Below are 57671 nucleotides of genomic sequence, written 5' to 3'. Positions count from 1 at the left end.
CGCCAGGTGTCCAGGGTCATCGTCAGGGCTTGGTTGGACAGCAGCGCCGCGCTCAGGTCGCCGCCGGCCGCGGCGTACTCGAACAGCCCGCGCAGGGCCAGCAGGAACATGCTGCGGCTGACCGCGCTCTGCTCGGACCGGGTGGACTCCAGCGGGGTCACCAGCGCCCGCAGGAACACCTCGTACGGTTCGGTGAAGGACGCGCCCGGCCGGCGGTGCGAGCCCCGCCGGGGGCGGCGGCCGGGTGGCCGCGCGCCCCACAGCGGGATCGAGTGCACCGTGTCCAGGTTGCCCGGCGCCGGGAAGACCGACTGCTCGGCGCCGTCGACGGTGAGCGCGACGACGTCCCAGCGGTAGTCCGGCATGCCCTTGATGAGCTGCTCGCACCAGACGCTCACCCCACCCATCGCGTACGGGTAGGTGCCCTCCGACACCAGCGCGATCCTCACCGGGCCCCCTCTACCGGATTGTGCTGGTCACAGGTGCGGGACCGCGGTGACCGTGACCGGGGTGCCCGCCGCCACGGCGAGCGGGGTGGTCACGTCGGTGCCGTACGTGCTGGAGCCGGCGCCCTGCGCCCCGCTGAGCTGCACCGTGCCGGCGGCCGGCGAGCTGACCGTGACGGTGCCGGCCGACCGGTCGTAGACCGCGTCCACGCCCACGCCGAGCTGCGCGAAGTGCGCGCTCCGGGTCGTCGTGTACGCCGCCAGCGCCGGCCAGTCCTGGTTGAGCAGCGGCACGGAGTAGAACGCCTCGTACTTGGTCATGACGGCGTCGATCCAGTCCGTCAGCAGCGTCCGGCCGGAGCCGTAGTCGAAGACGTTGCCGATGTGGAACGTGTGCGAGTAGATCGCGCCGGACGCGACGTGCCCGAGGGCGACGCCGGCCTCGTAGTCGATGATCTGGGCGTAGGTCAGATCCTGCGGCCAGTACGGGAACTTGCCGTTCGGCCCGTAGAAGGAGTTGTAGAAAGCCGTCTCCTCCGCCGGCGTGGTGACGAAGTAGGCGATGTTGGTCGGCCAGTCCGGCACCACCGAGATGCTCGGCTCCAGCGGGTGCACCTTGGCGGCGTTGAGGTGCGCCGGCACGTGGCTGGCGAACGACATGTTGCCGTGCAGGTAGCCGACGCCGAGGTCCTTGGCCGCGCGCAGCAGCTCCGGGTTGGAGCCGGCCAGCCCGTGGTCGACCGGCGTACCGGTGTCGTCGTCCGGGTTCGGGTTGTAGACGCCCAGGCCCGAGTACTCCGGGGTCTTCAGCACGCCGTCGGGGGCGTTGAGCCCGATGGTGTTGCCCGCGGTCCGGTTGTCGTTGATCTCCGCGTACGAGGTGGCGTAGCTGCTGTGGTTGAGCTCGGGGTGGTTCAGCGTGTGGTTGACCCAGCGGAAGTTCGCCTTGAGGCACTTGCTGGTCGCGGTGAGCGTGGTGATGCCGCCGTCCGGGCTGCACTCGCTGCCGGCGAACGGGTCGATGTCGGCGCCGTTGTACGCCAGGTTGAGCGTGAATCCGGCGGCCTGCGGGTGCGCGGCGCGCAGGGCGGTCTGCCGGTTGTCGAGGTTGACCGCGTCGTGCCCGCTGACCTGGAAGCCGGGCACGTACTCGACGTGGCCGTCCGGGTAGTAGTGGTCCGAGGTGTTGAACCAGTCGTCGACGTCGACGTTCAGGTGGTGGCGCTGCTCGCCGAGGAACATGCCCTTGCTCGCCCACCGGAGCAGGCCGTAGACGAGCAGGTCGGAGTGGATCAGGTACTGGTTCGAGGTGAACGTCAGTGCGAGCCGCTCCCGGCCGTCGGTGGAGGTGGTCCGGACCCCGAGCACGTCGGCGCCCTCGGTGAGGGTCGCCTCGGCGGCGCAGCCCGGGGTGATCGCGGTGCGGTAGACGTAGGACTGCACCAGCGGGATCTGGATGGAGCCCTTGAGGTAGTCGAACACGCCCGCGCCGGCCGCGGTGAGCGACAGGTTGAGCGGGGTGTTGCCGACGCCGCCCTCACCGGTGGAGGTGAGGCAGTAGTTCTCCGGCCAGGTGCCGTAGCTGGTGTAGAGGGCGGCCTGGCGGACCCCGAAGTTGCGTTCGTAGGCCCAGAGGATGTTCCACTCCGCGGAGTCGAGCCCGCTGAGGTAGCTGCCGTTGGACTCGTACACCTGCATGCTGTTGGTCAGCAGGATCGCGTTGTAGCGGCCCACCCCGTCGGGCCGGACCAGGGTGCTCGTGGTCAGCGGCGTGGTGGCGTCGAGCAGCACGTCGTAGGCGGCGCCCACCCGGTCCAATGTGGTCTTCCAGGTGGCAACGCCGAAGTCGTTCTCGTCGGTGCCGATGACCAGTGCACGCAGCGCGACCTGGTCGTTGAGGCCGGCCGCGGCGGCGGACCGGGCGGCGCCCGCCGGCGGGGCCACCTTGACGCTGCCGGTGCGCCGGGGCAGCGGGGCCGGGCGCGCGACGGAGGGACGCGCGACCTGGGCCAGGCCGGGAACCTGCGGGGGCTGCCCGGCGGGCCTGGCGGGCGGACCTGCGGCGGCGGCCGGCGCCGAGGCGCCGAGCAGAACGGCCGCGACCGCGGCCGCGACGAGGGACAAGCGCGTCGCTCCACGGCGCGCCGGACGATGGGGGAGCATCCAGGACCTCCAGGGCGGGGGAAAGGATCACCACAGGTGCCGCTAAGGACATTGACACGAAGCGATCCCGCGCTGACCCCTGACAGAGCCACGAAGGAAGGTAGCAACGATCGCCGGGGCATTTCGATGTCCGTCCACTGACCCGGTTCAGACGTTGACTCGTCCACGGTGGAGTGTTATTGACGCCTATGTCCCGGCACTGTTTTCAACTCCGTCTAAATTGCTCACTGAACCGTTAAGTCGGTCTTGACGTGCGCTTTCCTTAAGTGATCTTAATCAATACCTAAAGGTCTGACACCGTCACTCCACGCAGTGGATCACGTCCGTTCCGTCACCTAGAGATCAACTAATCCCCACGGAGATCGACTAAGCGTGACCGGACGTGCAAGATTCGCAAATATCACGGTCGACCGGCCGAGCCCCACCTCCACCGTTGGGACAGTTTTTCCGGTCGCTCCGCCAGCGTGTCACCTATTGACATCGGTCACTACCACGCGTTTCTTTCGGCGCCCGGATATCCGACCATTGCCGACCCCATTCGTCAGACCATTCCGGTCCCCGCACGAGACGGCGCGGCATGATGATCGGATGACACAGTTCGAGAACCTCGACGACCTCCTCGCCCGGGAACAGCTCGGCAGCACCGGCTGGCACCTGGTCGACCAGCCCCGGATCGACGCGTTCGCCGAGGTCACCGGCGACCGCCAGTGGATCCACGTCGACCCGGAGCGGGCCCGCCGGGAGGGACCGTTCGGCGGCACCATCGCGCACGGCGCGCTGACACTCTCGCTCTGCACCGCGTTCCTGACCGAGATCGTCCAGGTACGCACGATCAGCCACGTGGTCAACGCCGGCTTCGACCGCGTCCGCTTCCGCGCCCCGGTGCCGGCGGGCTCACGCCTGCGCGGCACCGCCAAACTGCTGGACCACCGCCGCATGCCCGGCGGCGCCCGGATCACCACCCAGATAACCGCGGAAATCGAGGCGACCGGCAAACCGGCCTGCGTGGCGGTCCAGGTCCTCGGCTTCTACAACTGAATCGGATCAGCTGTCGGCTTTACCGAGCGACATGTACCTGACCACGTCCTTCTCCAGCTCGAACCGGATCACCCAGCCCGGCTGCCCGGCGGCGGGCAACTCGTACACGGTCTTGGCACTGCCGGTGAGCCCTTTGCCGGCGTAGGCGGCCTTGAGCTCGGCCAGCGTGGACCCCCGCTTGATCCCGGCCTCGGTAGCGGCCCCCTCGGGCGCGGCGACGGAAACAAGCTCGCCCTTGGCGAAGGAAGCGCCACCGGCACCCAGGTACGCCTCCAGCCGCTCCAGCATGCGCTGAGCCGACTCGGCGTAGAGCCCGGCGGCCTCGGCACTGGCCGCCGCGGAGGTGTCGGTGGACTTCCCGGCCTTCTCCACCGCCTTCTCGAGCTTCTCATCCGCGGCCATCTGCTTCGGATCGGGCCTGGGCCCGTCCACGAAGGAATAAACGGTACGGCCGAGGACGGTGGAAACGGGCCCGGTCTGCAACTCGCCGGTGGCGAGCGCCTCCTGCTCGGTCATGGTGACGGTGAGCTTGCCGAAGGAGGCAGGACCGAAGTAGCGGGCAGGCGCGGCGGAGGGAGCGCCGCCGGTCTGCTCGACGGTCTTGCCGGCGGCGGCGCAGGCGGCCGTCGAGGCGGCCACGAAAAGCGCAAGAAGGCCGACGACAACGCGGCGGCGCAGGCTGAATCGATGAAGGTCCCCGTTATGCATGCGGGCAGCCTAGAGTCCCTCGAGTCTCGCCCATTCGTCGGAGCTCTTGCGCGCCTTGACCTTGGTGTCCGCGCAGGTCGGGCGACTACTCGGAGCGCGCCGCGAGAGTCACTTCGCGAGGTTGGCTGATGCCGAGCCCGGTCCGGCGCCGACGACTGTGGCAGGCTCCCTCTGACCGCGACGTTTCCGGAGCCGGCCGGGGTGCCTGACGACCTTGGCAGCCTCACCCTGACCGCGACGTTCACGGCGCCGACCGGGTAACGACGACCGCCGGCACCCCGCTCTCACCACCAACCGATGACAAAACCGCACATCATCCTCAATCGCCCCGCCACCAAGCGACCGTCTCTGGCAACTCCGCGATCTTGTAGAACTCGGGTGCGGAGCGCGCCAGAACTCCACAACATCCACCCACCACACGCGACAAAACCTGCATGTCGGACCCCACCGCCGCCATCCTGCGGAGAACAAACGTCTTCAACACCACGGCCGACCTGACAAGAAGTGAATTTCGGCGCCAGACCTGGCGTGATGGGCGGTCAGCGCGGCGGATCCCACGGTTCCGGATCGGGCAACCGCCGCCACCACCAGCCCCGCGACGAGATCTCCCCGGCTTCCTCCCCGAGCACACGAGTCAGGTGCAGCAGGTCGGCCTCCCGGGTCCCGGCCCGGAAGGCATCATCAAGCTCCGTCAGGGCGGCGGCGAACCGGCTTGCCTGCTCGGCCGGCCACCCGGCGCCGGTGGCGGCCAGCTCGTCGCGGATCGTGAGGTCGTCCCGGTAGTAGTCCGTCGGGTACCACCCGTCCGGTGGCCAGCCGGATGCCATCCGGACGGTGAGGTTCTCCCACGCGCCGAGCCGGTTCCGCGCGTGCCAGGTCGCATCCCCGGGAAGGTCAGGGCCGGCCAGCTGAGTGACGAGCCAGGCGCTGAATCGGTCGGAGACCGGAGTCACCAAGGAATAGCTCCGGATGACCTCCGGCTGGGCCTCGACCCGGACGTGCGGCAGCGACGGCACCGGCCTCCCCACGGCGTCAATGACGATCAGATCCTCGTCTTCACCCTGCCCGTCGTAAACCCTCGCCCTGGTCGGTGACTCCCCCGGCGACACGAGCCAATATGCGCTCGGCGGATAGGACTCGGCCGGGTACAGCACGGGAACGGCCAGCGCGTCGGCGAGAAAGCGCGCAACCTGCGCCTCGGTGGGCTGCTTGTCGACCGCCTCCGACAGATACACATTCAGCGACCACGACACATCACCCGGCACCGCCTCGTAGGTAGCCAGCACAGCGGCATCCCAGTTTCGGTCGATGACGTCCTGCTCGGCAACGTCGACGCCGCTGGCCGGCACGGAGGTCAGCACGCTCAGCGCCGTCACGAGCCGGGCCACGTCGAGGTCACCGGCGAGCAGCAGGTCGTAGGTCATCCTGGGTAGGTCCCGTCGTAAACGGCCTTGGCCTTCTCGATGGCCTCGGGATGGTTGACGAAGCGCGGATTGCGGGTGAACTGCGGCACGTCCGCCGGATTGCCGCCGGCCTTGGCGAGCTGCTGCAGAGCCGCATACTCGTTGCGATCCAATTCCACGATTCCGCGACCGGACAGCGGGAACACCGTGCCGGACGCATGCACATCATAAGAGCGCCCGTTGATCTCGTAGCGCGCGCTCTTCTCATTCCACTCCGCGTTTCCAGCGGCAATTTGCCTGATGTCCTCGCGGACAGCCGCCTCATTACCGCGGAGTATGACACTGTTGCGGGGCTTGACCTCACCATGGCGAGCACCCGCCACCGTGTGCCGGGGATTCGGCGGCTTCAGCTGCTTGCCCTTGGCGGGGCCGGGCACCCCCTCCCGCACCGGCCAGGGCGGGCCCGGAGGTCCCGGAGGAATCCCACCGGGATCGGGCGGCAAGTCCCGCGTGGTCGCGTCGGGCCGATCCGGATCTGCCGCACGGGCGTCCGACGCGCCGACCGGGTCGGGCCCCTTCTCGGCGGACCCTGCCCGGCCCTCCCGAAGCGCCGTTACCCGGTCGCCGAGGCGGCGCATGGCGGTGCCCAGTTCGCGGAGGCTGGCGATGAGCCCTTTCAGCCACCGGGCGATCCTCGCCCCCCAAGCCGCGCACAACGTCGTGACCTGCTCCGCCACCAGCGGCGTTGCCAGCCCCGCCGTGGCCAGCAGCTCCCCCGCGTACACGATCAAGCGTGCGACGACCGTCGCTATCGCGTCGCGGACCATGATGCGGACCGTGCCGATCAGTGCTCCCGCGGCCTCCGTCATCAGGGCCATGCCCTCGGCCGCCAGGCCGAGCGTCCGCAGGTTCCGCGCCCGGTGGTCGGCGTGACGGTGGTACGCCGTGGCCGCCGCGCCGGTCCACTCCTCGAGGTCATCGCGCACCGACCGGCCCAGCGCGTCGGCCTGGTCGTGCAGGCTGCCGGCCATGTTGCGCCAGGTCTGGGCGTGTGCCGCGATCTGGGCCGGGTCGCCCGCGAGCCAGTCCAGCGCCTCGGACAGCGGTGCCACGTGGTCGATCAGCCAGGCGATGCCGTACTGGAGCAGCGCGCCGGCCGGATCGGAGATCAGGGCGAGGCCGTCGAGGCCGGCGCCGACCGCGCCGAGGGTGCCGTCGATCCACGATCCGTTCCGGACACCATGGATGATCAGCTCGATGTCCTCGGCGATCCACACCCCCGCCCAGGGACCCGGTCCCTCGGCGGACGGCGCCGCGATCAGCGGATTGTCGGCCATGGTTGCCGCCAGGGTAGCCGCCGGGGCGACCGGTCAGCGTGCCAGCCACCCGCCGTCCACCGGCAGCACCGCCGCGTGCACGTACCGTGCCGCCTCCGAGGCCAGGAACACCACCGCTCCCCCGAGATCCTCCGGCGTGCCCCACCGTCCCGCCGGGATCCGTTCCAGGATCGCCGCGGCCCGTGCCGGGTCCTCCCGCAGCGCCGCCGTGTTGTCCGTGATCAGGTATCCCGGCGCGATCGCGTTCACGTTCACCCCGAGGCCCGCCCACTCGTTCGCCAGCGCCCGGGTCAGCCCGACCACCGCGTGCTTGCCCGCCGTGTACGCCGGCACCCGGATGCCGCCCTGGAACGACAGCATCGACGCCACGTTGATGATTTTGCCGCTGCCCTGGGCGATCATTGCCCGGCCCGCGGCCTGCGAGAGGTGGAAGACCGCGTCCAGGTTGACCGTCAGCACGTCGTGCCAGTCGGCCGGGGTCACCTCGGCCGCCGGCGCCCGGCGGATGATGCCCGCGTTGTTCACCAGGATGTCCAGGCGGCCCAGGTCGGCCCGGACCGCGCCCACCGCGGCGGTGAACTCCTCCGGAGCGGCCGTGCCGAGGTCGCACGGCAGGTAGGTCACCCGCCGGCCGAGCGCCTCGATGCGCTTGCGGGTGTCGGCCGGTTCGGTACGGCCCAGCAGCGCCACCTCCGCTCCCGCCTCGGCCAGCGCCACCGCGCACGCCGCGCCGAGGCCCCGGTTGCCGCCGGTCACCAGGGCGACCCGGCCGTCCAGGCGGAACGCGTCGAGGACCGTCACAGCCCGAGGTCGCGCAGCACCGGCACGGACCGGCCGACCCACGCCAGGTTGACGTCCTCGTGGGCGCCCTGGGTGCGCTGGGTGCCGGCCAGCGCCCACAGGTAGTACGTGGTGTAGCCCGGTGCGCTGACCACCGTGTGATAACCCTCCGGCATCAGCTGCACGCCGTGGTCCCGGACCGTGGCGTTCTCCTCGTAGCCCTCGTCGGTGTAGACCCGGCTGATGCCGAAGCCGCCGCCCGGGTTGATCCGGAAGTAGTAAAGCTCCTCGTGCGCCGCCTCGGCCGGCAGGTTGTCGACCTTGTGGCGGTGCGGCGGGTACGTGCTCCAGTTGCCCGACGGGGTGAACGTCTCGCCGACGATGAGCCGGCGGGCGGGCAGGTCCGGCTGGGCGATCTCGGTCAGGATCTGGTGGTAGTCGCGGCCGAAGTTCGCCGCTCCCCAGCGGCCCGCCGCCACCCGGTCCGGGGTGATCACGTACGGGTCGACGGCCAGGTCGCTCGGCGCGCTCGGCATCGCGATCTCCACCGGGCCGGCCGCCTCGACGGTGACCGTGCTGCCGGCCGGGATGTAGACCGAGTGCGGCTTGCCGGAGAAGACGTCCGCGCGGCCGCCGACGGCCGGGAACTTCTCCCCGCCGACGGTGAAGCTCGCCGTGCCGCCCAGCACCACGGCCAGGATCTCCCGGTCGCCGGACTCCCCCGTCCACGTCTGTCCGGTGTCGAGTCTCAGCAGGGTGAGGTCGAGCAGGCGGCACGGGTTGACGGGCAGCGTGTTCAGCCCGTTCGATGCCGGGATGGTGCAGTGGTAGCGGTAGTCCATCAGAACTCCAATCACCAGTGACGAGGCAGGTCGGGGCGGACGGCGCGGGTCAGGGCCTCCAGGTAGAAGTAGTCACCCCAGAGGGTGCCCTCGTCGACCCCGATGCCCTTGGGCTTGTCGTAGACGCCGTGGCGAAGCAGCGCGTTGGAGGACGGGTGCCCGGCGGTCGCGTACCCGGCGATGAGTGAATCCAGGATCCGCCCGGCCGCGGCCCGGTACCGGTCGGCCTCGGCCCCCGCAAGAGCGGCCAGTTCGAGCAGGCCGCCGACCGCGATCGCCGCGGCGGAGCTGTCGCGTTCCTCGCCGCTGCCGTCGGTGAACTCCAGGTCCCAGTACGCGACGCCGTCGGCGGGCAGGTGGGCCAGGAAGTAGTCGGCGCAGCGGCGGGACGCGCGCAGGAACGACGGGTCGCCGGTGTAGCGGTGGTTCAGCGCGAAGCCGTAGATGCCCCACGCCTGCCCGCGGGCCCAGCACGACTCGTCGGAGTTGCCCTGCTCGGTCTCGCCGCGCACCGGCTCTCCGGTGCGGGGGTCCCAGTAGAAGGTGTGGAACGTGGTGCCGTCCGGCCGCAGGATGTGGTCGCGCAACTGGGTGGTGTGCCGGCGCGCCGCCGCGGCGTACCGGGGGTCGCCGGTGGTCTCGCTCGCCCAGAACAGCAGCGGGGTGTTCATCAGGCTGTCGATGATGGTCCGGCCCTGTTGCCGGGGGTCGCGCATGTCGCCCCAGGCCTGGATGATGCCGGCCGGTTCCAGCACCCGGGTCAGCAGGTGGTCCGCGGCGGCCAGCGCGGCGCGGCGGGCGGGCCGGTCGCCGGTGCTGCGCCACGGCAGCACACAGGACAGGGTGTAGAGGAAGCCGAGGTCGTGGGTGTCGATGTCGGTGCCGGACTCCACGCGGTCGGCGAAGCTGCGGACGTGTCCCAGCGCGGCCCGCCGGTAACGTTCGTCGCCGGTGAGGTCGTGGGCCAGCCAGAGCATGCCCGGCCAGAAGCTTGTCGTCCAGCCGACGTTGCCGCCGGTGCCCAGCCGCAGCCGGTACCGGTCGTCCACAGTGGTGTCACCCGGGTAGCGGTCGCCGAACTCGGCGAGGTTGGCGTCGATCGTGCGGAGCGCGGCGGTCACCGCGGACCCGGTCGGCGTCATGGATGGGCACTCCTCAGCAGTGGGGACGGTTCGAGCGTGAACCTGCTGTTGGCCCAGACCACGTACAGCATCGGGGTGGCGGCCAGGCCGAGTGCGAGCGCCGGACGGCTCGCCAGCAGGGCGTGCAGCAGGGCCAGCACGGCGAGGGAGACGACGGTCAGATACCAGCGCCGCACCGCCAGGTACAGGCAGACGCGGCCGGCGTCGCGCAGCCGCACCGCCGGTTGTTCCGCCAGGACGACCGTGACGAGCAGGGCGGTGGCCACGATCAGGGTCATGCCGGTCAGCAGCACCGGAATGACGGCCGCGCCGATCGGCCGGCCCCACGCCGCCCTGGCGTCGACGCCGAGCACAACCAGCGCGGCGCAGGTGAGCGCGCCGAGAGCGAACGCCCGGCGGAACGTGGCGCGCCAGGCCCGCAGGAACGTGGTGGCCACCGGCGTGGACCGGTCGGCGGTGAACGCGGCAAGGACGGCGAAGGTGGCGCACAGTCCCGGCGCGCAGCCCGGGGCCAGCAGGGCGAGCAGCGGCCAGGACCGTCCCGGATCGGTGGTCAGCAGCGCGACGATCATGGGCAGGCAGGCACAGACCAGCAACAGGTTGGTCAGCAACGCCAGGTGGACGAGGTTGAAGATCGTCTCGTACCGGTTCCGCATCCGCTCAGCCCTTCAGCCCGGTGGTGGCGACGCCCTCGACGAAGTAACGCTGGCCGAGCAGGAAGATGATCGCGATCGGCAGCACCGACAGCACCGAGCCGGTCATGATCAGCGCGTACTCGGCGTTGTACTGCGAGATGAACGACTTGAGGCCGATCTGGACGGTCCAGAGGCTGTGAGTGCGCAGGTACAGCAGCGGGCCGAGGTAGTCGTTCCAGGTGGTGACCAGGGTCAGCAGGGTCAGGCTGGCCAGCGCCGGCACCGACAGCGGCAGCATGATGCGCCGGTAGATGCCGTACTCGCTCATGCCGTCGATGCGGGCGGCGTCGATGAGTTCGTCGGGAATGGACTCGTAGTACTGCTTCATCAGGAACACGCCGAACGCGCCGAACGCCTGCAGCGCGATGATCGACCACAGGGTGTCCGGCAGGCCCAGCTTCGACATGAGGACGAACTGCGGGATCATGTAGGACTGCCACGGCACGGCGATCGTCGCGACGTAGGCCAGGAACAGCACGTTGCGGCCGGGGAAGCGGACCTTGGCGAAGCCGTACGCGGCGAAGCTGCCGGTGACCACCTGGAGCACGGTCACCGCGGCCGACAGCACCAGGGTGTTGCGCAGCCACGTCGTCATGTCGGACTTCCGCCAGATGTCGACGTAGTTGTGCCAGACGAAGCTGTCCGGCAGCCAGGTGACCGGGATCGTGAAGACCTCGTTGTTGGTCTTCAGCGACGACACGACCATCCAGTAGAACGGCAGCAGCACCGCCGCGGCCGCGACGCCGAGGGCGGCGTACCCGAGGATCCGCCGGACCGGCTCGGTGCGCCGGCCGCGGCGCGGCGCCGGGGTGGCACCGGTGCGGGTGGGCACCGGCGCCGGCTGCACGGCGGTGTCCATCACGCGCTCCTTCGCTTGTTCACCAGGAACTGGACGGCCGTCACGACCAGGCAGAGGGCGAACAGCACCACGGAGACGGCCGAGGCGTAGCCGAACTGGTTCTCCGTGAAGCCCTTCTGGTAGATGTACTGCGACAGCACCAGCGTCGACTGGCCGGGCCCGCCGTTGGTCATCACCAGGATCAGGTCGAAGACCTTGAAGCTGCCGATGGTCAGCATCACCGTCACGAAGAACGTGGTGGGTCGCAGCCCGGGCAGGGTCACCGCGCGGAACTGCTGCCAGGCGTTGGCGCCGTCGACCCGGGCCGCCTCGTAGAGCTGCGCCGGGATGGTCTGCAGCCCGGCCAGGAACAGCAGCATGTAGTAGCCCATCTCGCGCCAGGTGCCGACCACGATGACCGCCGGCATCGACCAGTCCGCCGAGGTGGTCCAGCCCGGCGGGTGCGCCACGCCGACCGCGCGCAGGATCGCGTTGATCGGCCCGTAGCCCGGGCTGAACAGCATGTTCCACACCTGGGCGATCGCCACGATCGAGGTGATGTAGGGGAAGAACGCGACCGTGCGGAAGAACGCGACCCCGCGCAGCCGCCGGTTCAGCAGCAGCGCCAGGCCCAGCGCGGCGGCCAGGGTCAGCGGGATGTGGAAGACGGTGTAGTAGACGGTGTTGCGCAGGGCGGTCCAGAAGCTGGCGTCGTGCAGCAGCAGCCGGAAGTTCTCCGCGCCGGTCCAGGTCGCGCCGCCGAACACGTCCCAGCTGGTGAAGGCGTAGTAGAACAGCAGGCCGACCGGCAGCAGCGTGAGCGCCGCGAATCCGGCGAAGTTCGGCAGCAGGAAGCTCCAGCCGAGCACGGTGTTGCGCCACACGAGCCGGCCGCGCCGGCGGCGGGTCAGGGGCACCGTTGTCATCACAACTCCCGGAGGGTGGGTGCCGGGCCCGGTCCGCGCACGCGCCGGGCCCGGCCGGATCACTTGTTCAGGACCTCGTTCGCGGCGCGGGTCTGCGCCTCGGCGATGGCGGTGTTGATGTCCTTGCTGCCGGACATCACCGCCGTGTGCAGGTCGGCGAGGATGTTCTGCAGCGCGGTGGTGTACTTCGAGACCGGGTTCTCCGGCTTGGTCTCGTGCGAGGCGAACGCGAACCTCGACACCTTGTCGGTCGGCACGCCCTTGAGGGTGAAGAACGTGTCGGCGACCGCGGCGGTGTCGGCCGGGGTGATGCCGATGCCGGCGAGGCTCTTGGCGCCCTGCTCGCCGGCGGCGTACGCGAGGAAGGCCTTGGCCGCGTCCACCTTGCCCTTGCCGATCTTCGGGTTGATGCCGAGGCCGGTGGGGTCGGCGAAGGTCAGCGGGGTGTTGCCGGTGCCGGCGGTGGCCGCGGTCGGCTGCGGCGCCGGGGCGATGCCCCACTCGAAAACGTCCGCGTCGCCGCCGGCCTGCTGCTTGAGCAGCGTGGCGATGTACCAGGTGCCCATCGTCATCATCGCGGCCCGCTGCTTGCCGAACTGGGCCTGGTAGGTCAGGTTGTTGGTGGTCGCGTCGCCGAACGTCACCTGGGCGCCGGCCTGCTGCAGGTCCAGCGCCCGGGTGTAGTACGGCTTGAGGTAGCCGAAGTCGCCGCTCTGCAGGTCGGCGCCGGGGGTCTGGGCGAGCGCGAAGCCCTGCACCGTCGACTGCCAGAGGTGCTGGTAGTCCCCGAGCGCCGGCGACCCGGCCGCCTTCAGCTTGGTGGTCAGCTGCTTGCTGGTGCTCGCGTAGTCGTCCCAGGTCCACGACCCGTCCGGGTGCGCGACGCCGGCCTTGTCGAAGAGCGCCTTGTTGTAGAACAGCACCCAGGAGTCCTGCCGGTACGGGATCGCGTAGGTCTTGCCGTCGATCTGGTAGTTGGCCAGGCCGCCGGCCTTGTCACCGAGCTGGGCCGCGACGTCGGAGACGTCGAGCAGCTGGCGGCCGTTCTGGTAGGTGTAGAAGTTCTTGAGGGTCTTCTGCACGTAGATGTCGGGCGCCTTGCCGGCGGCGAGGTCGGCGATCATCTGGGTGTCGTAGTTGGCGGCGTCGTACTCCTTGAGCTGCACGGTGATGCCGGGGTTGGCCGCATGGAACCCGTCGGCGAGGGTCTTGAACTCCGGCGTCGTGGCCAGGCTCCACCCGGCGAGGGTGAGCGTGGACGCGTCGGCGGCCGCGTCCGAGGTGTCGTCACCGCTGCAACCCGCCAGCACCAACGTCATCGCCGCGGCGGCGCCGAGGACGGCCGCCATCGAACGTTTCATCGCGTCTCCTTTGTCATGAGGGGCCGGGTGCTGCACCCGGTGGCTGGTGGTCGATGCGGCTGCGCGTGCGGACGCCGTCGGGCCAGTCGACCTCGGCCTCGGCGCCGTCGAGCGCGACCCGGCACTCCCGGGTGTCCGGCGCCGCGTGCGCCGCGGACAGCTCAACGAGGGTGGCGATCCACGCGCCGGCCTCCGGCGCGTGCTCCAGCCAGGGGACGCGCACCGGTCCGCCGAGCGGCCCGGCATCGCCGTGCGTGGAGACCCCGGCGGTGACCTCGCGCGGCGTGCCGTCATCGATCGGTACGTGGCTGAGGCGCGAGGTCAGCAGTCCCCCGGTCGCCGTGGCCGTCCGGGCGGACGTGGCGCCGGCGCCTTCCCCGGCCACCGCCCAGCCGCCGACGCGCAGCCGTACCGCGGCGGGGTCGGGCTCGTCGACCCGGGAGAGCCGCAGCTCCCAGGGGCCACGGACCAGCGAGACCACCGTGATCCGCCCGGCGGGCCACGAAGGTCCGGAGCGGCCGCCGCCGTAGTCGGGCTGCCCCGTCCCGGTCTTCACCCAGTGGGCGAGGGTGGTCGACCCGGCGACGCCGGCCTCGTCGACGCGGGCGAAGACCTCCCGCATGCCGGTGCGGTGGGTGCGCCGGCCCTCCCGGTCGACCAGGGCGACGGTCTGGTCCTCCGGGGCGGTCCACCCGTCCTCGTCCAGGACGGGGGCCGTCGCGGTGGAGTAGCCCAGGCGGGCGTACATCGGGGCGTCGGCCAGCGGCGAGTCCTCGGTGGCGTGGTCGGTGCCGTGGTTGACGATCCGGACGATGCCGTCGGCGCGACAGCCGCTGACCACCCAGCCCGGCGCGGTCAGCGCGCGCAGGGTGTCACCGGTCTGCACGGGCAACGGCTCCGCCTCGGCCGTCCACACCGGATGATCGGCCGGCAGCGCGATGCCGAGCAGGCCCTTGCTCGCCCAGTACGGCGAGCCGGGGCCGGAGTAGAACTGGGCCAGCCGCCGCCACGGCCCGTGCCAGCCGAGCGTGAGCAGGCCGCGGTCGTCGGGCGCGCCGTGCGCGGCGAAGTGCCCGATGATGCTGGTGGCGGCGTGCCGCAGCAGGCCCGGCGACACCGAGGGCACCCCGGCCAGGGCGCCCGCCCAGAACGGCGCCGCGGCGGCGAACCGGTAGGTCAGGCTCCGGCCCTGCAGCAGCGGCGAGCCGTCCGCGCCGATGAGCGTGACGGCGTCGCACAGGAACCGGTCGAGGGCGGCGAGGTCACGGTCGCGGCGCGGCGCGGCCAGCTCCGCCGCGCCGGCCATCCGGGCCCACAGCACCGGGTACAGGTGCAGCGCCCAGCCGTTGTAGTGGTCGAAGGCCCGGCCGGGCCCGTCGGACAGCCACCCGTCGGCGCGCCGGAAGGAGTCGTGGGTGGCGAGGTCCGCGGCCATCTCGGCGGTCGAGAAAGGACCGCCGACCGAGCGCAGGAACGTCTGCACGACCAGCCGGAACCACACCCAGTTGGTCCGCGGGTAGGTGTCGTCACCGACCACAGTGGCCAGATACGCCACCACGCGCTCGCGGGCGTCCGGGGCCAGCCGGTCCCAGATCCACGGGCGGGTCAGGTCGAGGATCAGCGCGAGCGAGGCGGCCTCCACTTTGGCCTGTCCGTGCTCGTCCGGGCGGACCCAGCGCTCCGGCGACGACGGGTCGGTGCCGGTGGCGATGCCGGTCGCGTACCGGTCGGCGAGCTCGTCCAGGCCGGCGCCGCGCGCCCCGGCGAGGCGGAACCCGGCCAGCAGGAAGGTCCGGGCGAAGCCTTCGAGCCCGTCGACCGCCCGGCCGTAGCCGCCCTCGGCGCCCGGGAACTGGATGCGGGCGAACCCGGGAGAGGCATACCGGCGGGCGGCGGTGAGCATCCGGTCGGCGAGGTGGAGCAGGTCCGCGCGGGTCGGGCCGGGCGTCGTCAGGTCGTGGTCGGGCAGCACGCGGCGCACTCCGATCGGCTCGGACAAGAGCCTTGAGTGAGGTGATCGCTCCGTTTCCGGGACGTTAAACGCTCACAATCGCGCATGTCAATGCCTTGTTCACACTCATGATGGCAAATGCGATCTGATACGATCACAAACGTTCACGATGGAGGAGTCACGGTGAGCACTGCAGACAGACGGGGTCCGCTCCAGGTCACCCGCCGGGCCCGGCTGCTCGAGGCCCTCCAGCGCGACGGGGTGCTGCGCATCTCGGACCTCACCGAGGCGCTCGGCGCCGCGGCGGTGACCATCCGCCGGGACATCGCCCAGCTCGCCGCCGAGGGCCTGGTCCGCCGGGTGCACGGCGGCGTGGCGCTGCCGTCGGCCGAGGTCGCCGCCGAGGAGGAACCGGTCGGCGGGTACGCGCTGGGCATGCTGGTGCCGTCGCTGGACTACTACTGGCCCAATGTCGCGCAGGGCGCCGAGGAGGCCGCCCGGGAGCTGGACATGCGCGTGGTCCTGCGCGGCTCGTCGTACCAGAGCGAGGACGACCGGCCGCAGCTCACCCGGCTGGTGGACCAGCAGGGGGTGGACGCGCTGATCGTCGCGCCGCGGATGGACGCGCCGACCACCGGGCGCACCATCGAGTGGCTGGCCGGCGCCGGGATGCCGGTCGTCCTGCTCGAACGCACCGCCACCGCCGGGCCGCACCACGCCGTGCTCGAGTCGGTCGTCACCGATCACGCCCTGGGCGCGGCGATGGCCGTGCGGCACCTGGTCGCGCTGGGCCACCGCCGGATCGGCGTGGTGCTGGCCGAGCCCAGCCCGACCCGCCCGCACGTGCGCCGGGGCTGGCTCGAGGCCACCGCCGAGTGCGGGCTCGACGCCGGCGCGACCGTCGACGCGCTGGTGCCGGACGCACGTTCCCCGGAGTGCCGGGCCGCCCTCGACGACGCCCTCGACCAGTGCCTGCGCACCGGCACGACCGCGCTGCTCGTGCACGCCGACGCGGAGGCCGTCGCGCTCGTGCAGCGCTGCGAGGAGCGGCACCTGTCGGTGCCCGGCGACCTGTCCCTGGTCGCGTACGACGACGAGGTGGCCGGGCTGGTCAGCCCGGCGCTCACCGCGGTCCGGCCGCCGCGGCGCTCGATCGGGCGGGCCGCCGTACGGCTGGTCGCCGACCGGCTCGCCGACCCCGACCGGCCCACCCACCGGGTCGTGATCAGCCCGTCGCTGCGGGTCCGGGATTCCACGGCGCCGCCCCGCGCCGACCCCTGACGTTTGCGTTAACATCGTCAGACATGGATATCTGAGCACGCCGGGCGGCGCGGGTTGACGGAGGAACGGCTGTTCTCGGTGCAGCGCCACGAGCGACTGCTCGGCGAACTGCGCCGCAACGGGGCCGTGCGGGTCCGCGAGCTGGCCCGCGACCTCGGCGTGAGCGAGCTGACCATCCGCCGCGACATCGCCACGCTGGCCGCCCGCAACCTGGTGACCCGGGTGCACGGCGGCGCCACGCTGCCCGGCCAGGTCCGCCCGCCCGACCGGCCCCGCCCGGCCGCCGCGTTCACGATCGGGATGGTCGTGCCGTCACTGGACTTCTACTGGCCGCCCATCGTGGCCGGCGCGCGGGCCGCGGCCGCGGCGCTCGGGGTCACCGTGCAGCTCCGCGGCTCCAGCTACGACCCGGACGAGGACCGCCGGCAGATCGGCCGGCTCGTCGCGGCCCGGCAGGTACAGGGCCTGCTGCTGGCCCCGAGCCTGGACGGCGCGGACGCGGCCCGGATGATCGACTGGATCGGCCGGCTGCCGGTGCCGACCATCCTGGTGGAGCGCCAGCCGCGCGGCTGGACCGCGACCCCCCGGCAGATCGAGTGGGTCCGCAGCGACCACGCGCTGGGCCTGGAGATCGCCGTGCACCACCTGCACGAGCACGGCCACCGGCGGATCGGGCTGCTGCTGGCCAAGGGCAGCCCGACCTCGGCCTACCTGCTGCGCGGCTGGCGGAGCGCCTGCGCGGAGCTCGGCGTCTCCGACGCCACGGTGGTCCGCGAATCGGTGACCTTCGACCGGCCCGGGCACCGCCGGATCATCCACGACATCCTGGCCGAGTGCCGCCGGGCCCGGATCACCGCGCTGATCGTGCACAGCGACCCGCACGCCATCTGCGTCGCCCAGGTGTGCGCCGAGGCCGGCCTCGGCGTCCCCGACGACCTGGCCCTGGTGTCCTACGACGACGAGATCGCCCATCTCGGCGAGCCCGCGCTCACCGCGGTCCGCCCGCCGAAGAACCACGTGGGCCGGCTCGCCGTCGAGGTGCTGGTCTCGCGCCTGCTCGACGGCGACCGGCGGCCGGCCCAGGGCGTGCTGGTCGCGCCCGAGCTGATCGTCCGGCAGTCCTCACTGTCGGTGTACGACCGCGAACGCCAGTGAGCGGGGCTTAACCCGTAACTAATAGATGATGGTCTACGTCTGGCCTAGAATGACGGGAGTCACAACTAAGTCTCCGCACTTCGAAGGGGATCATCGTGCGCAGAACGTCACTCGCCGGCCTGGCCGTGCTGGCCGCGCTGGCCGCGTCCGGCAGCACCGTCGCCGTCGCCTCCGCGGCCGCCGCGGGTTGCCGGGTCGACTACACCGTGGCTAGCCGGTGGGACAGCGGATTCACCGCCGACGTGCGGATCACCAATCTCGGTGACCCGGTCAGCGGCTGGCGGCTGGTCTTCCCGTTCACCCACGGGGAGACCGTCGGCTCGGCGTGGAATGCCACGGTGACCCAGAGCGGGAGCCAGGTGACCGCGGTCAACGCCGGCTACAACTCCGCCATCGCCACCGGCGGCCAGGTCAGCTTCGGCTTCCAGGGCGCTGGCGTCCCGGCGCAGCCCTCGTCGTTCAGCCTCAACGGCACCGCCTGCACCGGCGCGACCACGCCCACCTCGCCCGTCCCGACCGCCACGCCGACCGCAACCCCGACGCCCACTCCGTCCACGCCCACCAGTGGCTGGGCGCCGCCGAGCAACCTGGTCGGCCCGCTCGACGAGGTCTGGCGGCACCAGGAGAGCACCTACGCCAACCTGTACGGCTTCCGGAACTACGGCTGGGACCAGGTGATGGCCAACCGCGGCTACCTGAACTACTGCGTCCGGTGGGACTCGGCCGCCACGGTCACCGCCGCCCAGCGCGACGCCGTTCACGCCGCCCTCAAGCGCCAGGTGAAGAAGTGGATGGACGTGATGGCGGGCCACAACGGCTGGCCGTACGCCGAGGTGCCGGTCAATATCGTGGGCTGGGCGGTGCGCGACCGGGCCCAGTTGCAGTGGACGGACAGCTCGGTGGACATCTACGTCAACAACATCCGGGAGAACGCGCCCCAGTGCTCGGAACCCTGCGGCCGCTTCTTCAACCAGTCCGGCACGTACCCGAACTGCCCGGGCGGCGTCGCGCACCACTACGACCAGTCACTCTGGCTGACCGCCGGCTTCCAGGGCGGCGCCGGCGGCGACTGGGGCCAGCGCATCGGCAGCGAGTACTTCCTCGGCGCGCTGGGCCAGGACGACATCCACATCCTGCTGCACGAGATCGGCCACACCTTCGGCCTGGACGACTTCTACGACTGGAGCCCGGACGTGGGCGGCTTCCTGATGAAGGCGGGCAGCGCCACCCGGATCACCGACTTCGACCTCTGGATGCTCCGCGACTGGTGGCGCCACCTGAAGTCCCGCTACGGCTACTGAGCTCCGCTATCGTCTGACGGTGCCGACCCGCCGCCTCGTCCCCTGGCTGCTGGTCGCCATGACACTCACGGTCGTCGGCACCGACGGGACCGCCCGCGAGGCCCCGGCCGCGGCGCCGGTCCCGTCGGCCGCCGTCGCGCCACCCACCGCGATGGACGCCCTCGCCGGCCCGGCCGGGCCGGCCGACCTGGAGGTCATGACCTTCAACCTCCGGTACGCCGCCGACCGCACCCCGGGATCGTGGGCACAGCGACGCCCGGCGATGCGCGCCGTGCTGACCACCGAACGGCCGGACCTGATCGGCACGCAGGAGGGCCTCGCCGCCCAGCTGGCCGACATCCGAGCCGACCTGGGCACCGGCTACGACTACCTCGGCGCCGGCCGCGACGGCCGCGACCGGGGCGAACACATGGCGATCTTCTACGCCAAGGCCCGGCTGGCGCCGCAGCAGTCCGGCAACTTCTGGCTCTCCGAGACCCCGGAGGTGCCGGGCTCCATCAGCTGGGCCGCCAACCACACCCGCATGGTCACCTGGGCGCTGTTCGCCGACCTCACGACCGGCCGGCGCTTCTACGCGGTCAACACCCACCTGGACAACGTGAGCGAGAACGCCCGCCGCCACGCCGCCCAGCTCATCCGGGAGCGGCTGGCGGGGTTCGAGCCGCTGCCGGTCGTGCTGACCGGCGACTTCAACACCCCGGCACGGTCGAGCAGCAGGGTCTACCACCTCCTCGTCGACGAGGCCGGCTTCCGCGACACCTGGACCGCCGCGGCCCGGCGCGGCCCCGCGTACGCGACGATCCACAACTACGGGCCCCTGATCCCCGGCGGCGAGCGCGACGACTGGATCCTCACCACGCCGGGCGTCACCGCGCTGGCGACCCTGATGAACACGTACCGCCTCGGGACCCAGCACCCGAGCGACCACCTGCCGGTCCAGGCCCGGCTACGCCTGCCGCGCGACGGATGCTTCCGCGGCGGCCTTGTCCACGCCCAGGCCGGCGAGGACGCCCGTGCCGTCCTCCAGTTCGAGCAGTGCTAGCAGGATGTGTTCCGTTCCCACGTAGTTGTGGTTCATCCGCAGGGCTTCCCGGAACGTCAGCTCCAGCGCCTTCTTGGCGTGCGCGTCGAACGGGATGAGCGCCGGCACCGAGTCCGCCCCCGCCGGCAGTGTCGCGGTGGCGGTCTGCCGGACGGCGTCGAGCGACACCCCCTGCGCGACGATCGTCCGGGCGCCCAGGCCGGTCGGGTCCGCCACCAGGCCCAGGACCAGGTGGGCCACGCCGATCTGGGCGTTGCCCCGGGCGCGGGCCTCCTCCTGCGCCGTCACGACGACCTTTCTGGCCCGGTCCGTGAAGCGGCTGAAGCCCTGGCTGGCGTCCAGGTCCGGCGCCTCGCCCTTGGCCACGAAGCGCTTCTGGGCCGCCTGTTTGGTGACGCCCATGCTGCGGCCGATCTCCGTCCAGGAGGCGCCGGAGCGACGGGCCTGGTCGACGAAGTGGCCGATCAGGTGGTCGGCCACCTCGCCGAGGTGGTCGGCGGCCAGGACCGCGTCGGTGAGCTGGTCGAGGGCGTCGGGGCGGTTCTTCTTGATGGCCTCGATGAGGTCGTCGAGCCGGACCGAGGCGGTGGCGGGTTCGTTTGTCGTCATGCGTCAACCATAGGTTGACGCGCCGGGCTTCGTCAACTCCAGGTTGACGATGCCCGGCCGGGTGTCATCCGCGGCGCCACTGCTGGGCGGCGGTTCCGTTGCAGGCGTAGAGCGACAGCCGCGCCCCGTTGGCCGCGTCCCAGTTGTAGTTGTCCAGGCACATGTTGCCCGCGATGTTGCGCAGCGAGAACCAGCCGCTGCCCCGGTCCTGGACCGTCCACTGTTGCGCCGTCGAGCCGTTGCACGGGTACAGGCCCACGTCGGCGTTCGAGGCGGTGTTGTGGTTCAGGTTGTCCAGGCAGGTGCCGGTGTTGCGGTTGCGGATCTCGTAGCCGGTCGCGCCCTTGTAGGTGAACTCGAACTCCTGGGCCGTGTTGCCGCTGCAGTCGTAGAGCCGGACCAGCGCCCCCGGCGTGGTGCTGAACTCGTAGTTGTCGACGCAGCGGTTGCTGTGCCGGCCGCGGATGCCGGGGACGGACACGGTGCTCGGGATCGGCTGGCCCAGGAACGGGTCGCCGTTCTCCTGCCAGTACAGCTGCTGCACCCGGGTGTGCCGGTTCGGGTCGGTGAGCGCGTCCGGCGTCGGGGTGGCGTAGTCGCGGGCGTGGTAGACGAGCAGGTCGGTGGTGTTGTCCTCGGCCACCGTGAAGCTGCCGTGGCCGGGGCCGTACACGCCGTTGGCGGTCTGGAAGACCGGGTTGGCGCGCTTGGACCAGGACGCCGGGTTCGTCAGGTCCGCGGTGTCGCTCGCGGACAGCAGGCCGAGCTTGTACCGGGAGTCCGTCGCGGACGCCGAGTACGCGATGAACACCTTGCCGTTCCTGATCAGCGGCGACGGGCCCTCGACCACGCCCGCGACGCCCTCCATCTCCCAGGAGTACGTGGGCCGGGCGATCTCCGCCACCGTGCCGGTGATGCCGGTCGCGCCGTTCATCCGGGCGATGTACATGTGGCTGTTGTAGCTGGTGTTCGGGCTGTCCTGGGCCCACACGAAGTACCGCACGCCGCGGTTGACGAACGACGCCGGGTCCAGCTGGAACGACTCCCAGCCGGTGGTGAACCGCTGCGGCGCGCTCCACGCGCAGGTCGTCGGGTTCGCGCAGGTGTTGCGGATCCAGTACAGCCGCTGGTCGAACCGCGCCGTGCCGGGCGAGGCCGAGAAGTACATGTACCAGGCGCCGTCGTAGTAGCGGATGTCCGGCGCCCAGATCCAGCCGCTGAGCGCCCCGCTCGACGGCGCCGTGAACGCGTTGACCGTGGCGGCGGAGCCCAGGCCCTGCACCGTGGTCGCCCGGCGCAGCTCGACCCGCTTGTAGTCCGGCACCGAGGCCGTCATGTAGTAGTAGCCGTCGGTGTGCTTGTAGATGGCAGTGTCGGCGCGCTGGCTGACCACCGGATTGCGCATCACGACGAACTGCGCGGCGGCGGGCGGTGCGGACACGGCCAGCAGGGCGGCGGCCAGGCCGAGGGCGATCACGGTACGGCGGAATCTGCTCATGCGATGCTCCACTGCTGCGCGTTGTTGTTGTTACAGGTCCACTGCCGCACCTCGGCCCCGGGCGCGGTGCCGAAGTTGTAGTTGTCGAGGCAGAGCCCGCTGTGCCGGTTGACCAGCACGGACCAGCCGCCGCTGAGCGCGGTCACCCGCCACTGCTGGACGGCCAGGCCGTTGCACGTCCACTGCTGCACCGGCGCGCCGGCGGCTGTGCCCCAGTCCTTGTTGTCCAGGCAGAGCCCGCGCTGCCGGTTCGTGATCGTGGAATAGCCGCCACCGGCGTCGGTCAGGTACCAGTCCTGGTCGGCGGCCGAACCGCACGTCCACTGCCGGACCTCGGTGCCCAGGCAGAGACCGCTGTGCCGGTTGCGGATCTCTCTGCTCGCCGGCGTGCTCTCGCCCGACGGCGCGGCCAGGACGGTGGACGTCGAGACGGGCACGCCGAGGTTCGGGGTCCCGTCGGCGTTCCAGGAGATCTTCTGCACCCGGGTCGACCGGGTGGTGCCGCAGCCCTGGCTCGCCGAGGAGTTCGCGTGGTACGCGATCCATGTCTCGGTGCCGTCCGGCGAGGAGAAGAACGAGTGGTGCCCGGGCCCGAAGACGCCGGCCGCGTCGTTGCGCTGGAAGATCGGGTTGGCGAACTTCGACCAGGAACCGGCGCTGAGCGGGTCGCCGCCGCGGAACTCCAGCATGCCGAGCTTGTAGTTCGGCCCGTTGCAGTGGCTCGCCGAGTAGGTCAGGAAGGTCCGCCCGTTGCGCTGCAGGGCGAACGACCCCTCGTTGACCGCGCCGTCCTGCCGTTCCCAGGCCAGCGTCGGCGCGGAGATCCGCGAGCCGAACGCCCCGGCGGTGTACGGGTTTGTCATCGGCGCGATGAACAACGACTGCAGGTTGTCCACCGGCGAGAATGCGGAGAACGTCAGGTAGAGCGCGTTGTTGATCCGGATCGGCGCCGCGTCGATCGCCCAGCCGTTGTTCGGCATGAGATTCAGGATCCCGCGCACGGTGTAGGGCCCGAGCGGGTCGGTGCCCACGCTCTCCGCGACGTGGGTACGCCGGGCCGCGCCGAAGCCCTCCACCGAGTAGTACAGGTACCAGCGGCTGCCGATCAGCTCGAGGTGCGGCGCCCACATGGTGTTCCCGCCGGTCCGCACCACCACCTGCTCCGCCGCGCTGCGCAGCCCGGCGATCGTGGCCGAGCGGCGCATGACCACATCGGACGACCAGGTCGTGGCTACGTAGTAGTAGAAGCCGTTGTGGTGCACCAGCGTCGGGTCACCGCTGTTCGGCGGGTTGACCACCGGGTTGGTGAACGACGGGCCGGCCGCCGCGGCGGGAGCCGGCGGACCGGCGAGGCCCACGGCCACCGCCACCACCCCGGCGACCAGGGCCGACACCGCTCTTCGCCATCTGCTGACCGCCACGGGCACTCCTCAACGCCGGAGCCGTTGTTAACGGTCACACTTTCGCCAGTTGTTTCATGGATGTCAATAGGTTGTTGCGGTCCGGAGGCGTGCGACGACAGAGACGACAGAGGGGCGTGACCGTCGACCGGCCACGCCCCACCCCGTTTCCGCCGGCGGCCTACAACGTCGCGAAGGCTCCGCAGGAGCTGTTGCCGCCCCAGACCGCCGTGGTCACCGCGAGCCCGGCGGCGAGCAGGGCGCCCGTCACACCGACGGTCGCGGCACGCTTGAGGTTGCGCACGTCATCTCCTCCAGATCTTGCCAGCGGGGACCGGCTCACCATCACATCCCGGCCTTGCCATCGGCTTGCCACGATCAGCGGGCGGCCAGCTCCAGCTCGGGCGCGTCGCCGATGACGGCGTCCTGCAGCCGGCGCAGCTGCGGGCCGGGCTCCAGGCCCAGCTCGGCGAGCAGCGTCCGGCGCACCTTGCGGTAGGCGTCCAGCGCGTCGGCGCGCCGCCCGCACCGGTAGAGCGCCAGCACGAGCTGCCCGTGCACCGGCTCGCGCAGCGGATGGTCGGCGGCCAGCCGGTACAGCTCGGGCACCAGCTCGGCGTGCCGGCCGGCGTCCAGGTCGGCGTCGATCCGCGCGCTGATCGCCGCGAACCGGGACTCCTCCAGGTCGTCGCAGAGCTGCTCGCGCACCGGGCCGACGGCGGTGTCGGCCAGCGCCGGGCCGTGCCACAGGTCGAGGGCCGTGCTGAGCCGCTCGGACCGCAGCCGCGGGGTCTCGATCCTCCGGGCCTGGCGGACCAGCGAGCGGAACCGGTGCAGGTCGACCGCCTCCGGCCGGACCCGCAGCGCGTACCCGGAGCCCCGCACCTCCAGGCGCGTGTGCCCGCAGTCCGGGGCGGCCGAGCGCAGCGCGGCGCGGATCCGGGACATCAGGCACTGCAGCGAGGTGCGGACCGCCGTCGGCGGCGCCTGTCCCCAGAGCAGGTCGACGAGGCGGTCGAAGGAGACGACCCGGGAAGGCTCCAGCACCAGCACGGACAGCGCCAGGCGTTCCTTGCGACGGTTCAGCTTGACCGTCTCTCCATGGGCGGTGCGGATCTGCACCGGTCCCAGCAGTCGAATGTCCATGTCGTCCAGCGGCCTCGATCCGATCGGCGGGCAGCCACCGGGACGGCGCCCGGCCGCGGCTGTGCCCGCCACGCTAGGGAGAGCCGATTACCGGACGCTTACCCGGTCAGCCGACCGGCGTCGCGGCGCGCAGCAGATCCGTCACGCCGGCCGCAGGCAACGGCCGCGCGAAGAGCCAGCCCTGGCCGGTGTCGCAGCCGAGCGCGCGCAGCCGGTCGGCCTGGAAGCGGGTCTCGATCGCCTCCGCCGTCACGCTGATGCCGATGGCGTGCGCCAGCCGGATGATCGTCTCCACGATCTGCTCGTCGACCGAGTCGCCGCCCGGCGTCCGCAGCCCGTCGACGAACGGCCCGGCCAGCTTGAGCGTGTGCACCGGCAGCCGGCGCAGGTAGGCGAAGTTCGAGTAGCCGGTGCCGAAGTCGTCGATCGCGATCCGGATGCCCCGCTCCGCCAGGCTGGACAGCGCCTGCAGCGGCCCGTGGGTGTCCATGATCGCGCTCTCGGTCAGCTCCAGCACCAGCAGGCCCGGGTCGAGCCCGGTGCGGGTCAGGATGCTGTCGACCTCGGCCGGCAGCGTCGGCTCGTGCGCCTGCGAGACCGTGATGTTGACGCTGACCGACAGGCGCAGGTCGGGGAACTGCTGCGCCCATCCGGCGGCCTGGGCGCACGCCTCCTCCAGGACCCAGCGACCGAGCGGCAGGATGATGCCGGTCTCCTCGGCGAGCTCGATGAACGCGTCCGGGGTCAGCACGCCGAGCACCGGGTGCTGCCAGCGCAGCAGCGCCTCGACGCCGGTCACCCGCTGGTCGGCCAGGGCCACCAGCGGCTGGTAGACCAGCGAGAACTCACGGCGGTCCAGCGCGTCGGGCAGGGCGGCGGCCAGCTCGTAGCGGGCCGCCTGCCGGGCGTTGCGGTCGGCGTCGTACATCACGAAGCGGCCGCGGCCCTCCGACTTCGCCACGTACAGGGTCAGGTCGGCGGCCTTCATGAGCTCGGCCGCGCTGATCGCGTGCACGCCGCTCTCCACCACGCCGATGCTGGCCGACAGCCGCATCCGGTGCTGGCCGACCTGGTACGGCTCGGCGAGCGCGGTGAGCGTCTTCTCGGCCAGCGCGGTCAGCTCGTCGGGCCCGCTGGAGTGCTCGACCAGCACCACGAACTCGTCGCCGCCCATCCGGCCCGCGACCTCCCGGAAGCCGGCGGCGCACTCGCGCAGCCGCTGGGCGACGGCCACCAGCAGCTCGTCGCCGACCTGGTGCCCCAGGGTGTCGTTGACCCGTTTGAACCCGTCCAGGTCGAGATAACACAGCCCGACCCGGTCCTCCGGGCCGGCGGTGCCGAAGATCCGGGCGAGGTGGTCGCCGACCATCGTGCGGTTCGGCAGGCCGGTCAGCGGGTCGTGGGTGGCCTGGTGCTCCAGCCGCTGCTTGAGCCGGCGCCGGTCGGTGATGTCCTGCACCATCGCGATGGTGAACTCCGGGTTGCCCCGCTCGTCGCGGATCAGCGACACCGTCAGGTCGGTCCAGACCACCGCCATGTCCTTGCGGTAGTAGGCCTTCTCCATCCGTACGTGATCATGCTTGCCGCCGATCAGCGCCTCGTACATCTTCCACATGTCCGGCGGATCCTCGGGATGGGTGAGCTGCGGCACCAGCAGGCCGCACATCTCCTCCGGGGTGTATCCCATCAGGTCGGCGAACGCCTGGTTGACCCGCACGATGCGGCCGTCCATCGTGCTCACGCCGATGCCGATCGCGGCGCCGTTGAAGATCGCCCGCAGCCGCTCCTCGCTCGCACGCAGCGCCCGTTCGGCGGCGGCGTGCGCGTTGAGCACGGCCCGGCCGAGCAGCTCCTGCTCGGCCATGGTGGCCGCGCGGATCGCCGCGGCGTACCCGGCGGCCACCGCGGACTGGATCTCGATCACCCGGTGCGGCCGGGCCGCGGCCGGGCCCGCCGCGGCCGGCAGGTCCGTGCCGATCAGCGTGATGGTGGCGGCGAGCACGGCGGGCTCGGTCAGGTGCGCCTCGACCAGCGCGGATCCCACCTCTCCGACCGCCCGCGGGTCCATGGTCCCGGCCCGGAACGCCTCGGCCAGCCGGTCGGTCAGCCGCCGGAGCAGGGCGTCGAGGTCGCCGAGATCCATCGGCACGAACCCCTCGTGCGCGACGCGCCGACGCCAGTCCGCGGCGAAACCGGCAAGCCCGGCCGCGCCACGATCGCCCTGCGAACCCATCCGATGCTCAGTCTTTCCTGCCGACGCCGGCGTACGCGCCGACCTGTTCCGGGTGCTCGTCCACCGGATCCTGCGGCTCCGGGCGCCACTGCGGTATGAACACCAGGCCGGGCTCGACCAGAGAGAACCCGTCGAAGTAGGCGGCGATCCCGGCCCGCGTGCGCAGCACGATCTCGGTCGCCGTGCGCGACGAGAGCCGCTGGGCCTCGATCACCTCGGGCGGCTGCCCGTCCGCGGTGGCGTGCGACACCAGCAGGTAGCTGCCCGGCGCCATCGCCTCCCGCAGGGACGCCACGATCTCGGCGGGCCGGTCGCCGTCCGGCACGAAGTGCAGCACGCCGGCGAGCAGCACGGCCACCGGCCGGGAGAAGTCGATCAGAGCGAGCTTCTCCGACTCGGCGAGCACCCGCTCCACGTCCCGGACGTCGGCGCAGATCACCCCGGCCCGGTCGACGCCGGCCAGGATCGCCCGGCTGTGCTCGACCGCGACCGGATCGATGTCGACGTAGACGACGGTCGCGTCGGGCGCGGCCTCCAGCGCGATCTCGTGCACGTTGCCGGCGGTCGGGATGCCCGAGCCGATGTCGAGGAACTGCCGGATACCCTCCCCGACCAGGTAGCGCACCGCGCGGCGCAGGAAGACCCGGTTGGACCGCATGGTCTCGCCGATGTTCGGGGTCATCGCGGCGATCTGCTCGGCCAGCGCCCGGTCGACGGCGAAGTTGTGCGCCCCGCCGAGGAAGTAGTCGTAGACCCGCGCGGCGCTGGGCCGGTTGACGTCGATGCCGGCTGGTACCCAGTCGGACGGTCCGGTCACGGTGGAGCCTCCCCTGTTCAAGACCACAACTGTCTATCGTCCCGGCTGGCGGATGGCAACTGGTTCGGCGTCCAGAACAATGTCCACCGTGGTTACCCGGTCGGCGCGGTTTTCCACCGCAAAGGACAATGGCGACGGGAGTTGCCGGATCCCGGCAACCCGGGCCGGGTGATCCCGGCCGGATCCCGACCTGGATTCCGGACCGGCCGGTCGCCACGATGAGGGCATGACAAGCGACCTTGCCGTGCTGGCCGAGGACTTGACCAAGTTCTACGGCCCGCACCGCGGCGTCGAGGGCCTGCACCTCGAGGTCGGCGCCGGTGAGGTCATGGGTTTCCTCGGTCCCAACGGCGCCGGCAAGACCACCACCATCCGGCTGCTGCTGGACTTCCTGCGGCCCAGCCGGGGCCGGGTCACGGTGCTGGGCCTGGACCCGCGCCGGGACAAGGCCGCGCTGCACCGGCAGCTCGGCTACCTGCCCGGGGACCTGACCTTCCCCGGCCGGGACACCGCCGACGAGCTGCTGCGTTTCTTCGGCGACGCGCGCGGCGGGGTGGCCCGGGCCCGGGTGACCGAGCTGGCCGGGCGCTTCGAGGTGGACCTGTCCCGGCCGGTCCGGGCGATGAGCCGGGGCAACCGGCAGAAGGTCGGGCTGATCCAGGCCTTCATGCACGAGCCCGCCCTGCTGATCCTGGACGAGCCGACCAGCGGCCTGGACCCGCTCATGCAGCAGGAGTTCCTGGCCCTGGTGCGGGAGGCGCGGGCGGCCGGCCAGACCGTCTTCATGTCCTCGCACGTGCTCGCCGAGGTGCAGCAGGTCGCCGACCGGGTGGCGATCGTGCGGGACGGCCGGCTGGCCGCCGTGGAGCGGGTCGAGTCGCTCGGCCGGCGCGCCGTCCGGGCCGTGGAGATCCACTTCCACGATCCGGTCGACCCGGGCGAGTTCGCCGCGCTGCCCGGGGTCGGCGACGTGGTCGTCACCGGGCCGGTGCTCAAGTGCACCGTCGACGGCCGCCTCGACCCGCTGATCAAGGCGGCGGCCCGGCACGAGGTCATCGACCTGCTCTCGGCCGAGCCCGACCTGGAAGAGACGTTCCTGTCGTTCTACTACCACTCCGAAGGAGCGGACGATGCCTCCCGCGCTCGTGCGTAAGACCTGGCGCGACGACCGCCGGGCCCTGGCCGGCTGGGCCGTCGGCATCGCCGCGTTCACCACGATCTACACGTCGTTCTATCCGCGGTTCCGGGGTGTGGCGGAGCTGAAGCAGGCGGCGCTGCCCAAGGGCATGCTCGACTTCCTCGGCATCGCCGACATGCTCTCGCCGGCCGGCTACCTGCAGGCGACGATCTTCAGCCTGCTCGGGCCGCTGCTGGTGCTCACCTGCGCGGTCACGCTGATCGCCCGCACCATCGCCCGGCCCGAGGAGGACGGCGGCATGGAGCTGCTGCTCACCATCCCGGTGTCGCGGTCCGCGTTCGCCGGTCAGCGGCTCGCCGCCACCGGCGCCGCCGTCCTGGTGATCGCGGCGATCCCGTGGGTCCTCCTCATGATCATCGTGCCCGCGATCGGGTTCGACCTGCCGCTGTCGCACGTGGCCGCGGCCGGTGCGGGGCTGGTCGCGCTGGCGTGCTGCTTCGCCGGGATCGCGTTCCTGGTCGGCGCGGCGACCGGCCGGCGCGGCACCGTCTCGGCGGTCACCGGCGTGCTGGCCGTCGCGACCTACCTGGCCAACGCGGTCAGCGACCTGGCCGGCGGGCTGAGCTGGCTGCGCTGGCTGTCGCCGTTCCACTACTACATCGGCACGGATCCGCTCACCACCGGCTGGCATCCCGGCGCCCTGCTCACGCTCGTGACCGTCGGCGTGCTCACCACGCTCGCCGGGGTCGTCCTGTTCGACCGCCGCGACGTCGGCGTCTGACATCCGCCCGGCGACCCCCGCTCGCCGCCCGGCGGGCACCTCTGGAGGAACGGCGCGATGAGTGACGACAGCCGGCTCGCCGACGCGTGGGCGGAGCTGCTGCACGGCCCGGCCGACGGCCGGGCGCTGCGGCAGGCTGCCCGGCTCGGCGCGCAGGCCGCCGACAGCGGCAGGCAGATGCGCGAGCTCGTCGACGGCGTCCTGGGCGCGGCCACGGCGCACTGGAAGACGGTGGTGCCGGCGGACTCCGCCGGTGCGGTGCAGGCACACGCCCAGGCCCTGCTGGAGACCACCCGCTCGCTGCTGGCGGCGGCCATCGACGGGTACGCCGGGCAGACCCGCGCGGAGCTGGACCGCCACGACCACGACCGGGCCACCTTCATCAACGACCTGCTCACCGGCCGCGCCGACCCGGGCCGGCTGGCCGAGCGCGCCCACCGCTACGGCATCCGGCTGTCCGCCACCCACACCGTCCTGGTCGCCCGCGCGGCCGGCCTGACCCCGGAGATCGTGCACCGGGTCGACGCCGCCCTCGCCGCCCGGTTCGGCGAGGGCAACACCCTCACCACGCTGCGCAACAACGACCTGGTCTGCATCAGCGCCGGCGGGCTCCGCGGGATCAGCGCCGAGCTGGCCCACCTGCTGCTGGCCGACCTCGGCGCCGGCCGCTGGCAGATCGCCACCGGCCGCACCCTGCCCGGCATGCAGGGCCTGGCCACCTCGCTGGACGAGGCCCACAACACCCTCGACCACGCCGCCCGGCTGGGCTTCACCGCGCCCGTGCTCAACGCCGCCGACCTGCTCGTCTTCCCGGTCCTGCTGCGCGACCGGGACGCCATCACCGACCTGGTCGGCGCCGTCCTCGGTCCGCTGCGGACCGCCCGTGGCGGGGCCCGCCCCTACCTCGACACCCTGGCGGTGCTCTTCGACAACCAGGGCAACTACACCGCCACCGCCCGGCAGATGCACCTGTCCGTGCGCGCGGTCACTTACCGCCTGGACCGCATCCGCGCCCTCACCGGCTACCACCCGGGTGAACCCACCCAGCGCTTCACCCTGCACGCGGCCGTCCTCGGCGCCCGGCTGCTGGGGTGGCCCGATGGGTGACGCGGCGATGTTCCGGGGGCCGATCGTCGCGGCCCAGGCGTACGATGCACCACGGAGTGCCGGGAGGCGACCATCCGCCCCCACTCCCCATTCCCTGTCCGGTCACGCGGTACGGGCCTCTCGCCGCCGCTCTCCGGTATCACCGAGCCCTGTCCCACCGTCCCTCCACAGAGGAGCTGACATGACCACGTCGACCGCGGCGATCTCCATCACCGCTCTGCACAAGTCGTTCGGCAGCGCGAAGGCCCTGGACGGGCTGGATCTGAGCGTGGCGGCCGGGGAGGTGCACGGCTTCCTGGGCCCCAACGGCAGCGGGAAGACCACCACCATCCGGGTGCTGCTCGGCCTGCTCCACCCCGACGCCGGCAGCGTCCGGATGCTGGGCGGCGACCCCTGGCACGACGCGGTCGCGCTGCACCGCCGGATCGCGTACGTGCCCGGCGACGTCACGCTCTGGCCGTCCATCACCGGCGGCGAGGTCATCGACCTGCTCGGCCGGATGCGCGGCGGGCTGGACCGGCGCCGCCGCGACGAGCTGCTGGAACGCTTCGATCTTGATCCGCGGAAGAAGGCCCGGACCTACTCCAAGGGCAACCGGCAGAAGGTCGCGCTGATCGCCGGGCTCGCCTCGGACGCCGAGCTGCTGCTGCTGGACGAGCCCACCTCGGGGCTGGACCCGCTGATGGAGTCGGTGTTCCAGCAGTGCATCCACGAGCTCAAGGAGCAGGGCCGCACGGTGCTGCTGTCCAGCCACATCCTGGCCGAGATCGAGGCGCTGTGCGACCGGGTGAGCATCATCCGGCTGGGCCGCACCGTCGAGTCCGGCACGCTGGCCGACCTGCGGCACCTGACCCGCACGTCCATCGCGGTGGAGACCAGCCGGCCGCTGACCGGCCTCGACACGCTGCCCGGCGTGCACGACGTCGTGGTCGACGACCACCACGCCCGGTTCGACGTCGACACCGCCCAGCTCGACACCGTGGTGCGCCGGCTCGCCCCGCTGGGGGTCCGCAGCCTCACCAGCACCCCGCCCACCCTGGAGGAGCTGTTCCTGCGCCACTACGGCGACGAGCGGACGGCCGGCGAGAAGGTGTCGTCGTGACCGGCACGCTGGGCCTGTTGCGGTTCATGCTCCGCCGGGAACGGTTCGGCCTGCCGTGGTGGCTGGCGGGGGCGACGCTGCTGATCCTGGTGCAGTCGGTGCAGAGCCAGAACCTGTACGGCACACCCGAGGCCCTGGAACGGCTGCGCCGGACGATCGGCGGCAACACCGCGGTGATCGCGATGAGCGGGCCGCCCACGCTGCTGCAGTCGATCGGCGGGGAGGTCGTCTTCGAGATCTTCGCGTTCGCGTCGATCGTGGTCGCGCTGATGAGCATGTTCCTGGTCGGCCGGCACACCCGCGCCGACGAGGAGACCGGGCGGGCCGAGCTGGTCCGCTCGGCCCGGGTGGGCCGGCACGCCCCGCTCGCGGCGGCGCTGCTGCTGGCCGGCCTGGCCGACGTCGCCGCCGGGGTGCTGCTGTTCGCCGCGGCGGCCGGCACCGACCTGCCGATCGGCGGCTCGGTGCTGTTCGGCGCGGCGATGACCGCCGTGGGCCTGCTGTTCGCCGCGCTCACCGCGGTCGCGGCCCAGGTCTTCGAGAACACCCGGGCGGTGTACGGCGCCGTCGCGCTCACCCTCGGCGCCTCGTACGTGCTGCGCGGGGCCGGTGACGTCGGCAGCGGCGCGCTGTCCTGGGCCTCACCGATCGGCTGGGGCCAGCGCACGTTCCCGTACGCCGGGGACCGCTGGTGGCCGCTGCTGTTCCCGCTGGCGGGGGCCGTGCTGCTGGTGACGGCCGCGGCCGCCCTGCTGCGCCGCCGGGACTTCGGCGCCGGCCTGGTGGCGCCCCGTCCCGGCCGGGCCACCGCGGCGCCGGCGCTGCGGAACGCGTACGCGCTGGCCTGGCGCCTGCAGCGGGGCAGCCTGATCGGGTGGACGGTGGGGCTCGTGCTGCTCGGCGTCGCGTACGGGTCGATGGGCGACACCATCGAGCAGTACGTACGGGACAACCCGGAGATCGCCGCGTTCCTCACCGGGGGCGCCGCGGACATCGTGGACGCGTACCTGGCGCTGAGCGCCGGCCTGGCCGCGCTGATCGTGGCGGCGTACGGCGTGTCCAGCGCCCTGCGGATCCGCGCCGAGGAGACCAGCGGCCTCGCCGAACCGGTGCTGGCCACCGCGACCAGCCGGCTCGCCTGGCTGGCCGGTCAGCTGAGCGTGCCGCTGGTCGGCAGCGCCGTGGCGCTGGTCGGCTATGGTCTCGCCGTGGGGGCCGCGTACGGCCTGACGGTCTCCGACTCCGGCCAGGTGCTCCGGATGGCCGGGGTGGCGCTGACCTACCTGCCCGCGGTGTGGCTGATCATCGCCGTGGTGGTGCTGGCCTTCGGCTGGCTGCCGCGGCCGGCCGCCGCGCTGAGCTGGATCATCGTCGGCTACTGCGCGGTCGTCACGCTCTTCGCCGACTCGTTCGACCTGCCCGGCTGGGTGCAGCGGGCGTCGCCGTTCAAGCACACCCCGCAGGTGCCGCTGGCCGACCTGGCGCTCACGCCGCTGATCGTGCTTCTCCTGCTGGCGGCTGCGGTCGCGGGCACCGGCTACGCGGGGCTGCGCCGGCGCGACGTCGGCTACTGAGCCGGGTACGGCCGGGGCGTTTCCCGTTCGGGCAGGGAACGCGCCCCGGCCGGTGCCCGTTCCGGCCGCTCCCGGCGCCCGGCGCCGGTCGTAGGGTGGCAGGATCGCGGCCCGCGACCTCGTCACCGTGCGAAGAAGTGATGCCCATGCGGACGTATTCGGCCGAGCAGATCTACGGCTTCGCGCTCAGTGCCGGGTTCGCGCCCGACGCGGCGGCCACCATGACCGCGATCGCCCTCGCCGAGTCCGGCGGCAACCCCGGCGCGCGCAACTCCTCCGGCGAGGACTCCCGGGGGCTGTGGCAGATCAACGCGGCGGCGCATCCCGACCTGGCGCGCCGGTACGACCTGTACGACCCGGTGCACAACGCCCGGGCCGCCTTCGAGGTCTCCGGCGGCGGGGCCGACGTCTCGCCGTGGACCGTCACCCACCACGGGGCCTCGGCCCGCTACCTGCAGTTCCGCGACGAGGCCCAGGACGCCGCGGTCGCGGCCGGCCAGCCGCCCGGCCTGGGCGTGTGGACCGGCACCGCCGGGTACGGCCACCCGCTCGCCCCCGGCGGCGGCAGCGGCGGCGGCGCACCCGCCCTGCTGCAGTCCGCGACCGGTGACAACGCGGCGCTGGACCGCTTCCTCGAGGTCGCCCGCGACCAGATCGGCGACCGGTACGTCTTCGGCGCCGAGGTGGACCTCGCCGACGCCGACCCGGAGGTCTTCGACTGCTCGGAGTTCACCCAGTGGGCGGCCGGCCAGGCCGGCGTGGAGCTGCCCGACGGGGCCACCCAGCAGTATCTGCACCTGAAGAAGCTCGGCGTGCTGGTGCCGGTCGAGGAGGCCAAGAACACTCCCGGCGCCCTGCTCTTCTCCTTCGACCGGGAGCCACGCCTCGGCGACGGGCGCACCCCGGGCGCGCACGTCGCGATCAGCCTCGGCGACGGCGCCACCGTGGAGGCCCGCAACTCCCGCGACGGCGTCGGCCAGTTCACCTCCGGTGACCGGTTCCAGTACGCCGCGGTGATCCCGGGCATCTCCGACGGCGAGGCCACCGTCCCGCCGGCCACCCTGCCGCCGGTCGAGCCGCAGCCCCTGCTGGGCGGCGCGGACACCGACCAGGACGGGCTGAGCGACGCGTACGAGCAGCAGGCCGGCTTCGACGCGGCCAACCGGGACACCGACCGGGACAACCTGCCCGACGGCTACGAGGCGGTGGTGCTGCGGACCAACCCGATGCTGGCCGACAGCGACGCCGACGGGCTCTCCGACGCGTTCGAGATCCCCAGCGGGCTGGACCCGAACTCGCCGGACACCGACCGCGACGGCCACCTCGACGGCAGCTTCGCGGCCGAGTGGCAGGACGACGACCGGGACGGGCTGGACAACCGGCTGGAACAGGTCACCGGGTTCGACCCCACCCGGGCCGACAGCGACAACGACGGCATCGCCGACAAGCTCGAGCTGCAGAGCGGTGCGGACCCGGCGGGCGACCAGCCGGCCCACCCGCTCGGGGCGGCGCACCCGCTGGGTCCGGCCGACCCGCTGGGCACCGACCCGTACGACAGCCCGGTCAGCTGAGGCCGGAGGGCGGCGCCGGATGCACGTGGAGATCGCGGTGCCGCACGTGCCGGCCGACCTCGCCCCCGGCACCCGCACGACCGTGCCGGTCGAGCTGCACAACCCGTCCGGCGCGGCGGTCAGCGTGCGGTTGTCCGTGGCGCGCGGCCGGGTCGGCGACTGGGCGGCCGTCGAGCCGGCGACCGCCGACCTGGCCCCCGGCGGGCACACGACCGTCGAGGTGATCTTCGAGCCGCCGGCCGGGACCGCGGCGGACGCCGCCCTGCTCCCGTTCACCGTGCGGGCGGCCGACGCCGCCGACGACGCCCGGATCGGGTCGGCGACCGGGCTGGTGCGGCTGTCCGGGCCGAACGACCTCACCGCCACGCTGGGCGCCGAGGTGGGCACGGCGGTGGTCGGCCGGTACGCGCTCTGGGTGCAGAACCGCGGGACGGCGGCGGTCAGCCTGGGGCTGGCGGTGCGGCTGGAGCCGGGCGCCGGGCGGGCCACGGTGGAGCCGGCCGTCGTGGAGGTCGCGCCGGGCGGCACCGCGACCGCCCGGGTCACCACGCATCCGCGGCGGCGGCTGGCCGGCGGCCCCACCAGCTACGGGGTCGTGGTGGCGGGTCGCGACCTCTCCGGCGGTGGTGACGGCCGGCAGGTGCTGACGGTACGGGCGGACGGCGCGGCTCCCGCCCGTACGGGTGCCGCCGTGGCGCTGGCTGTGCTGGCCGTGCTGGTGGTCGCCGGGGCCCTGGTCGCCTGGCTCGCCCCGGACCGGTTGCCGTTCCGCGACCGGGAGGCCACCCCGCCGGCCGGCACCGCACCCGCCGGCCCGGGGGCGGTACGGCGGCCGTACGTGATGGTCGACTCCCGCCCGCAGCTGGCCCCCGCGGACCGGGCCGCCGCCGAGGCCACCCTGGCCCAGCTGACCGCCGTCGGCCTGCCGGTCCGGCTGGTCGACAGCAAGACCTCCGACGAGATCGCCGACGGGACCAACGGGTTCTGGGTGGTGCTGCACGACGGCTTCGCCACCGCCGAGGAGGCCGACGCCTTCTGTGCCCGGTTCCGGGGCGTGACGCCGCAGTGCGAGGTCGTCCGCTGACCGGCGGCGCCGTGCCCGATCGGGCAGCGGACTGCCCCGGAAGGTGGCACGTCCGGCCATCCTCGGCCGCCCGGCGCCGGCCGTAGCGTGGAGGGCACGCTTCGGGAGGGACTCGTGGAGTACGGCCTGGGTGTCGACCTCGGAACCACCTTCACCGCGGCCGCGGTGCGGGTGCAGGACCGCCTGGAGATCGTCCAGCTCGGCTCCCAGCGGCCGGAGATCCCGTCGGTGGTCTTCGTCAAGGCCGACGGTGAGATGCTGATCGGCGACGCCGCCGACTGGCGCGGCGACGCCGAGCCTGACCGGCTGGTCCGCGAGTTCAAGCGCCGGATGGGCGACCCGGTGCCGATCATGGTGGCCGGCTCGCCGTACTCGGCGCACATGCTGACCGCGCGGCTGCTCCGGCACGTCGTCGACACCGTGACCCGGATGCGGGAGGGGCCGCCGCGCCGCATCACCATCGCGCACCCGGCCAACTGGACGCGGTTCAAGCGGGACTTCCTGAGCCAGGCCGCGCACCTCGCCGAGCTGGACGACGTCACGTTCCGCACCGAGCCGGAGGCGGCGGCCCTGCAGTACGCGGCCGCCGAGCGGCTCGCGGCCGGCGAGACCCTGGCCGTCTACGACCTCGGCGGCGGCACCTTCGACGCCGCGGTGCTGCGCCGCACCGCCACCGGCTTCGAGCTGCTCGGCGAGCCGGAGGGCATCGAGCACCTGGGCGGCGGCGACTTCGACGAGGCCGTGCTCGACCACGTGACGACCATCCTCGGTCCCGCCTTCGCGGCACTGGACTTCGACGACGACGACGTGGTGGTGGGCCTGGCCCGGCTGCGCCGGGACTGCGTGCGGGCCAAGGAGAACCTGTCCGCGGACACCGAGACCACGGTCCAGGTGGCGCTGCCGGGGCTGCACCAGCGGGTCCGGCTCAACCGCTCGGAGTTCGAGGCCGGGATCGGTCCCCCGCTGGAGCAGACGGTGGCGGCGATGCGCCGCGCGCTGCGCTCGGCCGGGGTCGCCCCGGCGGAGCTGCGCTGCATCCTGCTGGCCGGCGGCACCTCCCGGATCCCGCTGGTGGGGCAGCTGCTGGCGGCGGCGTTCGACCGGCCGCTGGTGCTGGACGCGCACCCGGAGCACAGCGTCGCGCTGGGCGCCGCGCTGGCCACCGGCCCGGGCCCCGCGCCCGGGGCCGCACCCGCGCGGGGCGCCGTGACGGCGGTGGGCACCGCGGCGGTGCCGGTCGTCGCCCCCGTCCCGGCCCGGCCCCGCGGACGGTGGCGGGAGTCGGTGCGGGCGGCCGCCGGGCGGACCTGGTCCACGCTGGCCACCCGGCACGGCCGGCTCGTGGCGGGCGCCGGCGGCGTGACGGCCGCCGCGGTGGTCGCGGCCCTGCTCTGGTGGCCGAACGCCGACGCCGACGACTCCCCGCCGCCGGTCCCGTCCCCGTCCCCGTCCGCGCCGGCCGGCCCGGTGCAGCTCTTCGCGGCCGCGGTGCAGGGCCCGGTCGGCACGGCCGCCGCGATCGACGCCGAGCGGGTGTACGTCACCACCGGCCGGACGGTCCGGGCGGTCCGCCGCGCCGACGGCAGACCGGCCTGGCCGGAGCCGTTCACCGCGCCGGCCGAGATCACCGCGGCGCCCCAGCTGGCCGGCGACACCCTCTACGTGCCCGGCAGCGACCAGCGCCTCTACGCCCTCGACACCGCCGACGGCACCCGGCGCGACCGGATCAGCACCGGCGCCCGCGATCCGGGCCCGCCCAGCGTCGCCGGTGACGCCGTCTACTTCGGCACCTCCGGCGGCTCGGTCCGCAAGCTGCGCGCCGCCGACCTGCGCGAGCAGTGGCGGTTCCAGACCGGCAACGCGGTCTCCCAGCCGCCCGCGGTCGCGGCCGGCCTGGTGGTCGCGAGCAGCGGCGACGGTTCCGTGTACGCCTTCGACGACGACACCGGCAATCGGCGGTGGAGCGTCGAGGTGGCGCCCTCGTCCGCCCCGGTCATCGCCGGCGGCCGGGTCTTCGTCGGCAGCGACGACCAGCACCTGCACGCCCTCGACGCGGACAGCGGCGAGACCGCCTGGACCTTCAGGACCGGCGCCCCGGTGGAGTCCACCCCGACCGTGGACGGCGCGCTGGTGCACCTCGGCGGGCGGGACGGCACCGTCTACGCGGTCGACGCGGCGACCGGCGTCGAACGCTGGCGGTTCGCCGGTGCGGCGGGCGAGGAGTTCGGCTCCCCGGTGGTCACCGCGGGCGTCAGCTACGTCGCCGCCACCAGCGGCCGGCTGTACGCGCTGGACGCCGCGACCGGGCGCCCGCGCTGGACGTACGACCTCAAGGGTGAGCCGGCACCGCCGCGCCTGGCCGATGGCGTGCTCTACATCGGCACGGCCGCCGAGGTCGTGTACGCCCTCCGGGTGGGTCCGGCGGTCCCCGGCCTGCCGTCCGTGGCGCCGTCCCGGTCGGCGGTCGCCCCGCCGAGCCCGGCCCGGTTGCCGCAGCCGACCCCGCGCCCGCCCACCACCGAGCCAGGCCGCCCGCCCACCAGCCCGACGAAGAAGCCCACCAGGACCTCCCGGCCGCCGAAGACCACCAAGCCGACGACCGCCACGACCCCCACCACGCCGCCGACCACGGATGTCCCCGACCCGACGGTCACGCCGGACGGTCCCGGCGACGGCGGCTGACCGGCCCTACCCGGCCCGCGGCGCCTGCAGGCCGGCCAGGATGCCCTCGCAGGTGCGCACCGTCGCCCGCGCCGCCGCGCGCATCTCGTGCACCGACATCGGGTGCTCGGCGATCCGCCGCCAGCGCCGAAGCGCCTGCCCGGCCTCCGCGAGCAGCACCTCCGGCGGCGCGTCCGGCGGCTGGCCGAGCCGGACCGCGGGCTCCGCGCCGGAGCCGCCCAGCAGCCGTTCCATCTCCGCCAGCCGGTCCGGCGCCCCGGGCAGCCGGCCGGAGCTCAGCAGGTGCAGCAGCCGGATCTCGACGAACTCGTGCGCGCTGGCCCGGATCTCCTCGGCCCGGGCGGCCAGGTCGCCGCCCGCGTCGTAGCGGTGGGTGCGCAGCAGGTCGTCCAGGGCGGCCAGCGCGGAGCGGGCCTTGAGCACCTCGCGGCGGCCGAGGAACTGCGCGGCGAGGACCTCCTGGAGCCGGTCCAGGCCGCTGCGGACGGTCAGTTCCCGGGCCAGCGCGTCGGCGCTGCGCACCGTGCCGTCGCGGATCAGCTGGACCCCGAGCCGGACGCCGAACAGGCCCAGCCGGTCGAGCACCCGCTCGCGCTCGGGCTCGGCCGCGGCCGGCCCCGGGCGGGACGCGACGAACCGATCGGCGGTCAGCAGCACCGCGACGAGGTCCGCGGCCGGCGCCCCGGCGAGCGCCCGGAGCGTGCGGAACTCCTCCTCGCGCAGCGTGGCGCCGGCCGCGCCGAGCAGCCCGGCCACCGGCACGACGATCGGGCACAACCGGCGCAGCCGCTCGTCGGCCTGGTAGCGGGCGGCCACGGTGCCGGCGGTGGCCATCGCGTCCAGCCGGCAGCCGCCGATCTCGTCGGCCCGGGACAGCACGCCGACGGCGTTGATCGGGGAGCCGCGGGCCAGGTCGTCGCCGCGGAACGCCTCCAGGAAGCGGATGTCGGTGCTGTGCATGTGGCGCAGCAGGTAGACGACGGCGTCGGCCTGGGCCCGGTGCTCGTCGTCGGCGCCGAGGTGGGCCAGGGTCCGCACCGACACCTCGGCGGAGATGGAGGCCAGGCCGGGGGTGTCGATCAGGGTGTGCTCGCGCAGCCGCCGGCTGGGCAGCTCGACGTCGAGCCGGTCCACCCGGTCGGCCGGATGCCCGAGGTCCACCCGGATCGCCCCGGACTCCCGCCGGAACGGCCGCTGCTCGGCCGGCCCGCCGCTGAGGTGCACGACCACCCGGTACGCCGGCCCGTCCCGGTACCAGGTGACGATCTTGGTGCACTCCCCCGCGTCGGTGGGCGCGAGCTCCTCGCCGACCATCGCGTTGAGCAGCGTCGACTTGCCGGCCTTGACCTTGCCGGCGATCGCCACCCGCAGCGGCTCGTCCAGCCGGCGCAGGGCCGCGCTGACCACCGCGCGGGCGTCCGGCTCGCCGATGTCGCGGCCGGCCAGCAGGAGCAGCTCGCGGACCCGTTCCAGCAGCTGCCGCGTCATGATCCGCCGCCGGATCGGGTCAGGCTCCGGCCCACCCGGTCGAGGTCCTGCGCGCGGCTGTCCAGTTCCCGGGCCCGGCCGGCCCGTTCCGCCGCGGGCAGGTCGCCGGCCTGCCGGACCGCCACCAGGGCCTGGGCCGAGGACCGCTGCGCCGCCATCGCCCGGGACGCGAACTCGTCGCGAAGGTAGCGCTGCGCCCGGCGGACGGCGTCACGGGAGTCGTTGCCGACCACGAAGCCCACCTCGTCGACGTAGCGCCGCAGCTCCTGGCGGGCCAGCTGGCGGCGCTGCTCCAGCTGGCGGCCGCGTTCGATCTTCAGCAGCCGGTGGCCGACGACGAGGCCGGCGACCGCGCCGACCGGGCCGAGGAACGCCATCTCCAGCAGCGTGCCGACCGCGTGCGCGACCACGACACCACCCACGGCGAGCCGGGCCGCGGTGAACATCCCCAGCCAGCGGCCGGCCGACCGGTCCTCGCGCAGCCGCGGGCCGTCGACCGCGGACAGGGCGCCTTCCAGGGCGGGCAGGTCCAGGTCGAGGGCGCCGTACTCGTGGTCGAAGTGCTCGGCGACGTCGCGGGCGAGCTCGTCGGCGCGGGCGACCAGCGCGTACAGGTTGTCGACGGCGACCGCGGTCGCCTCCTTGGCCGCCCAGGCCTCGAAGTCGGGCCAGGTGTCCTTGGGGTCGCCCAGCTCCAGCAGCGCCTCGCCGCGCCGCAGCATGGACCGCAGCCGTTCCCGCAGGTCCTGGTCCACATTTGTGCCGAGGTCCTGGATGCCGTCGTTGAGGGCGGTCTGCCAGGAGGCCGCGGGGCCGGCCAGGCGCGCGCTGCGGCGGACCTGCTCGGCCAGCCGGTCGGCGAGCTCCGCGGACGCCTCCGGGTGGTGCGCGGCGGTGCGCTCGACGGCGACCTGGTTGCGCAGTTCGCCGAGGACGAACGCGACGTCGCGGTGGGTCGCGGCCACGGTGGCGGACTCGGCGCCGGCGACCACCTCCGCGGCCAGGATCCGCAGCAGCGCGGGGAAGCCGGACTCCTCGTTCAGGGCGTCGTCGCCGGTGCGGCCGGCGTGCAGCCGCAGGAACGACGAGACCGCCACGATGCGCGGCGACAGCCCGGCCCGGGCCAGGTGGGCGCGGTTGAGCTCGGCGATCCGGCGCCAGTGCCCGTGCAGGTCGGTCTTGGTCATGACGCACACGACCGCCGGGCAGCCCGCGACGGTACGCCGCAGGAAGTCCAGCTCCGGCTCGGTCAGCTCCTGCGCGGCGTCGGTGACGAACAGGGCCGCGCGGGCCAGCGGCAGCACGCCCAGGGTCAGGTTGCCGTGCGCCGAGTCCAGGCCGCCGACGCCGGGGGTGTCGACGAAGCTCATCCCGCCGCGCAGCAGCCGGCGGTCGAGCCGGACCTCCACGGTGCGGACCGGCCGGCCGTCGTGGCCGCCGGCGACGACCTCGCGCAGCCGGTCGAAGGGCACCGCGATCCGGGCCGGGTTCTCCCCCTCGGCACCCACGAACGCGGCGGCCGAGGGCGGCGTCCCGTACCGCACGACGGTCGGCACGGCGGTGACGACGTCGGCGTCGACCGGGCACACGTCGGTGCGCAGCAGCGCGTTGATCAGCGTGCTCTTGCCCTGCTTGAACTCGCCGACCACGGCGATCGGCACGTCCTCGCCGGTCAGCCGGGCGCTGATCCGGTCCAGCCGGGCCACCAGGTCGCTGCGGCGCGCCTGCTCGGCCATCCGGCGCACCTCGCCCAGATCGGCCAGCGAGCGCGCCACCGCCGCACTCTGTGTCACGCCGGCCTCCCTCAGTGACGCCCTACCCAGAACTCTCCGTCACCACCGAGGGGGTGTAAACCCGCTTCCGGGGTCGCCGCCCGCGGGGTCCGCCGATCAGGCACCCGCGTTCCGGCCTTTCGGGCAGCAGTTCCGGGACGTTGAGTGCACGTTTACTGCACGCGGAGTCGTCAACCGCATCCTGGTCGGGCTGTTCGCATCGGCGTCGATCTTGGAGGCCTGACATGACGCGCATCCCGGTCTACCTGGACGCCGGCGACCCGATCTGCCGGGCCGGGCTGGCCAGCCAGCTGCGACCGCGGCCCGAGGTGCTGGTGCTCGACGACCCGGAACGCGAGCGGGCCGAGGTCGGCGTGGTCGTCACCGACACCATCGGCGAGGAGGCGATGCGGGCCCTGCGCACGATGCGGTGCGCCGGCATCCACCGGCTGATCGTGGTGGCCGGCCAGATCGACGACACCGATCTGGTGTCGCTCATGGAGGTCGGTGTGGCCGGGTTCGTGCGCCGCGCCGACGCGACCGCCGACCGCCTGGTGACGGTGATCCGGTCGGCGGCGGCCGGCGAGGGCTCGGTGCCGCCGGACCTGCTGGGCCGGCTGCTCGCCCAGGTCGGCAAGCTCCAGCAGCAGGTGCTGGGGCCGCGCGGGCTGACCTTCTCCGGGCTGTCCGACCGCGAGGTGAAGGTGCTCAAGCTGGTCGCCGAGGGCCTGGACACCTCGGAGATCGCCACCTCGCTGTCCTACTCGGAGCGGACGATCAAGAACGTGCTGCACGAGGTGACCAGCCGGCTGCAGCTGCGCAACCGGTCGCACGCCGTGGCGTACGCGCTGCGCAACGGCCTGATCTGACGGGCGTGGACGGTGATTCACGAGGTCGACGAGGCGCTGCGCCGCCTGGTCAAGGAACAGGCGCTGGACGACCCGGACGTGGAGATCGCCTTCGAGGCGCCGACCAAGGACTGGGCGGCCCGGCGCAACGCGCCGACGGTCAACCTCTACCTGTACGACATCCGCGAGGACCTGCGCCGCCGGCAACGCGGCCTGATCAACGAGTACGGCAGCGACGGCACCGTGGCGAACCGGCACATGCCGCCCCGGCACATCAAGCTGTCCTACCTGATCACGGCCTGGACCCAGCGGCCGGAGGACGAGCACCGGCTGCTGTCCAAGCTGCTGCTGCACATCCTGGCGCACGAGGCCGTGCCGACGGACCTGCTCAGCGGCTCGCTGGCCGAGCTGGGGCTGCCGGTGCCGATGACGATCGCGCTGCCGCCGCCGGAGGACCGGGCGTTCGCCGACGTGTGGACCGCGCTCGGCGGCGAGCTCAAGCCCTCGCTGGACGTGGTGGTCTGCGCGCCGGTCGACGCCGGGCGGCGTTTCCCGGCCGGCAAGCCGGCGACCGAGGGCGTCCGGATCACCCTCGGCGACGACGTGCCGCTGGCGCATCACGTGATCCCCGCCGACGAGCCGGGCGAGCAGCCCCGGGTGAGCATCCGCCGCGTCGTGGAGCCCCGGACGTGAGTCGCGAAGGCCCGGACGTGACCAGCCCGCTGGCGGCCGTGCTGGACGGGCTGGCCGCGCTCGAGCGCCGGATCCGGGCCGCGGTCGCCGACCGGCGCAACGGCGACCCGAACCCGGACGACCCGTTCCGCGGGCTGTACCTCTCCGACGAGGTGATCGAGGCGCTGCTGGACGAGCCGCGGATGCCGTTCGCCGCGGCCACCGGCGGGACCCGGCTCGGCGCGCTCGCCCGGGCCGCCCGCCTCACGCCGCTGGACGAGGAGCTGCTGCTGGTGGCCCTCGCGCCGGACGTCGACGGCCGCTTCGAGCAGTTCTACGGCTACCTCAACGACGACGTGACGAAGCGGCGGGCGACCGTGAGCCTGGCCCTGCGGCTGTGCGGGGTCGCCGAGGCGTCCGCGAGCGGGCGGGCCCGGCTGGACGCGGCGGCGCCGCTGGTCCGGTGCTGCCTGCTCACCGTGGACCAGCCGGACCGGCCGCTGCTGTCGCGCACGTTGCGCGTGCCGGACCGGGTGGCGGCCCACCTGCTCGGCGACGACCGGCCCGACCCGGCGCTCACCGAGGTGCTGGCCCGCCCGGACCTCACCGGCATGCCGACGCCGCCGGGCGCCGACCGGCTGGCCCGGGCCGCCGCGGCCGGCGCCGACCTGATCTACCTGCGGGAGCAGCCCGGCGCCAGCGGGCTCGCCACCGGCCTGGCCGGCCTGGCCCTGCTCGACCGGCCGGTGCTGGGCGTGGACGCCGTCCGGCTCACCGCCGCCGCCGAGCGGGCCGAGCTGGCCCGCGCGCTGGTCCGCGAGGCGATCCTCACCGGCGCCGGGCTGGTGCTCGGCCCGATCGGCACCGACGGGCCGGGGCCCTGGCTGGACGCGCTCGCCGAGGTGCCCGCGGTGGTGCTGTTCGGCGCCACCGGCTGGGACCCGTCGTGGAGCCGGCGGTCGGCCCTGCTGCTCGACGCCGCGCCGATGGCCGCCGGACAGCGGGCGGCGCTGTGGCGGGCGGCCCTCGACAAGCGGCCGGCGGTCGCCGCCGACGCGGCGGCGGCCACCGCACACTTCGTGCTGGACCCGGTGCAGGTGCGCCGGGCGGCCGACGCGGCGGCGCTGGACGCGCTCTCCGACGGTGGCACGATCGGCGCGGCCCACCTGCGGCGCGGGGCACGCAGCCAGAACGCGGCCGGGCTGGAGCGGCTGGCCCGCCGGGTGCAGCCCAGCGTTGCCTGGCCGGACCTGGTGCTGCCGCCGGCGGTGCTCGGCCAGCTGCGGGAGTTCGCGGCCCGGGCCCGGCACCGGCACCTGGTGCTCGACGAGTGGCGGATGCGGCCGGGCGGCGGCCGGGGCCGGGGCATCACCGGGCTGTTCGCCGGCGACTCGGGCACCGGCAAGACCATGTCCGCCGAGGTGATCGCGGCCGAGCTGGGCCTGGACCTCTACACGGTGAACCTGGCGACCGTGGTGGACAAGTACGTCGGCGAGACCGAGAAGAACCTCGAACGGATCTTCGCCGAGGCCGCCGGCGTCAACGGGGTGCTGCTGTTCGACGAGGCGGACGCCATCTTCGGCAAGCGCTCCGAGGTCCGCGACGCCCACGACCGGTACGCCAACATCGAGAGCGCGTACCTGCTGCAGCGGATGGAGACCTTCGACGGGCTGGCGATCCTGGCGACGAACCTGCGGGCCAACCTGGACGAGGCGTTCACCCGGCGGCTGGACACCGTGGTGGACTTCCCCACCCCGGACGAGGAGCTGCGCCGGACGCTCTGGGACCGGTGCCTGGGCGGCCTGCTGCCCCGCGACGCCGACGTCGACCTCGGCTTCCTGGCGTCGGCGTTCGAGCTGTCCGGCGGCCACATCCGGTCGGCGGTGGTGACCGCCGCGTACCGCGCCGCCGACGGCAACCGGGCGGTCACCATGGCCGACGTGGTCGCGGCGGTGGCCCGCGAATACCGCAAGCTGGGCCGGCTGTGCCTGGAACGGGAGTTCGGCCCGTACCTGACGCTTGCCCGATAGGGCAGCGGCTCTGCACTCGTGGCGGTGCCCGCGATGCTTCCCCGGGCGGCCGGGCGGCGTGATCCTGGAGCTGTCCGGAAGGGGGCGGTCATGCGCGCGCACGACCACGACAGCTACACCGATGCCGGCCTGCGGCCCCGGGGCGACCGGGCGGACCCGGCCCGCGAGGACCTGACCTACCAGGCGGCGGCGACCGGCCGGCCGGAGACGCTGGGCGCGGCCGGGCTGCTGGATCTGCAGCGCACGGTCGGCAACGCCGGGGTGGGCGCGATGCTCGAGGAGTCGCCGGTGCACGGTGTGGTCGGCGCCGGCGGCGGCGCTCCCCTGGACGCCGACACCCGCGCCGACATGGAGAGCCGGCTCGGCCACGACTTCGGCGACGTCCGGGTGCACACCGACCAGGCCGCGCACGACTCGGCGAAGGCGATGAACGCGCAGGCGTACACGGTCGGGTCGAGCGTGGTGTTCCAGCGCGACCGGTACGACCCGGCGTCGGCCGACGGCAAGCTCATGCTCGCCCACGAGCTGACCCACGTGGTGCAGCAGCGCCACGGGCCGGTGGACGGCACCGACGCCGGCGGCGGGGTGCGGGTGAGCGACCCGTCCGACCGCTTCGAGCGCGCCGCGGTGGCCAACGCCGAACGGGCCATGGCCCAGCCCGCGACGGCCCAGCGCACGGCGGAGCAGCACAGCCCGGCGGCCGGCGGCACGACGGCCGTGCAGCGCGACGCGGCGCCGCCGGAGGAGGAGGAAGCCTCCGCGCAGACCTTCGTCCAGCGCCAGGAGGAGGAGCCGGCCTCGTGACCGGTGCCCGATGGGGCACCGGCGACTGCCTGCACGGGGGCATGGTCCGCCCTGCCGGTCCGGGCGCGCCCGGGACACCGTGGTCCGTGAACTGCGTGGCGGGAGTTGACCATGGCAATCATCTGCGCTCAATGCGGGCACCGGAATCCGGACGGCGCGCGCTTCTGCACCAACCGCGACTGCGGGGCCTTCCTGGCCTGGACCGACCCGAACGCCGGACCGCCGGGCTGGTCGCCGCCCCCGGAGCCGTCCCAGCCGCCGCCCCGGCAGGGTGACGCCACGCGCTGGGGAGCGAGCGTGGACGGCTACAGCGACGTCGCCGCCAGCATCGTGCTGACCGACACGACGCTCGCGGTCATGCCCGGCGAGACCGTGAGCACCACGGTCTCGGTGCACAACGGCGGCGGCCAGGTCGAGCAGTTCGCCCTGACGGTGCTGGGGCCGACGGCCGAGTGGGCCGAGATCGAGCCGGCCGTGCTCGCGGTCTATCCCGACGCCCGCGCCGAAGCCGTGATCCGCTGGTCGCCACCGCGGCAGGCGTCGACCGCGGCGGGCCGGGCCCCGCTGACCGTACGGGCCTCGTCGATCCTGCACCGGGGCCTGCAGGTGCACGCCACCGGCGTGCTGGACGTCAGCGAGTTCCGGGCGCTGACGGCCACCCTGACGCCGCAGACCACCTCCGGCCGCTGGCGCACCAGCCACCGCATCCAGCTCACCAACGAGGGCAACGTCGTCGAGCCGGTCCAGCTCAAGGCGAGCGACCCGGCCGGGCGGATCAGGTTCTCGCTGCCCGCCGGCGAACTGCCGGTCCCGCCCGGATCGCAAAGCGTCGACATGTCGGTGCGCCCGCCGATGCGCTTCTTCGGCCGGCCGGCCAGTCAGCCGTTCCAGGTGCTGGCCACGCCCCGCCCGCCGGTGGCCCCGGTGCGCCTCGACGGCACCCGCGAGATCGTGCCGCTGATCGCCGGCTGGATCCCCAAGGTGGCCACCGGCCTGCTGGCGCTGGGTATCGCGGCGGCCGCCATCCTGATCCTGGCCGACCCGTTCGACCTGAAGGACGCCTCGGGTGACCAGGCCAAGGATCCCCCGGCCGGCGCGTCGGTGGGGGCGGTGCCGAAGGGCGGGGCCAGTGCCGGACAGCCGCCGCCGGGAGGCGGCTCCAAGACCGCCCAGCCGTCGTCGGCGCCGCCCAGCTCGGCGGCCGCGGCGGAGAACAACACGCCGTGGGCCGTCGTCGACGGGGCGGGCACCCTGGTGTCCGCCAGCGGCGCCACCAAGGTCACGCCGCTGGGCACCGGGCGGTTCGAGGTGCTCTTCGGCAGCCCGGTCGACAACTGCGTCTTCCTGGGCACGGTGGCGGCGTCCGGCGGTCAGCCCGTACCGGAGAACGGCCTGGTCTCCACCGCGACCGGCAGCAACCGCAACAGCGTGCTGGTGCAGACCCGCAACCTCGACGGTGCGGCCGCCGCCCACCCGTTCCACCTGCAGGTCCGCTGCGTGGTCGGCGACTCGGTGGTGGTCGCCGGCGGCGAGAAGGTCCGCGGCACCGACGACCCGCGGGTCACCCGCACCGGGGACGGGCTGTACGAGGTCCGCTTCGGACGCCGCACCCGGGACTGCTCGATCGTCGCCGCCATCGGCGACCCGGCCGGCCAGGACCCGCCGGCCGGGCTGGTCAACGTCGGCGCCGGGCAGCAGAACCCGGCGGCCATCCTGGTCGGCACCAAGGGCGGCAACGGGGCGCCCACCGATCTGCCGTTCCATCTGCAGACCCGGTGCTCGGGCCTGTTCGCCGTGGTGACCGCCGACGGCCGGACGCCCAGTGAGTCCCGGCTGCGAGACCTGCGCCGCGGCGACCCGGGCCAGTGGGAAGTCGTGTTCGACCGGGACGTGTCGAAGTGCTCCTACGCCGCCACGCTCGGGGACGCCGACGGCAGTCCCGCCGACCTCGGCGGGGCGGTGTACGCCGCGAGCGGGCCCGAGCCGACCACCGTGCAGGTACAGACCCGCAAGCTCGACCCGGCCGCCGGGGCGCTCGCGCTCGCCGACGCCGCGTTCCACCTCCAGGTGGTGTGCTGACGGGCCTGCCCCAACGGGCACCGCGAGTGCACTCACGTGCGGCCCGACGGCCATGCCGCCCCGCCGCGGACCACGACACGATCGAAGGAACCAGCCCAGACCTGGAGGAGCCATGCCCACCTACCTGTCCCCTGGCGTGTACGTCGAGGAGGTCAGCTCCGGCTCGCGGCCGATCGAAGGGGTCGGTACGGCCGTGGCCGGCTTCATCGGGTTCGCGTCGCAGGGGCCGTTCAACACGCCCACGCTCGTCACCAACTGGAGCCAGTACACCGAGCAGTTCGGCGACTTCGTCGAGGGCTGCTACCTCGCCCACGCGGTGTACGGCTACTTCCTCAACGGCGGCGGCAACTGCTACGTCGTCCGGCTCGGCGGCGCCCGCGACCAGGGCAACGGCAAGTCCGATGTGCCGCAGGCGATGCTCGGGCCGTACCGGGTGGTCGCCAAGGAGACCCGGGCGGGCCGGTCGTCGGCCGAGCTGACCGTCGAGGTGACCGAGCTGCCGCCGCCGGCCGAGGGTGAGCCGCCGCCCCCCGACGACCGGTTCAACCTGGTCGTCAAGCGGGGCGGCCGGGTGGCCGAGACGTTCGACGGCGTGACGGTCAAGCGCGGCAAGGAGAACGTGGTGACCGCGGTCCGCGAACGGTCCAAGCTCATCACGCTGGAGGAGCCGTCGTCCGCGCCGGACACCGTGACCGCCCTGCCGAAGGGCACGGTCGCCCTGCGGGAGTCGCCCGCGGCGCCCGCCACGCCACGCCAGATGGCCACCGAGGACTACGTCGGCGACGCGGGCGAACGTACCGGGGTCGGCGGCCTGGAGGCGATCGACGAGATCACCATGGTGTCGGCGCCGGACCTGATGGGCGCGTACCACCGCGGGATCATCGATCTGGAGTCGGTCAAGGCGGTCCAGCTGGCGATGATCGCCCACTGTGAGCAGATGGGCGACCGGATGGCCGTGCTCGACCCGCCGCCCTCGTTGTCCGCGCAGCAGATGCGCGAGTGGCGCACCGACCTGGCCGGCTACGACACCGCGTACGGCGCGCTGTACTACCCCTGGGTCAAGGTCTTCGACCCGGCCACCGGCACCAACGTCTTCGTCCCGCCCAGCGGCCACGTGGCCGGCGTGTGGGCCCGCAACGACAGCACCCGCGGCGTGCACAAGGCGCCCGCGAACGAGGTCATCCGCGGCGCCATCGCGCTGGAGACCCACCTGACCCGCGGCGAGCAGGAGCTGCTGAACCCGAACGGGGTCAACTGCATCCGCGCGTTCCCGGGCCGCGGGGTGCGGATCTGGGGCGCCCGGACGCTGTCCAGCGACCCGGAGTGGCGCTACCTCAACGTCCGGCGGCTGTTCAACTTCCTCGAGGAGTCGATCCTCAACGGCACCCAGTGGGTCGTGTTCGAGCCCAACGACGACGCGCTGTGGGCCAAGGTCCGCCGCACCATCAGCGCGTTCCTGGTGCTGCAGTGGAACAGCGGCGCGCTGTTCGGCCTGACCCCGACGGAGGCCTTCTTCGTCAAGTGCGACCGGGAGACCAACCCGGCCGAGAGCATCGACGCCGGTCAGGTCATCTGCGAGATCGGCGTCGCGCCGGTGAAGCCGGCCGAGTTCGTCATCTTCCGCCTGGCCCAGATGTCCGGCGGCAACAGCCTGGTCAGCGAGTAGTCGCAGAGGAGGAGACCCAGCCATGGACGAACTCGACAAGGCGGTAGGCCATGCGTTCGGCCTCGAGGTCGACGGCGTCGTCATCAAGCAGATCAACGAGGTCAGCGGTCTGAAGATGGAACAGGACGTCATCGAGCTCAAGCAGAACACCAGCGACGGCAAGTACGTCATCAAGAAGCTGCCCGGCCGGCCCAAGGCGGGCGAGGTGACCCTGACCCGCGGCCTCACCGGCGACAACAGCTTCGAGAAGTGGGTGCAGGCGGCCCAGTTCGGCAAGATGGCGGACGCGCGCAAGGGCGGCGCGATCATCGTGTACGACTACGAGGGCGCGGCGATCAAGCGGTACAAGCTGACCAACGCGTGGCCCAAGAGCCTGGAGATCGGCGCGCTCAAGGCCGGCGACACCAGCGTGCTGACCGAGAAGATCGTCATCACGTACGAGCGCATGGAAGTCGAGTAGCCATGCGGCGCACGATCGCCACCCTGGAACAGGCGGAGTCCCGGCCCGAGGAGCCGGCGGCGCGCCCGGAGCCGCTGCGCACCGAGTTCGCGTTCGAGCTGCCCCGCGGCTACGTCGACGGCTCCGGGGCGGTGCACCGGTCGGGGTCGATGCGGCTGGCCACCGCCCGCGACGAGCTGGTGCCGCTGCGCGACGACCGGGTCCGGGAGAACCCGGCCTACCTGACCGTGGTGCTGCTGGCCCGGGTGATCACCCGGATCGGCCCGGTCACCGACGTGCACGCGGGCATCGTGGAACAGCTCTTCGCCGGCGACCTGGCCTTCCTGCAGGACCTCTACCGGCGGATCAACAGCGAGGGGCACGCCCGCGCGGCGGTCGCGTGCCCGGAGTGCCACCACCGCTTCGCGATCGACCTCGCGGGTGGGCGCCTGGGGGAATCCTGACGTACGCGGCCGGCCGCCTCTACGAGGAGGTCGCGTACGTCGCGTACCACTTCCACTGGCCGCTGGACGACATTCTCGACCTGGAGCACGCCGAACGCCGCCGCTTCGTCGGCGAGATAGCCAAGCTCAACACACGGATCAGCGAGGGAGGGTGAGCAGATGTGGCCCTGGCGGCGGACCGCCGAGCGCGCGGTGGCCGACCCGCCTCCGGTCGTCGTGGCGCGGCGGCGGGAGTGGGCGGACCTGCCGCCGGTGCAGCGTGTCATCGGCGAGCACCCGCTGATCGACCCGCCGGGCCGGTTCGCCGGTGTGCTGGCGTCGTGGCAGAGCCCGGAGTTCCTGGCGCCGCTGGGCCACGTGGTGACACCCGACGAGCCGTCCGGGGTGGTGGAGGCGGTCGCGGTCACGCCGGCACCGGCGCTGCCGGTCGCGGCGAAGAAGCAGGACAGGGGCGGCGCGGCGGCGCGGTTGAGCGCGTTCGTCCAGCGGTGGGCCACGGACCCGGCTCCGGCCGAACCGACGCCGAGGGTCGCCGATCCGCCGCCGGCGGTGATGGACGAGCAGATGCCGCCGGTGGACGGCACGCTGCCGCCGATGGACGGCGCGCTGCCGGAAATGGGCGAGCCTCTGCCGGGAGCGGGCGAGCCTCTGCCGGCGGTGGATGAGCTCTTGCCGGCCGCGGCGATGGACGAGCCGATGCCGGTCGCGGTCGACCCGGCGCCCGTCGTCGAAGTCGGCGGGGCGGAACCGGTGCGTCCGGTGCGCGGTCCGTCCATCGTGGACTCACCGGCGCAGCCGGTCCGTGGCGTGGCGTCCTCGTCGGCGCCGCTGCGGGTCCAGCGCACGGTGCAGCCGTCACCGGTGTCGGTCCAGCGCGCTGCGGACTCACCGCCTGTGGCCCAGCATTCGATCGACTTGCCGCCTGCGGTCCAGCGCGCAGCCGATCCACCGCCTGCGATCCAGCACCCGATCGACTTGCCGCCCGCGGTCCAGCGCGCAGCCGATCCACCGCCTGCGATCCAACACCCGATCGACTTGCCGCCCGCGGTCCAGCGCGCAGCCGATCCACCGCCTGCGATCCAACACCCGATCGATTTGCCGACTGCGGTCCAGCGCTCGATTGATCCGATGCCTGCGGTCCAGCACGCGGCCGACACACCGCCTGCGGCCCGGCAATCGATCGACTTGCCGACTGCGGTCCAGCGCTCGATTGACCCGCCACCGGTTCGGCGCGTCGCCGCCCCGACTCCTTCGGTCCAGCGCGCGATCGGCCCTCCCCCGGTCCGGCACGCCGCAGAGCCGCCGTCGGTCCAGCACGCGATCAACACACCGCCGACGGTCCAGCACGCGATCGACACGCCGCTGTCGGTCCAGCGCACGCCAGACACGCCGCCGTCTGTCCGGCGCGCGGCCGATCCGCCGCTGCCTGTCCGGCACGCCCTCGACCCAGCGCCGCCGGTGCAACACGCCGCGGACCCGCCACCAACGACCAAGGAGGCTGTCGAGCCGACGCCGACGGCCCAGCGAGCGGTCGAGCCGCCGCCGGCCGAACACGGCGCGGACCCGCCGCCACCGGCCCGGCACCAGGTCGAGCCGACGCCGACGGTCCAGCGAGCGGTCGAACCGGCCCCGCACGCCGTGGAGATGCCGCCGATAGTGCACCGCGGCCTGCGGCCACCATCGCTGGTCCAGCGCGCGGCCGACACCCCGGCGCCCGCTCCGCTCCCCGTGCGTCACGAGCGGTCGGCCGTGCAGCTCAGCATCCTCGGGGACGCGCCGGCACCGCGACGGCTGGGCCTCGGCGCGCCGATCGTGCCACCGACCGCCGCTCCGGCCCCGCCGGCCCTGCCGACCCGCGCGGCAATACCGTCCACCCCCGATGCCCCGTCCGTGCATCACGGAGAGGTGCGGAGCGCACCCGACGCATCGCCGGTCAGGACCGATCCCGCACCTACCGGCGGCTCCACCGACGCCCTGCCTCCCGCGCCGGGCGCCCTACCGCTGGTGGTCTCCCGGGTGACCCCGGAGCCCCCCAGGGCGCCGCTCGTGGTGGCACGCCTGCTCGCCGACCGCCCGCTGCAGCGCACCTACGCCCCCTCCACCAACGGTGCCGCCTCCTCGGCCGTCACGGGACCCGGTCGAGCAGCGGCGCCGTTGGTGGAGGCGATCCCGGCCCTCCAGCGGTTCGACAGCCCGCCCCGGCCCGTCGCGACCCCTGGCCTGCCGGCGTTCGCGTCCTGGTCCGAGCCCGCGCCGGATGTGCCGCTCGTGCCCGCCGTGCCCCCGGTGCGGTCGGCCGGACCGGATCGCGCGGCGCTGCCGGTGATGCGGGCGACGGCCGATCCGGCGCCGCCCGATCCCGGGTCCGGCGGAGCTACCACCGTGGACATCCCGGCCGCGGCGACGCCCGCCGCGCCGGCCGCCGACCGGCCGGGCGAGGGCGCGCCGGCGACCGCCACCTCGAGCCCGCCGCCGCTGCCCGCCCCGGGCCCGGTCGCGCCGGAGGAACTGCTCAAGACCCTGTTCGAGCCGCTCTACCGGCGGCTGCGGGCCGAGCTGCGCAAGGACCGGGACCGCCGCGGCCTGATCACCGACCTGCGGCGCTGAGCCGCCCGGAAACCTGAGCCGTCCGAGAAAGGGAGAGCCGCCATGACCGACATCGACGAGGCGGTGGCCGTCTGTTTTGTCGTCAGCATCGACGACGAGAACCTCGGCGCCTTCAACAGTTGTGACGGTCTGGGCTGCGAGGTCGTCATGGAACAGCGCGAGGAGGGCGGCAGCAACGGCGTGGTCTGGCAGCTGCCGACCCGGATGAAGTACTCCAACGTCAAGCTGTCCCGGCCGGTGACCAGCGCCAGCGCGCGGATCCTGCGGTACTTCACCGAGATGGCGAGCGGCGTCAAGCGCCGGACCGCCACCATCGAGGCGCGCACCCAGGAGGGCACGGTCATCGCCCGGTGGGCGCTGACCGGGGTGATCCCGGTGCGCTGGACCGGCCCGCAGCTCAGCGCCGACTCCCCCAAGGTGGCCACCGAGACCCTCGAGCTGGCCCACCACGGCTTCCTGGCGCCCGGCGCCGGTGCCTGAGGCGGCCGCCATGACCTCACCCGTGACGTTCACCGCGGCCGGCGCCGCGCCGCCGTCGGCCGGTGCGCCGGCCAGCCTCCAGCACGCCTACCTGGAGCTGCGGGAGCCGCCCGCGGACGGCAGCACCGCGGCGCCCAGCGGGGTGCGGATCGGGCGGATCGACTTCCAGTTCAACCCCAAGGAGCTGAGCCTGACCAAGAACGCCAAGTGGTCGCGGGAGAACCAGCGCAGCGCCTCGAAGAGCGGGCCCGTGCAGTTCACCGGCTCGGACCCGAGCAAGCTGACGCTGGAGATGTTCTTCGACGCCACCGACACCATGGACGACCGGGTGCCCAAGGTGGTCGACCAGCTCTTCGCCTGTTGCGTGCCGACGGACAAGAGCCGGCAGGCGAAGAAGGCGTCGCCGCCGTGGGTCATCTTCCGCTGGGGCGGGATGACCGGCTTCCCCGGCTTCGTCAGCAGCGTGACCGCCAAGTACACGCTGTTCACCCCGAGCGGCAACCCGGTCCGTGCGGTGTGCACCGTGACGCTGGAGGAGATCTCCGGCGAGCGCGGCGGGCAGAACCCGACCTCCGGGGCGCTGGCGGCCCGGGACGCGCACGTCCTGGTGGCCGGCGACACCCTGCCCTCGGTGGCCTTCGCCGCGTACGGCGACCCGAACCTGTGGCGGGCCGTGGCCGAGGCGAACGGGATCGACGACCCGATGCGGCTGCGCGCCGGCACCCGGCTGCTGCTGCCGGCCCTGGACGAGCTCGAGGCGGAGGGCTTCGGCCATGGCCAATGAGAGCTTCGCCAACACCCTGGTCGTCGAGCTGGACGGCGCCCCGCTCGCCGCCGACGTGATGTCGCTGCTGACCCAGGCCTACGTCGACGACAGCCTGCATCTGCCGGACCTGTGCGTGCTGCGGTTCCGGGACCCGGAGCAGCTGGTGCTCGCCAAGGCCAAGGTCAAGGTCGGCTCGGTGCTCACGGTCAAGGTGCAGACCGCCGAGCCGGGGCCGCCGCAGCCGCTGATGATCGGCGAGGTGACCGCCCTGGAGGTGGACATCGACCCGGTCGGCACGTTCACCGAGGTCCGCGCCCTGGACCGGGCGCATCGGCTGTTCCGGGGACGCCGGGTGGCCGCGTACCCGAACATGTCCATCCCGGACGTGGTCCGCAAGGTCACCGAGCGGGCCGGGCTCAAGCCGGGCCGGATCGAGGCCGGCGCGGGCGCCGGCGGGCAGACCGACGCCCAGCTGAGCCAGGACAACGTCAGCGACTGGGAGTTCCTCAGCCGGCTGGCCTACCTGGTCGGCGCCCGGCTCACCGTGGTCGACAGCACGCTGGACTTCCGCGTGCCGGATCCGCCCACCGGGGCGCCGCCGACCACCGTCGCGGCCACCCGGGACCCGCTGGTGCTGGAGGTCAACCGCAACCTCGTCTCGCTGCGGGCCTGCCTGAGCGCGGCGGAGCAGGTGCCCGAGGTGGAGGCGCGGGGGTGGAACGCCGACCAGAAGCAGGAACTGACCGCGACCGCCGTACCGCGGGTGCCCGGCACCGAGGTCGCCGGCCTGGACCCGGTGGCGATGGCCCGGACCTTCGGCAGCCCGCCGCTGCTGGCCGCCGGCGCGGCGTACCACAACCACGGCGAGGTCAAGGCCGCCGCGCAGGCCCTCGCCGACCAGCTCGGCGGCGCCTGCGCCGAGCTCGACGGCGTGGCCAAGGGCAACCCCAGACTGCGCGCCGGTACGGCCGTGACCCTCGCCGGCCTGGGCGAGCCGTTCGCCGGCAAGTACACCCTGACCAGCACCCGCCACCAGTTCGGCGACCAGGCCGGCTACACCACCGCGTTCACCGTCTCCGGCCGCCAGGAGCGCACCCTGTACGGCCTGGTCACCGGCGGCACCGAGGCCACCACGCCCCGGGTGGGCGGCGGGCTGGTGCCGGCCATCGTCAGCGACGTCCGCGACCCGCTCAAGTCCGGCCGGGTCCGGGTGACGTTCCCGTGGCTGTCCAAGGACTTCACCAGCGGCTGGGCCCGCACCGTGCACGCCGGCGCCGGCCGCGACCGGGGCTTCTACGTGCTGCCGGAGGTCGGCGACGAGGTGCTCGTCGGGTTCGCCGGCGGTGACCTGGACACCCCGTACGTGCTCGGCGGGCTCTACAACGGCAAGGACAACCCGCCGTCGGTGTCGGTGCCGGCCATCGACGACGCCAGCGGGGAGATCGGCGTACGGGCGTTCGTCAGCCGCACCGGGCACCGGCTGGAGCTGGTCGACTCGCCGCGCGGCGACGCCGTGCTGCTCAGCACCGGCACCGGCAAGCTGCTGCTCAAGCTGGACGGCGCCAAGAACACCGTGGAGCTGACCAGCGCCGGCCCGGTGAAGATCAGCGGGATGGGCGTCACCGTGGACGCCGGCGCGGGGCTGCTCGACCTCAAGGGCGCGCAGGTGAAGATCGCCGGCCAGACCACGGCGGAGCTGACCGCGAGCGGCGCGCTGACTGTGCGCGGCGGCATCGTCCGGATCAACTAGAGGGGGTTGGCCCATGCCACCGGCGGCCAGAGTCGGCGATCCCACCGGGCACCCGGGCGTGCTGGCGCCGCCGGGCGTGCCCACCGTGCTCATCGGCGGGTTGCCCGCGACCACCGTGGGCGGCCTGCACACGTGCTCGTTCCCGCCGCCGGCCGTGCACCCGCCCACCCCGATCGTCCCGCCGGGCTGCCCCACCGTGCTGATCGGCGGCCGGCCCGCGGCCCGGATGGGCGACCTGGCCGCCTGTGGCGCGCCCATCGTGGCCGGCTGCATGACCGTGCTGATCGGGGGCTGAGATGCGCGAGGAGTTCATCGGCGCCGGCTGGGCGTTCCCGGTGCACACCGACGTCACCGGCTCGATCGCGCTGGTCGCCGGCGAGCGCGAGGTGATCGAGAGCATCCAGCTGATCCTGGCCACCGCGCCCGGCGAGCGGCCGATGCGCCCGGAGTTCGGATGCGCCATCCACGACCTGGTGTTCGCCTCGGCGGACGCGGCCACCGCCGGGCAGATCGCGTACGAGGTGCGGCTGGCCCTGGACCGCTGGGAGCCGCGGATCGCGGTCTCCGACGTGGTGGTCTCCTTCGACCGGGCCGACCGCGGCACCCTGCTGATCGAGATCCGCTACGCCATCCGCGGCGACAACGACCCGCGCAA

At 73.2% G+C, this 57671-nt stretch carries 50 protein-coding genes (2 of these 50 running past the window's edge); 28 read left to right on the top strand and 22 right to left on the bottom strand.

Features of this window, described 5'->3' with window-relative positions:
- Together pelF and ACIBQZ_RS20155 are read right to left on the bottom strand one after the other, a co-directional pair.
- Positions 1-449: the 5' portion of a GT4 family glycosyltransferase PelF gene (gene pelF, locus ACIBQZ_RS20160; protein WP_396090246.1), read on the bottom strand. Its footprint begins 1114 nt before the window's first position; only the first 449 of its 1563 coding nucleotides appear in the window; its start codon is at positions 447-449; the stop codon falls past the left edge of the window.
- A gap of 27 nt (positions 450-476) precedes the next feature.
- Entirely contained in the window at positions 477-2570 is a 2094-nt protein-coding gene (locus ACIBQZ_RS20155; RefSeq protein WP_396090245.1) for a hypothetical protein, read from the bottom strand.
- Between the two features lie 627 nt (positions 2571-3197).
- On the opposite strand from ACIBQZ_RS20155, the gene ACIBQZ_RS20150 reads away from it, so the two are divergent.
- A complete protein-coding gene (locus ACIBQZ_RS20150) occupies positions 3198-3647 on the top strand; it encodes a MaoC family dehydratase (protein WP_396090244.1) in 450 nt (149 codons plus the stop codon).
- Between the two features lie 6 nt (positions 3648-3653).
- Here the strand turns inward: ACIBQZ_RS20150 and ACIBQZ_RS20145 are convergent, their stop codons facing one another.
- The 11 genes from ACIBQZ_RS20145 to ACIBQZ_RS20095 form a co-directional block, all read right to left on the bottom strand.
- The gene (locus ACIBQZ_RS20145) at positions 3654-4355 is read right to left on the bottom strand and encodes a hypothetical protein (RefSeq protein ID WP_396090243.1); all 702 of its coding nucleotides are present in this window, start codon (positions 4353-4355) and stop codon (positions 3654-3656) included.
- Between the two features lie 539 nt (positions 4356-4894).
- On the bottom strand, positions 4895-5743 hold the full coding sequence (locus tag ACIBQZ_RS20140) for a hypothetical protein (RefSeq protein WP_396090242.1): 849 nt from the start codon (positions 5741-5743) through the stop codon (positions 4895-4897).
- A gap of 32 nt (positions 5744-5775) precedes the next feature.
- Positions 5776-7095: a WXG100 family type VII secretion target gene (locus ACIBQZ_RS20135; RefSeq protein WP_396090241.1), complete on the bottom strand. Its 1320-nt coding sequence runs from the start codon at positions 7093-7095 to the stop codon at positions 5776-5778.
- 33 nt (positions 7096-7128) lie between these two features.
- Positions 7129-7896: a 2-dehydro-3-deoxy-D-gluconate 5-dehydrogenase KduD gene (gene kduD, locus ACIBQZ_RS20130; protein ID WP_396090240.1), complete on the bottom strand. Its 768-nt coding sequence runs from the start codon at positions 7894-7896 to the stop codon at positions 7129-7131.
- On the bottom strand, positions 7893-8717 hold the full coding sequence (gene iolB / locus ACIBQZ_RS20125) for a 5-deoxy-glucuronate isomerase (RefSeq protein WP_396090239.1): 825 nt from the start codon (positions 8715-8717) through the stop codon (positions 7893-7895). The genes kduD and iolB overlap by 4 nt, the downstream gene beginning before the upstream one ends.
- Positions 8718-8728: 11 nt before the next feature.
- Positions 8729-9859 carry a glycoside hydrolase family 88 protein gene (locus ACIBQZ_RS20120; RefSeq protein ID WP_396090238.1) on the bottom strand — a complete coding sequence of 377 codons (1131 nt, stop codon included), beginning with the start codon at positions 9857-9859 and terminating at the stop codon, positions 8729-8731.
- The gene (locus ACIBQZ_RS20115) at positions 9856-10515 is read right to left on the bottom strand and encodes a hypothetical protein (protein WP_396090237.1); all 660 of its coding nucleotides are present in this window, start codon (positions 10513-10515) and stop codon (positions 9856-9858) included. The genes ACIBQZ_RS20120 and ACIBQZ_RS20115 overlap by 4 nt, the downstream gene beginning before the upstream one ends.
- Positions 10516-10519: 4 nt before the next feature.
- Positions 10520-11413, bottom strand: a complete 894-nt coding sequence (locus tag ACIBQZ_RS20110; protein WP_396090236.1) for a carbohydrate ABC transporter permease — start codon at positions 11411-11413, stop codon at positions 10520-10522.
- Positions 11413-12318 (bottom strand): carbohydrate ABC transporter permease, encoded by a 906-nt coding sequence (locus ACIBQZ_RS20105; protein ID WP_396090235.1) that lies wholly within the window; start codon positions 12316-12318, stop codon positions 11413-11415. Before ACIBQZ_RS20105 ends, ACIBQZ_RS20110 begins: the two co-directional genes overlap by 1 nt.
- 59 nt (positions 12319-12377) lie before the next feature.
- Positions 12378-13679: an ABC transporter substrate-binding protein gene (locus tag ACIBQZ_RS20100; RefSeq protein WP_396090234.1), complete on the bottom strand. Its 1302-nt coding sequence runs from the start codon at positions 13677-13679 to the stop codon at positions 12378-12380.
- 13 nt (positions 13680-13692) lie between these two features.
- On the bottom strand, positions 13693-15678 hold the full coding sequence (locus ACIBQZ_RS20095) for a DUF2264 domain-containing protein (protein WP_396090233.1): 1986 nt from the start codon (positions 15676-15678) through the stop codon (positions 13693-13695).
- Positions 15679-15813: 135 nt separating this feature from the next.
- Here ACIBQZ_RS20095 and ACIBQZ_RS20090 point away from each other — a divergent pair, with 135 nt between their 5' ends.
- The 4 genes from ACIBQZ_RS20090 (at position 15814) to ACIBQZ_RS20075 (ending at position 20409) form a co-directional block, all read left to right on the top strand.
- The gene (locus tag ACIBQZ_RS20090; RefSeq protein ID WP_396090232.1) at positions 15814-16911 is read left to right on the top strand and encodes a substrate-binding domain-containing protein; all 1098 of its coding nucleotides are present in this window, start codon (positions 15814-15816) and stop codon (positions 16909-16911) included.
- 54 nt (positions 16912-16965) lie between these two features.
- Positions 16966-18066 carry a LacI family DNA-binding transcriptional regulator gene (locus ACIBQZ_RS20085; protein WP_396090231.1) on the top strand — a complete coding sequence of 367 codons (1101 nt, stop codon included), beginning with the start codon at positions 16966-16968 and terminating at the stop codon, positions 18064-18066.
- Positions 18067-18161: 95 nt separating this feature from the next.
- Positions 18162-19367 (top strand): cellulose binding domain-containing protein, encoded by a 1206-nt coding sequence (locus ACIBQZ_RS20080; RefSeq protein WP_396090230.1) that lies wholly within the window; start codon positions 18162-18164, stop codon positions 19365-19367.
- Between the two features lie 19 nt (positions 19368-19386).
- A complete protein-coding gene (locus ACIBQZ_RS20075) occupies positions 19387-20409 on the top strand; it encodes an endonuclease/exonuclease/phosphatase family protein (RefSeq protein WP_396090229.1) in 1023 nt (340 codons plus the stop codon).
- Here ACIBQZ_RS20075 and ACIBQZ_RS20070 read toward each other — a convergent pair.
- The 7 genes from ACIBQZ_RS20070 to ACIBQZ_RS20040 form a co-directional block, all read right to left on the bottom strand.
- Positions 20314-21018 carry a Clp protease N-terminal domain-containing protein gene (locus tag ACIBQZ_RS20070; protein WP_396090228.1) on the bottom strand — a complete coding sequence of 235 codons (705 nt, stop codon included), beginning with the start codon at positions 21016-21018 and terminating at the stop codon, positions 20314-20316. The two genes, ACIBQZ_RS20075 and ACIBQZ_RS20070, sit on opposite strands and share 96 nt — an antisense overlap.
- 64 nt (positions 21019-21082) lie before the next feature.
- The gene (locus ACIBQZ_RS20065) at positions 21083-22516 is read right to left on the bottom strand and encodes a family 43 glycosylhydrolase (RefSeq protein ID WP_396090227.1); all 1434 of its coding nucleotides are present in this window, start codon (positions 22514-22516) and stop codon (positions 21083-21085) included.
- Positions 22513-23937, bottom strand: a complete 1425-nt coding sequence (locus tag ACIBQZ_RS20060; protein WP_396090226.1) for a family 43 glycosylhydrolase — start codon at positions 23935-23937, stop codon at positions 22513-22515. The genes ACIBQZ_RS20065 and ACIBQZ_RS20060 overlap by 4 nt, the downstream gene beginning before the upstream one ends.
- 160 nt (positions 23938-24097) lie before the next feature.
- Positions 24098-24220, bottom strand: coding sequence for a hypothetical protein (locus ACIBQZ_RS20055; RefSeq protein ID WP_396090225.1), 123 nt, complete (start codon positions 24218-24220; stop codon positions 24098-24100).
- A 74-nt stretch (positions 24221-24294) separates the two neighbouring features.
- Positions 24295-25062 (bottom strand): BTAD domain-containing putative transcriptional regulator, encoded by a 768-nt coding sequence (locus ACIBQZ_RS20050; protein WP_396090224.1) that lies wholly within the window; start codon positions 25060-25062, stop codon positions 24295-24297.
- 106 nt (positions 25063-25168) lie between these two features.
- Positions 25169-27295, bottom strand: a complete 2127-nt coding sequence (locus ACIBQZ_RS20045) for a putative bifunctional diguanylate cyclase/phosphodiesterase (RefSeq protein ID WP_396090223.1) — start codon at positions 27293-27295, stop codon at positions 25169-25171.
- 7 nt (positions 27296-27302) lie between these two features.
- Positions 27303-28112 (bottom strand): SAM-dependent methyltransferase, encoded by an 810-nt coding sequence (locus ACIBQZ_RS20040; protein ID WP_396090222.1) that lies wholly within the window; start codon positions 28110-28112, stop codon positions 27303-27305.
- Positions 28113-28338: 226 nt separating this feature from the next.
- Here ACIBQZ_RS20040 and ACIBQZ_RS20035 point away from each other — a divergent pair, with 226 nt between their 5' ends.
- The 8 genes from ACIBQZ_RS20035 (at position 28339) to ACIBQZ_RS20000 (ending at position 39151) form a co-directional block, all read left to right on the top strand.
- On the top strand, positions 28339-29265 hold the full coding sequence (locus tag ACIBQZ_RS20035; protein WP_396090221.1) for an ABC transporter ATP-binding protein: 927 nt from the start codon (positions 28339-28341) through the stop codon (positions 29263-29265).
- Positions 29243-30031: an ABC transporter permease subunit gene (locus tag ACIBQZ_RS20030; protein ID WP_396090220.1), complete on the top strand. Its 789-nt coding sequence runs from the start codon at positions 29243-29245 to the stop codon at positions 30029-30031. Before ACIBQZ_RS20035 ends, ACIBQZ_RS20030 begins: the two co-directional genes overlap by 23 nt.
- A gap of 57 nt (positions 30032-30088) precedes the next feature.
- Positions 30089-31138 (top strand): PucR family transcriptional regulator, encoded by a 1050-nt coding sequence (locus ACIBQZ_RS20025; protein WP_396090219.1) that lies wholly within the window; start codon positions 30089-30091, stop codon positions 31136-31138.
- Positions 31139-31319: 181 nt separating this feature from the next.
- Positions 31320-32240, top strand: a complete 921-nt coding sequence (locus ACIBQZ_RS20020; RefSeq protein WP_396090218.1) for an ATP-binding cassette domain-containing protein — start codon at positions 31320-31322, stop codon at positions 32238-32240.
- The gene (locus tag ACIBQZ_RS20015) at positions 32237-33814 is read left to right on the top strand and encodes an ABC transporter permease (protein ID WP_396090217.1); all 1578 of its coding nucleotides are present in this window, start codon (positions 32237-32239) and stop codon (positions 33812-33814) included. Before ACIBQZ_RS20020 ends, ACIBQZ_RS20015 begins: the two co-directional genes overlap by 4 nt.
- Positions 33815-33960: 146 nt before the next feature.
- On the top strand, positions 33961-35385 hold the full coding sequence (locus tag ACIBQZ_RS20010) for a transglycosylase SLT domain-containing protein (RefSeq protein ID WP_396090216.1): 1425 nt from the start codon (positions 33961-33963) through the stop codon (positions 35383-35385).
- Between the two features lie 19 nt (positions 35386-35404).
- On the top strand, positions 35405-36469 hold the full coding sequence (locus ACIBQZ_RS20005; protein ID WP_396090215.1) for an SPOR domain-containing protein: 1065 nt from the start codon (positions 35405-35407) through the stop codon (positions 36467-36469).
- A gap of 114 nt (positions 36470-36583) precedes the next feature.
- Positions 36584-39151 (top strand): PQQ-binding-like beta-propeller repeat protein, encoded by a 2568-nt coding sequence (locus ACIBQZ_RS20000; RefSeq protein WP_396090214.1) that lies wholly within the window; start codon positions 36584-36586, stop codon positions 39149-39151.
- A 6-nt stretch (positions 39152-39157) separates the two neighbouring features.
- Here the strand turns inward: ACIBQZ_RS20000 and ACIBQZ_RS19995 are convergent, their stop codons facing one another.
- Together ACIBQZ_RS19995 and ACIBQZ_RS19990 are read right to left on the bottom strand one after the other, a co-directional pair.
- Positions 39158-40639, bottom strand: a complete 1482-nt coding sequence (locus tag ACIBQZ_RS19995) for a dynamin family protein (RefSeq protein ID WP_396090213.1) — start codon at positions 40637-40639, stop codon at positions 39158-39160.
- Positions 40636-42432 carry a dynamin family protein gene (locus ACIBQZ_RS19990; RefSeq protein WP_396090212.1) on the bottom strand — a complete coding sequence of 599 codons (1797 nt, stop codon included), beginning with the start codon at positions 42430-42432 and terminating at the stop codon, positions 40636-40638. Before ACIBQZ_RS19990 ends, ACIBQZ_RS19995 begins: the two co-directional genes overlap by 4 nt.
- A gap of 224 nt (positions 42433-42656) precedes the next feature.
- Here ACIBQZ_RS19990 and ACIBQZ_RS19985 point away from each other — a divergent pair, with 224 nt between their 5' ends.
- From ACIBQZ_RS19985 to ACIBQZ_RS19915, 15 genes are all read left to right on the top strand, one after another.
- Positions 42657-43280 (top strand): response regulator transcription factor, encoded by a 624-nt coding sequence (locus ACIBQZ_RS19985; protein WP_396090211.1) that lies wholly within the window; start codon positions 42657-42659, stop codon positions 43278-43280.
- A 12-nt stretch (positions 43281-43292) separates the two neighbouring features.
- Positions 43293-43952: a DUF4255 domain-containing protein gene (locus tag ACIBQZ_RS19980; protein ID WP_396090210.1), complete on the top strand. Its 660-nt coding sequence runs from the start codon at positions 43293-43295 to the stop codon at positions 43950-43952.
- Entirely contained in the window at positions 43949-45961 is a 2013-nt protein-coding gene (locus ACIBQZ_RS19975; RefSeq protein ID WP_396090209.1) for an ATP-binding protein, read from the top strand. Before ACIBQZ_RS19980 ends, ACIBQZ_RS19975 begins: the two co-directional genes overlap by 4 nt.
- A gap of 90 nt (positions 45962-46051) precedes the next feature.
- Positions 46052-46765 (top strand): DUF4157 domain-containing protein, encoded by a 714-nt coding sequence (locus ACIBQZ_RS19970; protein WP_396090208.1) that lies wholly within the window; start codon positions 46052-46054, stop codon positions 46763-46765.
- Between the two features lie 111 nt (positions 46766-46876).
- Positions 46877-48844, top strand: a complete 1968-nt coding sequence (locus ACIBQZ_RS19965; RefSeq protein WP_396090207.1) for a hypothetical protein — start codon at positions 46877-46879, stop codon at positions 48842-48844.
- Between the two features lie 112 nt (positions 48845-48956).
- Entirely contained in the window at positions 48957-50510 is a 1554-nt protein-coding gene (locus ACIBQZ_RS19960) for a phage tail sheath family protein (RefSeq protein WP_396090206.1), read from the top strand.
- A 22-nt stretch (positions 50511-50532) separates the two neighbouring features.
- Positions 50533-50970: a phage tail protein gene (locus tag ACIBQZ_RS19955; protein ID WP_396090205.1), complete on the top strand. Its 438-nt coding sequence runs from the start codon at positions 50533-50535 to the stop codon at positions 50968-50970.
- Positions 50971-50972: 2 nt separating this feature from the next.
- Positions 50973-51413, top strand: coding sequence for a hypothetical protein (locus tag ACIBQZ_RS19950; protein ID WP_396090204.1), 441 nt, complete (start codon positions 50973-50975; stop codon positions 51411-51413).
- Positions 51350-51568 carry a DUF6760 family protein gene (locus tag ACIBQZ_RS19945; RefSeq protein ID WP_396090203.1) on the top strand — a complete coding sequence of 73 codons (219 nt, stop codon included), beginning with the start codon at positions 51350-51352 and terminating at the stop codon, positions 51566-51568. Before ACIBQZ_RS19950 ends, ACIBQZ_RS19945 begins: the two co-directional genes overlap by 64 nt.
- A 4-nt stretch (positions 51569-51572) precedes the next feature.
- Positions 51573-54020 (top strand): hypothetical protein, encoded by a 2448-nt coding sequence (locus tag ACIBQZ_RS19940; protein WP_396090202.1) that lies wholly within the window; start codon positions 51573-51575, stop codon positions 54018-54020.
- A 42-nt stretch (positions 54021-54062) separates the two neighbouring features.
- Complete coding sequence (locus tag ACIBQZ_RS19935; protein WP_396090201.1) at positions 54063-54500, top strand: phage tail protein; 438 nt, start codon at positions 54063-54065, stop codon at positions 54498-54500.
- A gap of 10 nt (positions 54501-54510) precedes the next feature.
- The gene (locus tag ACIBQZ_RS19930) at positions 54511-55284 is read left to right on the top strand and encodes a peptidase M23 (protein WP_396090200.1); all 774 of its coding nucleotides are present in this window, start codon (positions 54511-54513) and stop codon (positions 55282-55284) included.
- Positions 55274-57016: a VgrG-related protein gene (locus ACIBQZ_RS19925; RefSeq protein WP_396090199.1), complete on the top strand. Its 1743-nt coding sequence runs from the start codon at positions 55274-55276 to the stop codon at positions 57014-57016. Before ACIBQZ_RS19930 ends, ACIBQZ_RS19925 begins: the two co-directional genes overlap by 11 nt.
- 13 nt (positions 57017-57029) lie before the next feature.
- Entirely contained in the window at positions 57030-57311 is a 282-nt protein-coding gene (locus tag ACIBQZ_RS19920; RefSeq protein WP_396090198.1) for a PAAR domain-containing protein, read from the top strand.
- Between the two features lies 1 nt (position 57312).
- Positions 57313-57671 carry the 5' portion of a GPW/gp25 family protein gene (locus ACIBQZ_RS19915; RefSeq protein WP_396090197.1) on the top strand. It continues 73 nt past the right edge of the window, so only the first 359 of its 432 coding nucleotides appear in the window; it begins with the start codon at positions 57313-57315; its stop codon lies beyond the right edge, outside the window.

Source organism: Actinoplanes sp. NPDC049599, from assembly GCF_044465625.1.
Lineage (GTDB): Bacteria > Actinomycetota > Actinomycetes > Mycobacteriales > Micromonosporaceae > Actinoplanes.
The sequence above is the reverse complement of the archived record's forward strand: the minus strand, read 5'-3'. Positions and strand labels throughout refer to the sequence as shown.

What these genes read in the sequence shown, in the direction of transcription:
- ACIBQZ_RS19985 (WP_396090211.1), top strand. Translation starts at nt 42,657, where the DNA reads ATGACGCGCATCCCGGTCTACCTGGACGCCGGCGACCCGATCTGCCGG.
- ACIBQZ_RS20100 (WP_396090234.1), bottom strand. Translation starts at nt 13,679, where the DNA reads ATGAAACGTTCGATGGCGGCCGTCCTCGGCGCCGCCGCGGCGATGACG.
- ACIBQZ_RS19940 (WP_396090202.1), top strand. Translation starts at nt 51,573, where the DNA reads ATGTGGCCCTGGCGGCGGACCGCCGAGCGCGCGGTGGCCGACCCGCCT.
- ACIBQZ_RS20065 (WP_396090227.1), bottom strand. Translation starts at nt 22,516, where the DNA reads ATGAGCAGATTCCGCCGTACCGTGATCGCCCTCGGCCTGGCCGCCGCC.
- ACIBQZ_RS20025 (WP_396090219.1), top strand. Translation starts at nt 30,089, where the DNA reads ATGAGTGACGACAGCCGGCTCGCCGACGCGTGGGCGGAGCTGCTGCAC.
- ACIBQZ_RS19995 (WP_396090213.1), bottom strand. Translation starts at nt 40,639, where the DNA reads ATGACGCGGCAGCTGCTGGAACGGGTCCGCGAGCTGCTCCTGCTGGCC.
- ACIBQZ_RS19930 (WP_396090200.1), top strand. Translation starts at nt 54,511, where the DNA reads ATGACCTCACCCGTGACGTTCACCGCGGCCGGCGCCGCGCCGCCGTCG.
- ACIBQZ_RS19955 (WP_396090205.1), top strand. Translation starts at nt 50,533, where the DNA reads ATGGACGAACTCGACAAGGCGGTAGGCCATGCGTTCGGCCTCGAGGTC.
- ACIBQZ_RS20050 (WP_396090224.1), bottom strand. Translation starts at nt 25,062, where the DNA reads ATGGACATTCGACTGCTGGGACCGGTGCAGATCCGCACCGCCCATGGA.
- ACIBQZ_RS19965 (WP_396090207.1), top strand. Translation starts at nt 46,877, where the DNA reads ATGGCAATCATCTGCGCTCAATGCGGGCACCGGAATCCGGACGGCGCG.
- ACIBQZ_RS20005 (WP_396090215.1), top strand. Translation starts at nt 35,405, where the DNA reads ATGCACGTGGAGATCGCGGTGCCGCACGTGCCGGCCGACCTCGCCCCC.
- ACIBQZ_RS20030 (WP_396090220.1), top strand. Translation starts at nt 29,243, where the DNA reads ATGCCTCCCGCGCTCGTGCGTAAGACCTGGCGCGACGACCGCCGGGCC.
- ACIBQZ_RS20105 (WP_396090235.1), bottom strand. Translation starts at nt 12,318, where the DNA reads ATGACAACGGTGCCCCTGACCCGCCGCCGGCGCGGCCGGCTCGTGTGG.
- ACIBQZ_RS20115 (WP_396090237.1), bottom strand. Translation starts at nt 10,515, where the DNA reads ATGCGGAACCGGTACGAGACGATCTTCAACCTCGTCCACCTGGCGTTG.
- iolB (WP_396090239.1), bottom strand. Translation starts at nt 8,717, where the DNA reads ATGGACTACCGCTACCACTGCACCATCCCGGCATCGAACGGGCTGAAC.
- ACIBQZ_RS19950 (WP_396090204.1), top strand. Translation starts at nt 50,973, where the DNA reads ATGCGGCGCACGATCGCCACCCTGGAACAGGCGGAGTCCCGGCCCGAG.
- ACIBQZ_RS20120 (WP_396090238.1), bottom strand. Translation starts at nt 9,859, where the DNA reads ATGACGCCGACCGGGTCCGCGGTGACCGCCGCGCTCCGCACGATCGAC.
- ACIBQZ_RS19935 (WP_396090201.1), top strand. Translation starts at nt 54,063, where the DNA reads ATGACCGACATCGACGAGGCGGTGGCCGTCTGTTTTGTCGTCAGCATC.
- ACIBQZ_RS20145 (WP_396090243.1), bottom strand. Translation starts at nt 4,355, where the DNA reads ATGCATAACGGGGACCTTCATCGATTCAGCCTGCGCCGCCGCGTTGTC.
- ACIBQZ_RS20070 (WP_396090228.1), bottom strand. Translation starts at nt 21,018, where the DNA reads ATGACGACAAACGAACCCGCCACCGCCTCGGTCCGGCTCGACGACCTC.
- ACIBQZ_RS20150 (WP_396090244.1), top strand. Translation starts at nt 3,198, where the DNA reads ATGACACAGTTCGAGAACCTCGACGACCTCCTCGCCCGGGAACAGCTC.
- ACIBQZ_RS19960 (WP_396090206.1), top strand. Translation starts at nt 48,957, where the DNA reads ATGCCCACCTACCTGTCCCCTGGCGTGTACGTCGAGGAGGTCAGCTCC.
- ACIBQZ_RS20035 (WP_396090221.1), top strand. Translation starts at nt 28,339, where the DNA reads ATGACAAGCGACCTTGCCGTGCTGGCCGAGGACTTGACCAAGTTCTAC.
- ACIBQZ_RS20110 (WP_396090236.1), bottom strand. Translation starts at nt 11,413, where the DNA reads ATGGACACCGCCGTGCAGCCGGCGCCGGTGCCCACCCGCACCGGTGCC.
- ACIBQZ_RS19970 (WP_396090208.1), top strand. Translation starts at nt 46,052, where the DNA reads ATGCGCGCGCACGACCACGACAGCTACACCGATGCCGGCCTGCGGCCC.
- ACIBQZ_RS20045 (WP_396090223.1), bottom strand. Translation starts at nt 27,295, where the DNA reads ATGGGTTCGCAGGGCGATCGTGGCGCGGCCGGGCTTGCCGGTTTCGCC.
- ACIBQZ_RS19925 (WP_396090199.1), top strand. Translation starts at nt 55,274, where the DNA reads ATGGCCAATGAGAGCTTCGCCAACACCCTGGTCGTCGAGCTGGACGGC.
- ACIBQZ_RS20135 (WP_396090241.1), bottom strand. Translation starts at nt 7,095, where the DNA reads ATGGCCGACAATCCGCTGATCGCGGCGCCGTCCGCCGAGGGACCGGGT.
- ACIBQZ_RS20010 (WP_396090216.1), top strand. Translation starts at nt 33,961, where the DNA reads ATGCGGACGTATTCGGCCGAGCAGATCTACGGCTTCGCGCTCAGTGCC.
- ACIBQZ_RS19920 (WP_396090198.1), top strand. Translation starts at nt 57,030, where the DNA reads ATGCCACCGGCGGCCAGAGTCGGCGATCCCACCGGGCACCCGGGCGTG.
- ACIBQZ_RS20020 (WP_396090218.1), top strand. Translation starts at nt 31,320, where the DNA reads ATGACCACGTCGACCGCGGCGATCTCCATCACCGCTCTGCACAAGTCG.